The organism is Yersinia sp. 22-579, from assembly GCF_030433455.1.
In the GTDB taxonomy this organism is placed as follows: domain Bacteria; phylum Pseudomonadota; class Gammaproteobacteria; order Enterobacterales; family Enterobacteriaceae; genus Yersinia; species Yersinia enterocolitica.
In genome coordinates this window covers 115,344-173,014 of sequence record NZ_JAUJTZ010000007.1, presented here as the reverse complement: position 1 = coordinate 173,014, position 57,671 = coordinate 115,344, and the positions used below count along the sequence as shown (strand labels likewise).

The window sequence follows — 57,671 nt, the reverse complement described above, 5'->3', positions numbered from 1 at the left end:
AGACAGGCGTACAGCAGCACAGCTAATGGCGCGTTAAATTTATACTGTAGTGCAGGTACTACCTACAATATCGGAATAGATAATGGTGCACATGCTTTACTTGCCCAGCGCCGCCTGGCAGGTGGGACGACAGAGTTTGTAAATTATAATTTGTATAAAGACAATGGCTATTCTCAGGCTTGGGGTGCGACAGGCTCTGATCAACTGACTGGCACTGCGGTCGCGATTAGTACCGCCATCCCACTCACCATTTATGGTGAAGTTCCGACACAAACAACACCCAGTGTTAGTACCTATGCCGATACCGTCAACGTGACGGTCAGTTGGTAACAGGTATGGCTCTGGGTATCACGCCAGATAATTTACGGATAAATACCGATAAAACAGTGCTGTTAGGGTTCATTTTCTCACTGTTATTACTGCAAATTTATCCAGCTTATGCCGTCTCGAAAACGGCCAATATCACGGTTAATGCGACGTTATTGCCTACCTGCATTGCAGGTACGACGACAGCGGGGGCGACCACCTTTGGTACCTTGAATTTTGGCTCAGTCACTGTGCTGAACCGCCCGATAAGCGTTATCGGTCAAGCCAACAGTGGAGCAATTTCCGTGCAATGCAGCAAAAACACCAGTTTTACCGTATTACTCAGCGCCGGGCAGAGTGGGAGCGTCAGCAGCCGCTATTTAGTCGGAGGGCCGACAAATCAGCATGTCAATTACAACCTGTATACCGACGCCGCACATAGCCATATTTGGGACAATACCGTCGGGATTTCTCAAGTTGCCAGCGGGCAGCCCGTCACCCTCCCCGTCTATGGGCTAATTCCGATACAGAGCACACCCTCGGTGGGCATTTATACCGATACCATTCAAGTCACGGTCAATTGGTAGGGGGAAGCAAGATGACGCTTAACAGTTTCTATCCCACCTTCATGACATTACTGGTCTTTAGCCTGCTGGGTTTGCCTATGACAAGCAGTTATGGGGAAACGCTAAATCGCGCCTTTACCGTTAATGCCACCATATTGCCGGGCTGCATTTTAGGCAGTGGCAACACCGATAGCAGCAGCTTTGGTGCGCTGAATTTTGGCAATGTCTCTTCACTGTCAACGGCCATCAATATCGTTTCCAGTCAAAATGCCGGTTCAATCATTATTCAATGCAGTGGTACGCCAAGCATCACTCTGGCGTTAAATAGTGGTGCAAATACCACTGGGAATATTGCCACTGGCAGGCGATTACTCAACAGCGCAACCGGTGAATATCTGTTTTATCAAGTATTTCAAGATAGCGCTCGCAGTGTTATTTGGGGCAATGGCAGTAACGGCGGCACTGCGCAGGTCATTACTGCAAATAGCACGCTACAGCAGATCGTTTTATATGCGCAATTGTTTGCCAGTAGCTCATTCCCCACTGCGGGGAATTACACCGATACGCTATTAGTGACCGTCACTTATTAAATTACTTTTTATTTTGTGTGTATTTTACCGACAAGGAGTTCACCATGATTAAATTAACATCACTTGCGTCGTTGGTTTTATTTGCTTCGGCATTTGCTAGTAGCCCACTTTATGCTGCCTCCTCGGTACTTATTTGGCCCATCGATCCGGTGATCAATAGTCATGAGAAAGCCACTGCACTGTGGCTGGAAAATAAAGACAGCCAGCCCGTTTATATGCAAATTCGGGTTTTAGGCTGGCAGCAAAAGTCCGGACAAGAAGATTACAGCAATCAATCTGCGGTCATCGCCAGCCCACCGGTTGCCACAATTTTACCGGGCAAACGTCAGTTGATCCGGCTGATTAAAAATACGCAAGTACCAGCAGGTCAGGAACAAGCATTCAGAGTATTGATTGATGAGATCCCGCGTAAAGATCCCAACGAAGATGCCGCCACCCCCTCTTTAAATATGGGGCTGAAGTTTCAGATGCGCTATTCCGTCCCATTATTCATCTATGGTGATGGTCTGAAGTCTGAAGATGCCAATAATCCAGCAACATTTTTCCCGCTGAGTCTCAGCTACAAACTGGTGCAGGATAGTGGCAAAACATGGCTGGCTATTCGAAATCAAGGGCAAACCCATGCCCGAATATCTCGAGTCAACTTACAGAATACCAGTCTCAATAATGGGTTGATGGGCTATGTTCTGCCGGGTAATGAGATGCGTTTTCAAGTTCCTGCGTCTGCCAATAGCGGGCAATTAACTGCGTTGGTCAATAGTCATACAAAACCTGTCGTTATTCCCCATCAATAGACGATTCATATGAAGAGTCTTTATTGATTGATGCGCCGCTATAGCATTGATAAATGGGAATAACTGTCAATACGTTAGGGTTTGGGATGATTATCAAATTCAGGCTGTCGCCATTTTTGACATTGGTGTATGCATCAATGATATCCCCTGCATTTATACCACTAACGGTAAGGGGGGATGATTTGCCACCTCCGCCATCTGCTGCGGTGATGCCTGACACCACCTTATATCTTGAACTGGTGGTTAATGGCCGTAACTTTGGCGAAGCCGTGCCCGTGATTTATCGCGATGGCCACTATTATTTGACACCCGAACAGTTAAAAGCGGTTGGTTTCCCCGCATCTGCACCCAACACACCCGAAGTAGCTATTGATGTCATGGATAAAGTTCATGTCACCTATCAAGGTGACAGCCAGAGATTACTCATTGATGTGCCAAGCGAATGGCTGCCTCAGCAGCGAGTGAATACTACGGCAACAGAGGATTACAATCTGGCGCAAAGCAGTCTCGGCCTACTGTTTAACTACGATATCTATGCCAGCCAGGGAAATAGCAGCGGCCAACCCAGCAATGCTTCGGCCTGGACAGAACAGCGCCTGTTTGATCATTTTGGCTTGATCAGTAACACCGGAATTTATCGTACTAACCTGACAGATACCGATAACGTTACGGTAGAAAAAGGGTATGTCCGCTACGATACTCAGTGGCGATTAAATGATGAGAATCACTTACTGAGCTACAGTGCGGGCGACCTGATAACCGGCTCGCTGGCGTGGAGTAGCTCAGTGCGGGTGGGCGGCCTGCAAGTGTCACGTAACTTTGCTATTCGCCCGGACTTAGTGACTTACCCACTGCCGCAGTTTGCCGGTCAGGCGGCCATTCCCAGTACAGTTGATCTCTATATTGATAACTTTAGAACGCAATCGGCATCCGTTAACCCCGGCCCTTTTGTGATTGATAATGGGCCAAGAATCAATGGCGCAGGGCAAGCAACGGTAGTCACCACCGATGCGTTAGGCCGCCAGGTCAGCACCTCAATCCCCTTTTATGTCGCCAGCGATTTGCTCAAACCCGGTTTATGGGATTTTAGTGTTTCAAGTGGCATGTTGCGCCAAAACTATGGCATTCGATCCGCTGACTATGGTGAGCCAGTAGCCAGCGGAGTACTACGTTATGGCACCACCCCCTGGTTGACACTGGAAGGGCGAGCCGATATCGCCAAACAGCTGAATGTGGTGGGCAGTGGGGCCAGTTTGCGGGTCGGAAATTATGGTGTTCTAAATAGTTCTTACACTATCAGTAACGCCGGTGATGCAGTTTTAGGCAGTGGTATCGCCCCTACAGAAACAGATGTCAGCACCACACCATCCTCATCATCTCTGCGCTATGGCGGACGCGGCAATCAATACTCGCTTGGCTACAGCTATAGCAACGCTTTTTTCAGCTTGAACGCGCAACGGATTAACCGCAGCCCAAACTATGGCGACCTGGCAAATTATAAAAGTGAATACCGGCCCAGCCGCCGTACTGACCAAATTACCGGCAGCCTGGGGTTAGGTGCGTATGGTTCAATCGGCTCAGGTTACTTTGACGTCCGTGATGCATTAGGTGAGCGAACTCGTCTGGTTAATATTAGCTACAACACCACCCTCTGGCACAACACCAGTGTTTACTTTTCACTCAACCGCGAATTGGGCAGTAAGGGCTATAACGCACAGATGGTGCTAAGCATTCCTCTGGGGGATTGGGGGGCTGGCAGTATCAGTAGTGTGCGCGATACCAATAACAATTGGAGCCAACGCGTAAACTATAGCCGGGCAACCCCAACTAACGGCGGGTTTGGCTGGAATCTGGCTTATGCCAATGGTACCGGTGAAAATAGTAGCTATCAGCAGGCTGACCTTATCTGGCGGACGCGCGCGCTGGAGAGCCGGGTTGGTGTGTATGGCAGTCAAGGTGATTATCAAAGCTGGGGCGAAGTCAGCGGATCACTGGTGGTAATGAATAATGGTGTCTATGCCAGTAACACTATTAATGATGCTTTCGCACTGATATCAACTCATGGATTTGGTCAGATTCCTGTGAGTTATGAAAATCAGCTGATCGGCACAACCAACGACGATGGTTATTTATTAGTTCCTAATGTCACATCTTATTATCAGGCAAAATTCCAGATTGACCCAATGAGCTTACCGGCAGATGTTTCCACGCCTGAAGTTGAACGGCGCCTGGCTATTAGCGAGCGCAGTGGTTATTTAATCGACTTCCCATTAGAACAAATCACCTCCGCAACACTACGTATCACCGATGAGTCAGGTAAAGATTTGCCTAAGGGTAGCCCGGTATTTACCTCTGAGACAAAACTGGTCAGTTATGTCGGCTGGGATGGTATTACTTATATTGAACAAGCTAAGCCACAAAATAAGCTGAAAATAATCCGGGCTGACAATGGAGCTCGTTGCTATCTGCAATTTGCCCTTAAGGCCAGCACAGGCATTCAGGATATTGGCACAGTAACCTGCAAATAAGCCAATAATAGCGGAAATGATGGAGAGGATATGGCCCCAAATAACATTAGAATCAGCTTTGTAGCTAACCACTTGGGTATTATCGCTTTGCTGATATTACTGATAGGGCTTATTGCTCCTCCCGCTCTAGCTGACTCCTGCACCTTTTCCCCCGGCGCAGTCACCCTGCCGCCAGGCTCATCAGTGGCCGCTGGTAGCACCGCCGTTAATGCTCAGGGCAATACGCCGATGTCTTGTCTTGGTACCGGCGTCAGTTTATTATCTTCCTATTCCTTGTCAGCCAAAATAACCACCACTACGAATAATCTTAACCTAAAGAACGCAGCTGGTGACCTGATTCCTTACTCGATTTATCGCAACAGTTCTTTTAGCCCCGCACTGGGCATAAATGGTGTGCTGGACTACAGCAGCGCTAATCTACTGGTCGTAGGCCTAACCGGGATCACGGCCAGCCTACCGCTATATATTCGTACCGGAACCAACGGCGCAATTAACGTCAATATCAGTGCTGGTACTTATACTGATGTCATCAATCTGGCCTGGACTTACAATATTTGCAAAATCGCTGCGTTAGGCGCATGCATCGGAGGATATTGGAGTGGCAGCGGTACTGAGATATCCTCAGTGACCGTCACTTTAGTGGTCAGCAAAGATTGCGCCATTAATAGCGCCCCAGATGTCAATTTCGGTAGTTTTGCATTAGTCGGACAATTTAGCCCAATCAGCCAAAATATCACCCTCACCTGCACCAAAGGCACCACCTTTAATACTTATGTGACGCCAGGGGATAACCCAGTGACGAATTGGCGACAAATGAAACTAAATTCCGCAACTGTCACTGACTATCTGCAATATCAACTGTATCAGAACGCTTCCGGCACCACACTGTGGGATGCGAGTTCAATGCAACCCGGTTCAGGAACTGGAGCCGCGCAGCTCGTTCCTTTTCGCGCGGTGATTAACCCCAATCAGAATCAAAAAACGCCTGGCGACTATCGGGATAATGTTAGCCTGGTTCTGGTGTATTGATTGCTAATTTTATCTGGGAGGCCCATTTTTCAATATCCTCAAATGGGTCATTGCCGGTTTTCCTTTATTTCTCAGTGTGATAATCATAATAAAATAATTTGTAGATAAGAATATTCCGAATGAGCTGTACTAAATCTGTCCCTGTTATACAATCTGCGGGCTTAAATAATAGCCGACAGACTTCTATCTAAGGAAAGCCGCGATTAAACAGGAGTGGGCATCATGACTGATTATGATAATCGGGAAAAATCAGCTGACATTGCTCTGTTAAAAGAAATGAACAGCTTACGGGATATCATCGAAAATAATTCAGACTGGATCTGGGAAGTTGATGTCGCTGGCCGTTATACGTTTTCATCTGCAAAATCTATCGAGCTGCTAGGCCGCCTTCCTCATGAAGTGATCGGCAAAACCCCATTTGATTTTATGCCCAAAGATGAAGCTCATCGGGTAGGAAAACTATTCGCCGAAATTGCCGCTGAGCGCATTCCTTTCGCGGGATTACAAAACCGTAATATCCGCGCAGATGGCAGCGAAGTCTTGATAGAAAGCAGTGGTATTCCGCTTTTTGACGACAATGGGGAATTCAAAGGTTATCGGGGAATAGACCGTAATCTTAGCAACTTACCTTACAATGCCAGTCAGCGCCTCTTCGAGTTGGAATCCATCTATTCCAGTGCCCCAGCCGGCCTGTGCTTTATTGATACAGCCTTGCACTACCTGACGGTAAATGACTATCTGGCAGAATTATTAGGTAAAAAAACCGTTGAAGTGAATGGTCATAAGGTGGCTGATTTCTTGCCTGGTATCATCCCTATACTGCAAAGTGCCCTGCTAAAAGCCTATTGTAACGACAGCATCCCCGATGCCGAGTTTCAAATGCCGGATAAGCAACGGGTATTTTTCATGCGCATCAATGCCGCCAGATATCCTAGTGGTCAGGTGAGTGGCCTGTCCGTCGCCATGATTGATATCTCTGCACTGAAAAAGATGGAAGAGAAGCTGCGTAGCAGTAAGCAACATTATCGCAATATGGTGGAACTGAACCCACAGATCCCCTGGACTGCCTCCCCAGACGGCATGATCACCAATGTCAGCTCTCGCTTTGAAAAAATCACTGGGCTAACCCGCGAAGAAGCGTTGGCAGACAGATGGCTGCGAACCATTCATGCTGATGACCGCCATCCTACATTAATAAGTTGGGAGCATTCTCTGCAAACACATGACCCACTTGATGTCGAAATACGTTTTTGTCATGTGGAAAAAGGTTGGAACTGGATGCGTATTCGCGCCGTACCCAGTGTAGATGACCACGGCAATGTGGAGTGCTGGTACGGCACAGCAGAAGATATCCACGAGCGTAAGTTGCTGGAACTTAAACTGATTAAGGCTAATCGACGTCTCGAAATTCAAGCCAGAACCGACTCATTGACTAAATTACCCAATCGTCGAGAGTTCAAGAAAGTGCTCGCCCATGAATTTATGCGGGCAAGGCGCTCAGCTTCGCCACTGGCAGTGTTAATGATTGATATCGACTACTTTAAGAATTTCAATGATTGTTACGGCCATATCTCTGGTGATGCCTGCCTGCGACTGGTCGCCAGAGCATTGCGTAAGTCATTGAAACGCAGCACCGATATTGTGGCTCGTTATGGCGGTGAGGAATTTGCGGCTATCTTGCCGGATACTGATCAAAAAGGGGCCAGTCTGGTTGCTGAGCACATTTTGCAATCTATCCGCGCGATGGGTATCAAGCATAGTGAAAGTAAATTTCGCAAAGTCACCATCAGCTTGGGTGTCACTGTCTACCAATCCCATCTGCACAGCAGCATTACTGATCAGTCTGATTTAATGCTCGCTGCTGACCAGGCGCTTTATTATTCTAAAAAGAATGGGCGTAATCAGTTTAATTTAGCCGAACTTCCTTGCTAGGAACGCAGCATTATTTCGCGACAACTTCTGGCACTTTTTTTAAGCTCGGCTATTCTCAATAAGGCGGCCAATCTGGTCACACCTCATACCACCAGGTTAGGAAGGAGTCTTTATGGGAAATACTGTGGTAAAAATCAGAGATTTCGAAGTTGACGATGCAGTGCTGTCCGCACCAGTAGGTAAAGGTGAGAACACGGTTAGTATCCCGTGTAAATCGGATCCTGAATTGTGTATGCAGCTCGATGGGTGGGACGAAAGTACCAGTATTCCCGCAACATTAGATGGTCAAGATAAACTGCTCTACAAAAAGCACTATGACCGACATCAAGATGCCTGGGTAATGAGGGTGACTTGATAGTTCAAAGATCCGTCACCCATAGCTAAAATTTATGAGTGGCGGTTTCTTCTTTCATATTCGATAAAACCAACTAACCAAAAACGAATCAGTTTCCTTGCTGGATGAATCGGCTATTAGAATATTTCCAGCACTTTGAATTGCATACAAATCAGCATCATATCTGGGGAAAAGAGTTCATATTCCTCAAAAAAACGTTGTTGCGTTTTACGCCAGTAAGCCAATGTGCGATCGCCCTCACCTTCAGCCAAAGCGTGCGCCTCATCAACCTGATCAAAGGTTTTCAACTCAACATCCGTCAGCTCAACTGCGCATACCGGCTCATTGCGACCATTGACCACAACAAATACATCACCCGCCTGCGGGACACCTTCATCATCTAATGCCGCACAAGTTGCTGTTTTGGTGCCATTGAGAACCAGCGCCAATAAATCATCCGCGACTTGTTCAGTATCACCAAAAGCCCAGCGTTCGGCGTTTTCATATTTTTGTGGAATTGCAGCCATAGTTTCATTATTCCTAATCGTAATATTATTGATGCAGCGCATATTATACCTCAACGCCACGAACTCACTCTCGCATCAACATAAATTTTCGCTACTATACCTAAGTGGCGGTAAACATATAAATCCCGCAAAATAATTTCAAGCCAAACAAATCTATCGAGGTAAAAATAAAGGCCTATGGGGACCAAACGCTTGCATACAAAACATTGGAAGATGTTTGTGGTGTTACTTTGCATCTGTGGCGCATTAATGCTGTTGCGATGGGCATCAATGATCTTTGGTTAATATCACCCGCCGCTAATGTTTATCTTTAGGTAAAAATAAGCAGCCACATTTTGGGCACACTAATGCCGTATTTTTATGCACTTTTTCCGTGCTTTGCTCAGACGTTGCATTACAATCCGGGCATTTAATTTTCACCTTGGCATTGCTAACCAGTCTTCTGACACTATCTAGAAATGACATATGCTCGCCTCTCAGTTGTACAACCTTATTAGATTACGTTAACCGGCGGCACTAAACCGTGGCGTGGTCAGCGTTACTCAGATTATCTGTACCGGATCAGCTTTCACTCAATGGAAAGAACCGGATTTGCAGGAGACAATGGAAAGAAACAAGCAGAAAATGGAAAGGTACGGGGAAGAACATTCACCACGCAGCATGGCTGGCATGCTTGGCGTAGTGAAATGGTAGGTAGGTTATAAGAAACCCTTGGGCTGGTATCAGTGATTCCATAATTCTTGGATCAACCCTCTGACCCGAACCTTGGAAGCACCAGCAACCAGGCTAATAATACGGTTAGCACTCAACGTAGAAACATCAGTATTCCATTCATCGAATGAATGATCGGCATAACTTTCGTTGAAAGTCTTTTTTATCGAGGATTCAGCTTCGGACATCTCACTGAAACTCTTGGCGTTTATTAAGCACTGAGCAATGATTGAGACTTTTTTCATGTTTTATCCTTGATTATCGGTCGCATAGTGTAGCACAATTGCACCCTCTCTGCTCGTATGCTGCTTAAATTGTTTTCAATTGAAGCTAACCGATTGATAAAACACTAGATTCAATAAATTTCACTCCACGTCTCATCTCTCGCTTGTATCACTTTTAGTTTTATAGCGCGCTCGAAAATTTGCCCATAAGCCGCTGTGTTGATAAAAAAGCCGCCTACATCACAAATTAGCAACAATAAATTCATTAGTTATTCATTTTCTGTACGCTTTTTATTCAATTTGCGTGCTATATTGTAATTGCTCTGTCATGGCCAAAAGTTTTACCCGTGTAGGTAACCCGAGGTGTCAAATGATCAGCAACGTCTTTCTCTATTCACTTTTTATTATCTATATCACTGCTGCAGTTGTTGATGGCTCACTACCCCTATTGGATCTGATGTAGCTATCGTCGTACCGCCTTACCGAATCGAAAATTCCTGCACCATTAATAATCTGCTAAAAGCGGACTATCGGCTCTGCCACTGATCAGATGAGATGTGATACCAGCAATGTTGGCTAAGCGGGCTGTCAGGGCTGACATTAGGATGGGAAAAACTCTCCGGTGCTCGCACCATTCCTATTCGTTCCATCAATGCTTGTGAGCGCAGATTAATTAGCGCAGTAAATGACACTATCTTAGGCAACTTTAATCTCTCGAAACCTACCTGCAAAGCAGCCAAAGCGGCTTCTGTTGCTAACCCCTGCCTCCAGAATGGGTAAGCAAAGCGCCAACCTATTTCGACGCAAGGAGAAAAAGGGAGTTTGGCTGCGGGAATATGCAACCCTAAAGCCCCCACAAATTGTGTTGTGGCTTTAAGCTCGACGGCCCACAACCCCCAGCCATGCTGTTCAATCAATAGCTGACAACGATCAGCCATTGCATCACTTTCCTCGCGAGTCAAGGGCGCAGGGAAATACTCCATCACCCGCTTATCGGCATTAAGTGCTGCAAAAGGGGCTTTGTCTGAAGGTATCCATTGCCGCAGTCGTAGCCGCTCAGTTTCAACTTCAATCATGTTCTTCATTCTGCGCCAATCTTTTTACACACTTCCTGCATCCTTGTGCTTAAAAAGGGATAACCGACTCTATTTTTGTGACAATGTGCACCATCGCTGCACAGAAGGCCGCTGCCATTGATAGCTTGCATATTTGCTCAGATATCCCGGCAGTTCATCACCATTGAGTACCAGCCGATTAAGCATTAATGCCAAATCAGTATCCGCAATACACCATTCACTGAATAAATTCTTTCGGCCATCCGAAAGTAGGCGCTCCGACCCTGAAATCAGCTTATGGGCCGCCTGTTGCCCCTGATCGGATAATAGCGGCATTTTCATTCCGGCAAAGACGACTTCGGTGGGCCGTTCAGCCCTAATTGGCAGGAAATCACTGCGTAGCCAGGCTTGGATTTCGCGTGCTTTGGCGCGTTCTTGCCTATCTTGTGGGTAAATTCTCGCGTATTCCGCTGAAGGAAATCGCTCTTCTAAGTATTCAGAAATCGCTGAAGATTCAGATAATCGAAAATTATCGATAGTCAGTGTGGGCACACGACGAGTTGCCGATAGCTTGCCAAATTCCTCACGCAGGTTCTCGCCAGCAGACAGATCAATAGTGTTCAGTGTAAAGGGAAGCGCTTTTTCTGTCAGTGATACATAGACCGACATGGCATAAGGGCTAAAAAAATCCGCATCGGTATACAAGACAATGGTTTGCTGACTCATTGGGAGCTCCGGCTAATTATCACTAAAAGATTACGTTAGTCGGTTTTAAGTGGACTGAAAAGTACCTTCTGCAAAAAGTTATTATCAGGAATAACACCGTATTGAATCACCCCTGATATATTGGGCATTTCCTACTCTGATAAGATAACCGCCCGGAGGCGGTTGCCATATAAAAATAGAATTACTGCTCCGCCGGAGTGACCGGTGACTCAGTGCTATCTTCGACATAAAGCGTACGGCTAGGGAAAGCAAAGTCTGCACCGTGCTGATGAACAATATCGATAAACTTCAAATAGCAGGTCTGCTGAACGGCTAACCATTCAGCCCACACTCTAGTCTTGGTAAAGCAATAAACCATAATATTAAGAGAAGACTCGCCAAATCCATTGAAATAGACCAACAAGGTTTGTTGGTGATCGATGTCATCATTATTGGCTAAAAATTGGTGCATCTCTTCCACAATTGCGCCAACTTTATCGGCATCCTCATAACGCAGCGCCAGAGTGGTTTTTATTCTACGGTTAGTCATGCGACCTGGGTTTTCAACACTAGTATCTGTGAATGCAGAATTAGGAACGTACAGTGGGCGGTTTTCAAATGTCATTATTTTTGTCAGCCGCCAACCTATTTCAACAACAACACCTTCAATATGACGATCCGGCAAACGGATCCAATCTCCAATATTAAAAGGGCGATCAAAATAAAGCATCACTCCAGAGAAGAAATTACTCAAAATATCTTTTCCAGCCATACCTACGGCAAGACCACCAATACCGCCAAAGGTAACCAGCCCGGAAAAACTCATGCCCAAATGCTCGCCATAGAGTAGAACAACGACCACTACGAGCGTGATTTTTAACATGCGCGCAATAATTTTAGCGCTGGTGATATCACTACCTTTTGCTACCTGCCGTTTTTCCAACACATCAAATAATACAAACATCTTACGTATTAGCATTAATAAGATGACTGACATGCAGACGAAATTAACCGTCTTAGGTGTGATAAAGCTTATCTTTATATCAGCGAGCGCATTATTGATGATGTTCCCCATCACCATTACCATGACAGACCACAGGAGGAAGCTGACAAACTGCAATATGAAACTGTAACGAGAATGGTGCCGCCGCATTCCCCAGACAGATACAATTAATAAAGCAATGACACAACTGATGACCAAAATCAGCCCGACAATATTATCCATAGTAAACTGAGCAATCATATGCTTATGTCCTCAAACATATCTTATCACATTAGCTACTCTGCCAATTCTATCGCAATTAGGTATGAGGACATAGGATGTTGGCACTTTTACTCACAGTGTCAGGCAAGATAGAAGTGTATTAGATTTGGGGCCAGGCTACCTTGACCCCAAATCATAACTTATGAAGGTAAATCTTCCGCAGGTTTATCATCTAAAATTGTCAGCAGAATATCTGCATCTGGGGTTGTGATATGTTTCCCCTCAAGGAAACCAGCAAGTTTGGCTTCTGCATTATGTTCGTATACTTCATAACCTGCAATTCGATACCCTGGAATGCCATCCTGACCGCGAATATATTCATCACCGTCAATGTAGTACTCGACAACACCGCTGGCATCTTCAATCTCGTAACGTTTATCAAAAGGGAACTGTTTCATCACTTATCCTGGAAAAATATGCATAGTCATATGATGCCAAATTAGCACTATTTTAGGAAGCCTTAGCCGTAGCGCCATTAGATTATACATCTCCGCATTATATTGAGATCATTCGGTATATATACTAATTAATCTAAAGCTTTTAAAGCTTCTCATTGTTAATAATCCTATTTAATTCTCATGCCAAACAAGCTAATCCAAGGTAAACTGATGCGCCTAAATAAGGAGCAGGGATGAGCACTGAAATATTCATTGCAGTATTGGGCGCGGCACTGTTACATGCTAGCTGGAATGCTTTAGTTAAATTCGGTACTGACCGTTTAGTTGCCATTTCATTGATGGCAATTTTTTCCGGCGTCATCTCACTCTTCGGCATTTTCTTTGTAGGTTTACCCTCTATCAACGCGCTCCCTTGGTTGCTTCTGTCAGTCGCTTTTCACACTGGGTATTGTCTCTTTCTCAGTAAAGCCTACGAACAGGCCGAGTTCGGGCAAATTTATCCGATCGCGCGTGGCGTAGCACCACTATTAAGTGCCCTACTTTCGTGGTTAATTTTGTCAGAAATTCCGCGCATAATGGCGTTATTCGGAGCCGTCATTTTGGTTTCGGGGGTCATTATGATGACATTTGATGGCCGCCATGGCCCGAACAAACTCAATCTCCGAGCCATCATCTATGCATTAATTACGGCGATATTTACCGCCTGCTATACCCTATCCGATGGTGCGGGCAGTCGGGCCAGTATAGAACCTCTCAGTTATATTTTTTGGCTATTTATGTCCAATGGGATAGCCATGTTTGTGCTGCTTTGGATAATGCACAGGAATAGAATTTTTTGTGAAATCAGACAACATTGGCGTCACGGTATCATTGGTGGTGCTATGCAATTATTAGCTTATGGCATCGTCATTTGGGCCATGAAGAGTACACCAATCGCCTTGGTTGCAGCACTACGTGAGACCAGCGTACTGTTCGCCATGGTTATTTCTATCTGGATGTTAAAAGAAAAGCCCTCAATATTACGCCTTATCGCCAGTGCCATTATTATGGCTGGTGTTGCCATTACCAAATTTGGTTAATCTTCAAGCAACCAAGGGAACATCTATTGCTTCAATAAAAAACCCGAGCACAATCTCTCCCGTAAACCGGCTATACTCATAGAAATCCTATAAAAAAGGAGAATATATGCTCATAGGATTTGTTTTACTGGTTAGCACCTGCGGAATGGATGCTTGCGAGGCTCTGCCCGTGACTGACGATGTTTATGCAACACGCCATGAATGTATGGCTGTCGCTGCCCGCATTCATCAAAGGAGGCCTGATGTGGTCCTGATTTGTGGTGAAGTTTATCGCCATGCTGAAAATGACCAGCCTGAATGATAGACTAGTGTCAGTTAGAAGCAGATTGAGCCTATTGATTGTGCAATTCTTCCTAGCCCATCAACTTATAGCCCCGTAATGTAAAAAAAACATTAAACCTAAAGCCTGTTCTTCCTATTTAAAATGATGCAATTCGAGATATAAACCGGTTTTTATCCTGTAAATAAGTTGTATCTTGTTAACAATATGATATCTAAGAAATGTCATATCGTAAGAGTAATAAAGTAAAAAGTCGTGCTACGCTTTAATTAAGTGACAATGACAATATGAGTATTAACTGATAGTTATATAAGTACTCATCGAGAATATGTCATAACTAAGCATCCCCCCTTGGCGAGGAGTTTTGCAATGAATCCTCCTATATATGGTATCTGAGTATGTGTAAAGAACACCGCAAATAACGGTTTATAGCTTTTACATATATAGGATTCCAATATGCTCCAATTCGATGCTTATGGCACACTCGTCGCTGCAAGCCTGGTTCTATTGCTAGGAAGGCAGTGCGTTAAAAAGATCCCTTTATTACAAAAATATGCTATTCCTGACCCAATTGCGGGCGGCCTCTTAGTCGCATTAATATTCCTACTTATACACCAAATTACCGGTTGGGAAGCTCATTTTGATACTTCATTACGTGACCCATTAATGTTGACCTTTTTTGCCTCAATTGGCCTCAACGCCAATCTCGCCAGCTTAAGAGCGGGTGGCAAAGTTTTGATAAAATTTTTATTCGTCGTTATTGGTTTTTTGTTATTACAAAACACGGTAGGCATCGGCATGGCTAAAATGTTGGGGCTGGAACCATTGATGGGATTACTGGTTGGAACAATCACATTATCTGGAGGTCATGGAACCGGAGCTGCCTGGAGCACTGTATTTGTTCAGAACTATGGATTAGTTAATGCCACTGAAATCGCGATGGCTTGCGCTACATTCGGTTTGGTATTGGGCGGATTAATTGCCGGGCCCGTTGCACTTTATTTGATTAAACATTCGGCAACACCTCATGGAAGGCCAGAAGATGCACTGCAACCGACTACCTTTGAAAAACCGCAATCAGGGCGAATGATCACTACCCTGGTTTTAGTCGAAACCATTGCCATGATAACGATTTGTTTGATGGTCGGTGGCTATGTTAGAGAACTACTGGCGGGAACGGTATTCGAATTACCTATCTTTGTTTATGTGTTATTTATCGGGGTAATTCTCAGTAATATACTCACTTATACGGGTTTTTATCAGGTATTTGACCGCGCCGTCTCAGTGGTGGGCAATGTCAGTCTTTCTCTTTTCCTGGCAATAGCATTGATGAGCCTACGATTATGGGAATTAGCCTCTTTGGCCCTGCCGATGCTGGCTATTTTATTTGTACAAACTTTGCTAATGGCATTATATGCAATATTTGTGACTTACCGCGTTATGGGTAAAAATTACGATGCTGCGGTTCTTGCGGCTGGCCATTGCGGTTTAGGTTTAGGTGCCACACCAACAGCAATTGCTAATATGCAAGCTATCACTGATCGCTTTGGGCCATCACACATTGCGTTTCTTATAGTCCCAATGGTCGGTGCATTCTTCCTGGATATTGCCAATGCTATCGTAATTAAGTTGTCTTTATTACTACCGATGTTTATACCATTAGGGTGATTTAATTGAGAGCCATTGTAAAAGTGGCTCCCAATAATGTCTTGTTCTAATAAGAAATAATTCTGCCAATTAACGGTGGGTCAGTGGTGACCACCCACTTAGCGCCCTTTTTTCTTGCGCCCAGGCTGAGTAAAGCGCTTACGGCCAGCAGAGTTAGCCTCTGACTTTTCAGCGGGTTTTGATCGGCTAATAGCCGGTTTTTTAGCTACAACAGGTTTAACTTTTGATTTTTTTTGCGGTTTCTCATCAGATGATGAATTTTCAATCAGCTTAAATAATTCGGTCAGTTCATCATCGCGTAAATCTCGCCACTCGCCAATTGGCAGGCCTTTCAGATTGACGTTCATAATACGGGTACGTTCCAGCTTAGTGACTTCATAACCAAAATGCTTACACATGCGGCGAATTTGGCGATTAAGCCCCTGCACCAGGGTAATACTAAATACAAAGGGGGCTTCTTTCCTTACTTTGCATTTTTTAGTTACTGTTCCCAGCATTGGTACACCGGCACCCAAACCGAGAATAAACTCGTCAGTCACTGGTTTATTGACCGTCACCACATATTCTTTTTCGTGATCATTCCCAGCCCGCAGGATTTTGTTGACCAAATCGCCGTGATTCGTCAGGAAAATTAGCCCCTGAGAGTCTTTATCCAGCCGTCCAATAGGAAAAACCCGTTTACTGTGGTTAACGAAATCAACGATGTTATCGGATTCACCATCCTCGGTAGTGCTTATAATGCCAACCGGCTTATTTAGCGCGATCAATATCAAGTCACTCTCGTCACGCGGCTCGATAAGTTGACCATTCACTTTCACCACATCACCAACATATACCTGGTCACCGACTGCGGCCCGCTTGCCGTTAATAAAAACATTTCCTTGTTCTACATAACGGTCGGCATCGCGACGCGAACAGATGCCGCTTTCGCTGATGTATTTGTTAAGACGAATGGATGAGTTGGTCAGCATAATTTTCCGTAAAAATGGGACTATACCACGTTAGGTTGCGAATCCGAAAAGACTGCTTAACGGAGAGATAGCGAAGTCATACCGGCATCACAGATGGCTGTTAGCAAATCCAAATTACACAGTGATCTCTTTCAAAAAAAAGCCCCGACAATAATCGAGGCTTATGAGGATTTTTTACTGATTATATGGCATAGGCGAAGTTCAGGGTGACGGAACCATTAAGTTCTGTATCTTCTGTAATAGGCCCATTCATGGCAGTGGTTGATGCCAAAATTGGCGCAACCTTGATATCAGTACTGAATACTTTACCTGCCGCTTGAGTGTTATCAGCTGACGCCCAACCCACTGATGGGCCATGATTATATAATGCTGTTTCTGTAACGGCGCTAAATAACCCAGTAGACGAGCTAAATAACTTAGATGAGTTTCCATCAACTACAGCATTTTGCATATTTATCGTGTAACCGCCTATTTTCCCCGAACCATTAACCATACCCAGTCCATATGTACTGGTGCTTGGAGGATAGACTGAAGCCGCACGGTTATCTATCGGTTTAACGGTCAAATATGTTGTGGCATCACATGTTATGACCCAATTTTTGGTCATTGCCGCTAAATTGACAAACACACTGCTAGAAATCTTGGTTGAACTTATCTTACCGAAATCATAAATCCCATTGTCGGGTGCATTAACAGTACATGAAGGCACAGTAAGGGCTCCCTTCACTTTCAATTCTGCAACGGGGGCAACGGCATACGCTGTTGCAATGCTAACAATCAAAAAAGGCAATACGGTTATGCCAGCTAGCTGCTTTTTCATTTATATATCCAGGGTGGATCTGTACCACATAAAATCAATAATGGAAAAATGCCATGAAAAAAACACAACCACTGATTATTTATATCAACGATTGTGTTTGCATCTTGCAGGTATTATTAACTTTTGGGTCATGTTTAAACATCAGAAATAGCGCTGACTTATGTAGGAATTTTCTTATAGAAGACTATGTAGCTAGGCACTGCATAGTCAAAAATTAGTGATGACTTTTCTGTCTAATCACCAGCATTTAAATGTGGAGAGAGATAACGCTATTTCTGACATCCAGTAACTTGCGGGTAGTTACGACACACCAACATGAGTTTTCTTTTGGGCTCAAAACCGTTATCCAGCATGCATCGCTGTATATCAGCCGCCTTTCTAATGGTAGGAACAAAGGAATTTGAACCCAGTGGTTGAGGATAACCACACTGGTACATCATCTGTTGCGCGACACGGTCATTCTCAATGGTATGTGAAAAATGCAGTGAAGCCCCTGCTTTACGCCAGCTTATTCGTGAAGATTTATCAATACCCGAATCCGGCTTGATGGGGTGGAATCCACTATCAGCGACAAAAGGCAACGCCTCAAGTTGGCGTAGACTCACGGCTCTCCCCTGTTTTTGTGCAACACAGGCAGGCGTTTGTTCGTAAACGTCACAAATCTTAAAACCATGTTTAAAAACAAAACCTTGTTGCTCCATACAGTGGTAATACAACACAGTTTCGTTATCGGTAAAGTCTGGCTGAGGCCCTGGCAAAGGAACACCACATTTCCCCATCGCTACGCGGGCGTCATTCACCGTCGAATTCGGTCGCTGCCATTGCGTTAAATCAGGTGGTGGCGGGCAACCGGTAAGCAAAAAAACCGACGCCAACAGCGCTGGTGAGTAAATTAACGTATGTTTAGTAAACATAAAATCCTTTGATATTGAAAATATCAGCACTCAACAACCCTAAGTTATTAAGTTTTCCATTATGTGGGCGAAAGAGTGCTGCTACTCTCCGACAAGAATCACTTCAATTCCAACTTTGCGTAATCCATTCAAACTGTCGTCGGGAATACCTTTATCGGTAATCACCATATGGATGCGCTGAGTATCAATAATTTTATGCAAACTGGAACGGTTAAATTTACTGGAATCAGTCACCACAATAATACGTTCCGCCACTTCACACATCCGGCGATTTAAACGCGCTTCATCTTCATTATGGGTGCTCACCCCACGTTCAAGACTAATGGCATCTACACCGAGAAAAAGCATATCGAAATGATAGTTTTGCAAAGATTGATCAGCCTGATCACCGTAGAAAGATAACGACTGGCGTCGCAGATGCCCACCGGTCATCAACAGCTCCACGCCTTCGGCATCCAGCAACGAGTTCGCCACATTCATACCATTGGTCATGGCAATAACCTCCTTATGATTGCGCATATGTCGCGCTATTTCGCAGGTGGTTGTGCCAGAGTCGAGGATAACGCGGTGCCCAGGTTTTATCAGATCTGCCGCAACACGAGCAATGCTACGTTTTAGAGAAGTATTAAGGGCGCTTTTATCTTCTACGGTTGGCTCAACTGCTGGTGTGCCGCCATCACAAACCAAGGCACCACCATAGGCTCGCACGGCAATCCCTTGTTTTTCCAGAAAAGCCAGATCGTTGCGGATAGTCACCGTAGAAACGCCAAAGAATGACGATAAATCATTAACCTGGACACTTCCCTGTTGGCGAAGACGCTGAATAATTTGCTCACGCCGCTCACTGGTGCCAGTTATCCGTTTGTCCATTATCGAATCAGTATTGCTCATAGGTGATCCTTTCTAGAAGCCTTTCGTTTCATTTCACTTCATCTATTAACGCCTTTCCTTTGCCGGAAAGCAAGTCTTAACATTATCGAAAACCTGCACTCCTACATCATAAAAACCCTTTCATTATGTTTCTTTTGCGAAACAGATCTCAATTCCGTTATCTTTCATTTTGTTTTTATTAACCCATAAAGCAGTATTAAATGAAACAAATCGAAAGACAAAAAGACATCTAACTCATACGGAGAGGAAAGTGAAACATTTAACCGAGTTTGTGGCTGACCATAAACAGGATACAGGATGTGGCATCTTTGCCGTCTGTTCTGCTCACCCGTTGGTCTTGGAAGCGGCACTGCGTCACGCACGGGACACGCAATCCATCTTATTAATAGAAGCGACGTCCAACCAGGTAGATCAGTATGGTGGCTACACCGGTATGACACCGGCTGATTTTCATCGGTTTGTTGAACAAATGGCGGATAGCCATCACTTCCCCCGCAACCAATTAGTTTTAGGGGGAGATCACCTCGGGCCCAATCGCTGGCAAAACACGCCTGCGACAGAAGCCATGTCACAAGCGGAAGAGCTTATCCGCCACTATGTGGCGGCTGGATTTAAGAAAATCCACCTCGACTGTAGTATGTCTTGCGCCGATGATGCGGTGCCATTGACGGACGAAATCGTTGCTACTCGCGCAGCCAGATTAGCCCAGATTGCGGAACAAACCTGCAAAGAGATGCAAGGTTCATCCGACTTGGTGTATGTCATCGGAACAGAAGTCCCCGTTCCGGGTGGCGCGCATGAAACCCTGTCAGAGCTGGCTGTCACCTCACCACAGGCAGCCAAGGCCACACTAGAAGCTCATCGCCACGCATTTGAACAACGGGGCCTGCATGATCTGTGGCCACGTATTATTGGGTTAGTCGTCCAACCTGGTGTCGAATTCGACCATACTCATATAATTGATTATCAACCGGAAAAGTCGATTTCTCTCAGTAAGATGATTGAAGGGTTTGATACCCTGGTCTTTGAAGCTCACTCCACTGATTATCAGACTCCACTCGCCTTACAGCAATTGGTCCAGCATCACTTCGCTATCCTGAAAGTCGGCCCTGCGCTCACTTTTGCTTTACGTGAAGCGTTATTTTCGTTGGCGGCTATCGAACAGGAATTGCGACCTGCGCATCAATGTTCAGGCCTGCGGGATGTGTTGGAAACGGTCATGTTAGAACACCCCGAACATTGGAAACATCACTATCACGGCAATAACGATGCTCGGCGGTTAGCGCGAGGATACAGCTACTCCGATCGTGTTCGCTATTACTGGCCCGATCACGATATTGACGAGGCTTACTCCAAATTAGTGAGAAATTTGGCGGATGAATCGATTCCACTGCCGCTGATCAGCCAATATCTCCCGCTTCAATACGTTAAGGTCCGTGAAGGCCGAATTACTGCAACACCACACGAATTGATTATTGACCATATTCAGGATGTGTTGCACCAGTACCATGCTGCTTGTTTGGGAACATCGCCATCCCATTAACACAATGATAATAAGGAATAAAATATGCCAAACATTGTATTAAGTCGTATTGATGAGCGCCTCATTCACGGTCAGGTAGGCGTTCAATGGGTCGGTTTTTCCGGCGCAAATCTGGTTTTGGTTGCCAATGATGAAGTCGCTGAAGATCAGGTTCAGCAAAATTTGATGGAAATGGTGCTGGCGGAGGGCATTGCTGTGCGCTTTTGGCCACTGCAAAAGGTCATCGACAACATTCATCGCGCGGCCGATCGGCAGAAAATTCTACTGGTTTGCAAAAACCCAACAGACTTTCTGGCGTTGGTCAACGGTGCTGTACCCGTGACACGCATCAACGTCGGCAATATGCACTATGCCGATGGTAAGCAGCAAATAGCAAAAACCGTCTCTGTTGACGATCAGGATATTGAAGCTTTTTATGGCCTGAAAAAAGCAGGGGTGGAATGTTTTATTCAAGGCGTTCCGACTGAGCCAGCTCAGGATCTCTACAAACTCCTCTGAGGTATTTTCTATGGAAATTAGCTTATTACAGGCATTAGCGTTGGGGATTCTGGCCTTTATTGCTGGCTTGGATATGTTCAACGGCCTAACGCATATACACCGCCCCGTGGTACTTGGGCCGCTAGTAGGCCTAATCCTTGGTGACCTTCACATGGGGATACTGACCGGGGGGACTTTGGAACTGGTCTGGATGGGACTTGCTCCACTTGCTGGTGCCCAACCTCCCAATGTGATTATTGGCACCATCGTCGGAACTGCTTTTGCGATTACTGCCGGTGTCAAACCAGAGGTTGCTGTTGGGGTGGCAGTGCCGTTCGCTGTAGCCGTGCAGATGGGGATCACCTTCTTGTTCTCCATCATGTCTGGTGTGATGGCGCGCTGCGACAGGATGGCGGCCAATGCGGATACCGATGGCATCGAGCGGGTTAACTATCTGGCCTTACTGGCACTTGGAACTTTCTATTTTCTGTGCGCATTCCTGCCCATCTATTTTGGCGCAGAGCATGCCAAAACCGTCATTGATGTCCTGCCCGCTCGCTTGATCGATGGGCTTGGTGTGGCTGGGGGCATCATGCCTGCAATCGGTTTTGCCGTATTGCTGAAAATAATGATGAAAAATGTCTATATCCCCTATTTCATTCTCGGTTTTGTCGCTGCCGCCTGGCTAAAACTCCCGGTGTTGGCGATTGCCGCCGCCGCACTGGCGATGGCGTTAATTGACTTTATGCGCAAGGACTCCACTCCACCGCAGCCTTCCCGCACACAGCAAGAGGAATTCGAAGATGGCATCTAATACTCAAGTTTTGCCAGACGTCAATGTGACGGACAAACCGATGACTGATAGCAATGATAATATCTATGAAGATCAAACTATTGGTGCCGAACTGACCAAAAAAGATATCAACCGCGTAGCATGGCGATCCATGCTATTGCAGGCTTCTTTTAACTATGAGCGTATGCAGGCTTCCGGTTGGTTATATGGTTTGCTGCCCGCCTTGAAAAAGATCCACACCAATAAAAATGACCTGGCGCGAGCAATGAAAGGCCATATGGGCTTCTTCAACACTCACCCCTTTCTGGTGACTTTCGTTATCGGCATCATTCTGGCAATGGAGCGATCCAAGCAGGATGTGAACAGTATCCAAAGCACCAAAATCGCCGTGGGTGCCCCGCTGGGAGGGATAGGCGATGCTATGTTTTGGCTTACTTTGCTTCCTATTTGCGGCGGGATTGGGGCCAGTTTGGCCTTGCAAGGTTCTATTCTTGGCGCGGTAGTATTTATCGTTATGTTTAATGTCGTCCACCTCGGGTTACGATTTGGGCTTGCTCACTATGCATATCGTATGGGTGTGGCCGCCATCCCACTTATAAAAGCCAATACACGTAAAGTTGGTCATGCCGCCTCTATCGTTGGGATGACTGTGATTGGCGCTCTTGTCGCCACCTACGTTCGTTTATCAACTACGCTTGAAATCACGGCGGGTGACGCGGTAGTTAAGCTACAAGCCGATGTTATCGATAAACTCATGCCCGCTTTTCTTCCGCTGCTATACACCCTAACTATGTATTGGTTGGTTCGCCGTGGCTGGAGCCCGCTGCGATTAATCGGACTTACCGTGGTGTTGGGCATTGTCGGCAAGTTTGGCCACTTTTTGTAAGTGAGAGGAAACCGCATGTTAAGCATTATTCTCAGTGGCCACGGTGGGTTTGCCACCGGGCTGGAAAAAGCCATGAAGCAGATATTGGGCGAACAGCCGCAAGTGATCGCTATCGATTTTCCTGAAAGTTCGTCCACCGCCCTGCTCACAGCTCAGTTCGAAGAAGCACTAGCCAGTTTGGATCAACGCGAAGGGCTAATTTTTTTAACGGATTTACTCGGCGGTACACCCTTTCGTGTAGCTTCTACTCTGGCAATGCAGAAAGCAAACCGCGAAGTGATCACCGGAGTGAATTTACAACTGCTGTTGGAGATGGTGCTGGAGCGCGATGGCCTCAGTAGTCAGGAGTTCCGACTTCAGGCGCTTGAATGCGGTCATCGGGGATTAACCAGCCTGGTTGACGAAATGGGGCGCTATCGCGAGGCCGTCGCTGTCGAGGAAGGCATATAGCATCACAGTATTCATCCAGTCGTGTTCTTATGGGGCACGGCTGGTGCGATATCCACAATTGAGCCTTGAGGTAACTGACCCTTTCATTATCCCTCTTTTTGATGAGTGACACTTTTGTCTAAAGTCTTTCCTTTCCTTTTCCTTCACTCGAAACACTCAAGTTAATAAATAAAATATTCATATAAATCAACGCATTTAGATAACTCACCCTCTTTTAGATCACGTTTTTCGTTTTATTTCTTTTTTGCACATTGACCTTTCATTTCCTTTTCTATAGATTTTCATTAAAGCATAAAGTGAATTAAGTGAAACAAAACGAAAGATACTCTGTTCTGTTTTGTGCTGAACCTTTGAAAATGTATTGCTAAGGACTAAGTTATGAGCGAAACCCATTCCACCTCTATTTCTGGTAGCGCCACCTGGACCGAAGAAGAGATCCGTCAGCAACCCGATAGCTGGATCAGAGCATTAAAAAATCTGGCAAATCAACGTGATGGTATCGACGCCTTTCTTGCGCCACTTTTACAGCAATCCGACTTGCAGATTGTCCTGACCGGTGCAGGAACGTCTGCGTTTATTGGCGATATTATTGCGCCGTGGTTATCACACCACACTGGGGGGAATTTTGTTTCAGTCCCGACAACTGACCTCGTTACCAATCCGGTGGAATATTTATCGACCGACCGACCGACGTTGCTCATCTCCTTTGCGCGCTCAGGTAACAGCCCGGAAAGTGTAGCCGCGGTAGACCTTACTAACCAATTGGTAAAACAATGCCACCATCTGGTCATCACCTGTAACGAAGCCGGCAGCCTGTATCAAAATGCAGTGAAAAATAACAACGCGCTGGCGCTATTGATGCCACCCGAAACCCATGACCGCGGTTTCGCCATGACCAGTAGCATCACCACTATGATGGCCAGTTGCCTATCTGTATTCGCACCAGAAGTTATCAACCAAGTCAGTTTTCAGGATGTAGCCACACGTTGTCAGCAGATTGTCACCTCACAAGGGGATTTTCGCGAAAACGTATTTGGTGACCTGCCCTTCAAGCGCGTGGTTTACCTTGGCAGTGGCGGTTTGCAAGGCGTTGCACGTGAATCGGCACTCAAGATATTGGAGCTGACGGCAGGTAAAGTGGCCGCGTTTTATGACTCACCTACTGGCTTTCGTCACGGGCCAAAATCACTGGTGAATGCTGAAACATTGGTGGTGGTTTTTGTTTCAAGCCACTCTTACACCCGGCAATATGACCTCGATTTGCTAGCCGAATTACACCGCGACCAACAGGCGATGCGCGTTGTGGCAATATCTGCCGTAACCAGCCCTGAAATAGAACACGGCCCGCATATCCTGTTACCAGCATCACGGCATTTTATTGATGTCGAACAGGCCTTCTGCTTCCTGATGTATGCACAAATTTTCGCCCTCACTGAATCCATCAAAGCAGGTATTACCCCGGACACCCCTTCTGCCAGCGGCACCGTAAACCGTGTAGTGCAAGGTGTTGTTATTCATCCCTGGAAAGGCTGAGAGGAGCATGACATGAGTATTATTTCTACTAAATATCTTCTTCAGGATGCGCAGGCCCGGCGCTACGCAGTACCGGCTTTCAACATCCATAACGCGGAAACTATTCAGGCCATCCTCGAAGTCTGTAAAGAGATGCAATCTCCGGTGATACTGGCAGGCACACCCGGTACTTTTAAACATATCGCGTTTGAGGAAATCTACGCACTGTGTGAAGCTTATTCTGAAAGTTACGGGATGCCGCTGGCGCTACATCTTGACCACCACGAATCCCTTGATGATATTAGCCGCAAGGTGAATGCCGGTGTGCGTAGTGCAATGATTGATGGCAGCCATTTCCCGTTTGCCGAAAACGTGCGTCTGGTCAAGACTGTGGTTGATTTTTGTCATCGCCACGATTGCAGTGTTGAAGCTGAGTTGGGGCGTCTGGGCGGTGTGGAAGATGATATGGATGTCGATGAGGAGAGCGCGTTTCTCACCGACCCACAAGAGGCTCGTCGTTTTATCGAACTCACCGGCGTCGATAGCCTTGCTGTCGCCATTGGTACAGCGCACGGTCTATACACCAAGCGCCCCAAAATTGATTTCAAGCGTCTGGCGGAAATTAATGAAATCGTCGATATTCCGCTGGTCTTGCATGGCGCAAGCGATGTCCCTGACGAATATGTCAGACGTGCAATCGAACTGGGCGTATGCAAAGTGAATGTGGCAACCGAGCTAAAAATCGCTTTTGCCGCAGCAGTGAAGAAATGGTTTGGCGATAACCCGGAAGGTAACGACCCGCGCTATTACATGCGCGTCGGTATGGATGCCATGAAAGAAGTGGTACGCAGTAAGGTCACAGTCTGCGGATCAGCCAATAAACTCATTCCTGAAACCGAAACCTCGCTATAAATCTTGTGCTGTTAAATGTTACCCGGCCATTGTCGGGTAACGCCGTTTATCCGCCATTCCAATATCCAAATCTTAAACGATAACCTTGTTCTGGCTTTTGACGCTTATTGTTACAATGTTATGATAAGTAGCTGAGAGCAATTGAAATCACGATGACAAGGGAAACGTTTTGAACACGAAAAGCAGAGTGCGGTTGTGGCCACGGTTGGCGTTATATGCAATGGCTATCTTGCTATTGGCTGGGTGCTCAAACAATTCAAATCGTGACTATGCCAAGCTGCCGAAGGGCAGTTACAACGACACATCCTATACCGTCAAAAAGGGTGATACTCTCTATTTTATCGCCTGGATCAGTGACAGTGAAGTCAGTGACCTTGCTCGTATCAACAAGCTAAAACCCCCTTATCGACTGGAAGTTGGGCAGAAGTTGCGACTTGATAGTTCGAGTTCAACAGGGCGTCTGACATCAACTAAACGCAAATCATCAAGCACGACGCTGGCTAAATCAACGCCGCCTCCTGGTGCCAGTCGTTGCTGGCGTTGGCCCACCAGCGGACAAGTTATCTCTAAATATTCCACTGCCGATGGTGGCAACAAAGGGATTGATATTGCAGGTAAACGCGGGCAGCCAGTCTATGCATCAGCCAAAGGGAAAGTGGTGTATGTCGGCAATCAACTGCGCGGCTATGGCAATCTCATTATGATTAAGCACGGCGAGGATTTCATTACCGCTTACGCCCATAACGACACCATGCTGGTGAATAATGGTCAGGATGTTAAGGCTGGGCAGAAAATAGCCACCATGGGAAGCACAGGAACAGATACCCTCATGTTGCATTTTCAGATTCGCTACCGGGCAACAGCGCTGGACCCACTGCGCTATCTGCCTGCACAAGGAACGCCACCGAAGTGCTAGCTAATTAAGGTTTATGCTATCGCGGATAGACAAAAGGCTCCGGTTTAGGAGCCTTTTAGATTAATGACAAAGTTATTTATCGTTCAGTGAGTGAAGGGTTGACCGTGCCTAGGGGCACTTCGATAGCTTACGCCATTACGACCCAACGGCACGTTTCCCCTTCATTTAACTTTGTCAGAAGCCTTGTTTTTTGATAATTATTACCGTTATTACGCCAGAATTTGTTTCACGAATGCTTTGATTTCTTCAACCTGACAGTTATCGAAGAAACACTGCTGGAAACGTTCACCGCTCACGGCTGTTTTCACCAATTCCGGATCGATAGCGCGCAGTGTGTCCAGATAGTTTTCTTTCACTACTGCCGCTTTCACCTGGTTCAAAATACCCGCGTTACGCACTTGCGGCTCTTTACGATCCAGTGGGTAGCCTTCACCTTTCACGCCGGTGAATGCTTTTTCAAAGATGTAACGCACATTCAGTTCAGCACCCCAGCCAAAACCTTTGGCGAATGGCAGTGACAATGCATTACCATTGTTAATCTGAGCAAACAGGAAAGCATCTGCTGGATCGATGCAATAACCGCACACTACACCTGGGTGAATGTTCAATGACATCATCGCACCCTGACCCGTACCGCAGCCAGTGACGACGAAATCGACTGCTTTAGCGTTAAGCAGGATGCTGGCCATAATCCCCAGATGGATATAAGTTAGATGATGGTCGTTCTCATCACTCATACCTACGTTGTATACCGGATACGCTTTTTCTGAGGCTACAGCGTTCAGCTCTTTCAAGATGATTGCGTTTTTACCCGCTTGGCTGTTTTCCATCATCAGTGCGATTTTCATTTATTATCTCCGTTGCGCCAACGAGCTTCAGCCCATTGGGTGTGATAGTTAGACTTGACTGTGCAGACCATAGCAACTTGGAAACAAAATTTCAATTTTAATGGAAGGATGTTTTATAAATATCACATTTCAGGATTTACCAAGAACTCGCCCGTGTGGCGGCTGAGGTAGGAGGCCTGCCCATCCTTTTGGTAGACCTTTATGACTCACTGATTAGAAAGTGTATTTAAATCAGACTTTTAGTTCTGTATCACTATAACCTTTATCACCTATTTACTGGGTGACGTTAGCCCATAGGTTAGCGTGTTTAGTCAGTTGACCCTCAGCCCCTAATTTCGGCTCACCGACGTTAGAATTACCCGTCTGCTTGATAGCAACCCCATCCATAACGGTTCCAGCTTGCTCAGTGTTGTGCAGCCAGTTGGCTTCAACCTAGGTAGTGAACAATCTATCTTTGCCTTTATCCATATCGCTCACAGTGTCACGTGAAAGTTTCACCCCCAAACGAGTCTGGACATTGTTAAAAACCACATCAGGGCATTTATCTGTTGGATGAACTACAAAGGTTAAAATCAGCCTGCTGGCAAAGTCAACGGAAGGGAATTAATCACACCAGGAGCGTAGTGGAGTAAGCCACCAGAATGCTCTTCAGTTCGATAAACACTTCCTCACTGAACTAGCCGCAGGTTTGTCATTAACCTTAAATATAGGGAGGTAAAACTCGAAGACTCGCGACTTAAGTAACAACAATATATGACCTCCGCCCGACTCGAGCAGTTGCTGCTGCGACTTTAGCCGCCGGAGATCAAAAACAACCCAATTGAAGCTGCGCAACTCACTCACGTAGCCTTAGTACTGTTAGTGATGCAACATCTCATGGACAATGTCATCTTTATCTAACGTTATCGGGTAAAAAGTTGGCCAGTTATCCATTTCTTTCAGCAGCTTCTCTTGTGATTCGTTACTCATATAGACATGAAAATGCTGGGATTTCTGTGGCTCAATGATATGGTCACTGAATTGGACATATTTCGGGGCTTTGGAACTGGCATCTTTGCATTCATATAAATAGCGCACTCCTTTCTTCCCTGAATCATAGTGCATTATTTTAAAACCAGAGTAGCTGTATTGACAGGAGTTAACCGCTTCTGGGGTATGGAAATCAATAGTGTTATTCTCAATACCAATCATCGTAATATCAGTTGCATAGCCTTTTTTATAATACTCCCGGTACTCCTCAATGGTTTTATTTTTGTTCTTTTTGGCTTTATCTGCCAGCACCGGGTCCAAGTCACCTTGCAACAGATAGGGATTAATCGATTGCCACACACCATCCCAATCACTGAGTGGCCGATCTTTAACGTCTTTATCTGCAAAGATACCTTCACTTGCTTTGCGTGCTGCTTCAGATTGTTGATGCTCATGGCTATGTTTACCATGAGCAAACGAATTAAAACTGGTCAAAGATACGCAAACACTAAGTGCAATGATGGATAGATGGTGCAATTTCATTGACATGAAAAACTCCTGTTGGTTGATATTAATGTAATGTTATATTATTACAATATTATCAATCAACAGATTTTTACCACTTATTAACTCATTACAACCTTGCAACTTCGAGCCACGCCATTCCTCGCTCGGACGCTGTACTCCTCCACCAGCCCCCACCAGAGACAGCGTCATCGTGTCAGCAATGTGAATATTTGGTGTTTTATCGTTCAGGAAATAAACTAACCCATAATAAATGGCTATCAGGAAGCTGTGGCTGTAATTGGCCACCTTTAATGGCTGGCAACCACCAACATCCTTGCGAAGCGCTAAGTTCATGCGTTTCTGTGTGACTGATCAGCCATCTCCCCCTCACTACATAGACTAATCCGCCATGTGAGGCAGGAAGTTCTTGCGCTGAGCTAATAGGTGTTACGCTTGCCTGCCAGCAGCCTCGGCGAGTCATGATATTAAAATCCTGGCTGCTCCCCCCAAGTAAACGAGCATGGATGGGTATATCACCAGGAAAAGCAAAAGGCTGTAATGGGGTTGAAAGGGTATGGGCTTCCCAGTGAGGGCTGGAAAGCACTACTCCTTTTCCTGAGAGTAAGGTAATAGATCGGTCAATATCGGGGAATACAGAGAACGAGCCATCCTGCTCAATGGTTGCGATGCTGGCACGCCAGGCAAAATCATCACCTCCAACTGGCCAACATGCAATTTCACGGGTTTCACCACCGCCATTTCGCCAACGGCTAACCGGTAAACTGGCAAAGTCAAAAACGGTAAAGCTCATCAGACCTCCTGTTGACAGGCTTTTAGTACCGCCAGAAAAGCCTGTGCAGTTTGCTGTTGCATTGGATGATATCTATCCACTATTACCGCATTGCCCGCCACATAAACATCCCGAATTTGCGATTTATCCCCCGCAAATAACCATCTATTCAATAAAGAAGCAGATTCTGTGCCACCAATATAAGGATCATCGCCATCCAAAACTAACCAATCGGCACGATAACCTTCTGCTATCTGACCAATATTGCTGCCGCAAGCTTGCTGCCCCCCAGCTAAAGCTTGGGTATAAAGTAAATCGGCAACCGCTGGATACTGTTCATTAGTCAGGCGATTACGACGCTGATCACGCAGGCGCTGCCCATATTCCAACCAACGTAACTCCTCCACTACATTCAGAGAAACATGGCTATCGGAGCCTATTCCCCAGCGACCATGATGCTGTAAATAATCTACTGCTGGGAAAATACCATCCCCCAAATTGGCTTCCGTTGTTGGGCATAATCCAGCAATAGCCTGACTTTTAGCCAACCGAACAAGTTCTGACTCATCCAAATGCGTTGCATGAACCAGGCACCAACGACTGTCGACGGGCACATGATCGTACAACCACGCCACGGGCCGTTGCCCACTCCAGGCAAGGCAATCGTTGACCTCTTTTTGCTGCTCAGCAATATGGATATGCACTGGCAACTGTTTATCCGATGCCTGCAATATTTCCTGCATTTGACTTAACTCAACAGCGCGTAATGAATGAAAGCACAGGCCTTGATTTTGCAGGGGCTGATTCGCCAGTTGTTTAGTGATAACTTGCTGCTGCTTGAGATAGCTTTCTGTGTTTTGAATAAAACGGCGCTGCCCTTGTTGAGCGGGTTGACCACCGAATCCCGCGTAACTGTACAATACCGGTAATAAGGTCATCCCTATTCCAACGTCTTGCGCGGCCTGACTTAGGTGTAATGTCATCTCCCCCGGATCACTGTATGGGCTACCGTCGGGGCTGTGATGCAAATAATGGAACTCTGCGACTTGGGTATAGCCACCCTTTAACATTTCGATATATAACTGACGAGCAATCACACCGACATGTTCTGGTGTCAATCGCTGGACTAATCGATACATCAAATCTCGCCATGTCCAAAAACTGTCCTGCGGGTTACCAGCAATCTCAGCTAATCCAGACATCATGCGCTGAAAAGCGTGAGAATGTAGATTAGGCATACCGGGCACTATCGGTCCCGAGAGAATTTGGCAATCCGTGTCACTGCTGCCCGTCATGATGCGCTGAATGTTGCCCTGTTCATTGACAGTTATCTGTACGTCATTCGCCCATCCATCAGGTAAGAAAGCACGTTTGGTAAAATAAACTGGCATAGCGATATCCCAATATTTTGTTCAGTGTCAAACGCGCTGAGCAGCAGCTGCGTCAATTAATTAAATCACTAACTTGTATATACATATACACACGCTAAATTCAACCGTAGACTTAGCGTATATTTTCTTATCTGACGAGGTTAACGTCGTGGCGGAACAACAAACCACCTTACAATTAAGTCCCGCAATGGACGATACTCCTGCCCCCATTTATCAACGCGTTAAGTTAGCTATAATCCGCCAGATTAGGACTGGAGTCTGGCAGCCCCATCAACGTGTACCATCAGAGAGTGAGCTAGTCGCCGAGTTAGGGGTCAGTCGTATGACCATCAACCGGGCGTTACGCGAACTCACCAGTGAAGGTTTTTTGATCCGCATGCAAGGCGTAGGAACCTTTGTTGCTGAAGCAAAGGCGCACAGTGCCTTACTTGAAGTCCATAATATTGCTGACGAAATCACTGCGCGTGGTCATCGCCATAGTAGTAAAATTTTGCAGTTAGAGGCGCGGCCAGCAAGTTCTGAAGAGGCGATTGCTTTAGGCATTCAGCCCGGTCAACAGCTGTTCTATTCGCAAATTGTTCATTACGAGAATGATATCCCCATTCAGGTCGAGAATCGTTGCGTCAATCCAAGCACCGCGCCTGATTATATGAAGCAGGATTTCAACCAAATCACCCCTTACAGTTACCTCACCCAAGCCGCCCCGCTAACTGAAGGTGAACATATTGTCGAAGCTGTTATTCCAAACCCCCTTGAGCGGCAGTTGCTGCAATTAGAAGAGCATGAACCGTGCCTACTAATTCGCCGTAGGACCTGGTATGGAAAAGCAATTGTGACCGCTGCTCAACTGCTTTATCCCGGTTCTCGCTATCAACTCTATGGCCGTTTTACCCCACAAGGTACCGTCACGTCCTGATCAATTTTATTTCTCTGCGAGAAGTGCGAAGTGTTACGCAATTGTTTAAATCCCTATCTTGCCGATAGTGAATTTATGCGCTAGGTTGTCCATAATTGTATATACAACTTAATTCTGTACATCTTAGGGAGTCAGATGGTGTCAACAATTCACTGCGACAGTTTGTGGTACGGTGCCGATATCGTGACCATGCGTGGAGGGAAGTATCACCTGATCCCGCAAGGGGCAATGGCGGTGACTGACAGTAAAATAGTCTGGATCGGGCCATACAATGAATTACCCAGACTCAGAGCTTCACGCGAGGTTATCTACTCGGGTGGCCTTATCACCCCTGGATTAATTGATTGCCATACCCATTTGGTGTTTGGCGGTGATCGAAGTACCGAGTTCGAACAACGTCTTAATGGTGTGAGCTATGCAGAAATTGCCGCCAATGGCGGCGGTATCGTGTCAACAGTCAGAGCAACACGAAACACTAGTGAACAGCAATTACTGGAACAAGCTTTATTCCGTCTAAAGCTATTACTTGCTGAAGGAGTAACCTGTATTGAAATTAAATCTGGTTATGGACTTAGCCTTGAGAGTGAAATAAAAATGCTCCGAGTGGCACGCCAGTTAGGTGAGTTATTGCCTGTCACAGTCAAAACAACCTGTCTGGCTGCTCATGCTTTGCCACCCGAATTTGCTGGTCGGGCTGATGATTACATTGATTTCGTTTGCGACACCATTATTCCCCAAGTTGCAAAAGAAAAGCTCGCTGATGCTGTTGATGCTTTTTGTGAACATCTGGCATTTTCACCCGCTCAAGTTGAGCGTGTATTTTTAGCGGCACAACAAGTCGGTTTACCGGTAAAACTGCATGCAGAACAACTTTCTTCGCTCAATGGCAGCACGTTGGCTGCCAAATTTAATGCCATGTCAGCTGATCACCTTGAATACGCAACGGAGTCAGATGTTAGAGCAATGGCCGATGCGGGTACTGTCGCGGTATTGCTACCGGGAGCTTATTATTTATTGCGAGAAACGCAATGCCCTCCGATTGAACTATTTCGCCAATATAACGTGCCGATGGCATTAGCCAGTGATGCCAATCCGGGAACATCGCCAGCACTCTCACTACGGCTGATGCTCAATATGGCATGCACCTTGTTCCGTATGACTCCAGAAGAAGCACTCGCAGGTGTCACTTGCCATGCGGCTCAGGCTCTGGGGTTGCAAGAAACTCAAGGAACACTGGAAACAGGTAAGTTAGCAAATTGGGTTCATTGGCCATTATCGCACCCTGCTGAATTGGCTTACTGGCTCGGCGGTCAATTGCCCGCATCTATTATTTTCCAAGGAGATGCTCGCCCATGAATCTGGTTGATCCGCTAAGTTTCCAGGTTGGGAGACTGCCTTTACTCATCAGTATCCCCCATGCAGGTACACGGCTGACTCCCGCCGTTGAAGATGGCCTGACAGAAGCCGCCCGACCGCTTTCAGATACCGACTGGCATATTCCCCGTCTCTATGATTTCGCCAATAATATTGGCGTCAGCATGGTTATCGGCAATTATTCCCGCTTAGTGGTTGATCTGAACCGTCCAGAAGATGATCAGCCTCTATATACAACAGCAACTACCGGTTTGTTCCCGGAAACGCTGTTCGATGGCCGCCCCTGTTTTATGCCAGGCAAAACGCCGTCTCCTCAGGAGCGCCAATCCTACTTGTTACACATCTGGCAGCCTTACCACCAGCAAATTCAGCTCGAATTGATGCGGCTTAAAGCCAAATTCGGTTATGCATTGCTGCTTGATGCCCATTCAATTGCCTCAGTTATCCCGAGGTTGTTTGATGGGAGACTGCCAGATTTGAATTTTGGGACCAATAGTGGGGCCACTTGTGCGCCATCGCTAAGTACGCAATTGATAGAGTGTTGCGAACGCCAATCTGTGTTTAGTCATATATTAAATGGCCGCTTTAAAGGTGGTTACATAACTAGAGCATATGGTTCACCACAGGATCATCAGCATGCAGTGCAACTTGAGTTATCCCAGTTAAACTATATGTCTGAGGCCGAACCCTATTCTTATCTGCCTGAACGGGCTGCGCACTTACAACAGTTACTCCAGCAGTTGGTTATTACAATGCTGAAGTGGGGTGAACAACAATATCAGCGCTAATTTGTCGTAATACTTTCTTATCCAACGTTTAATGATTTTAAATGCAAAAAAGGCAGGGATAACCCCGCCTTTTTTATTCACCTATTTCCGACACAGAAAAGGGTAATCTTTACTGAATTAACTTAGAAACGGTAAGTCAGGTTAACCGCAACAGTATCGTCGGTACCCAGACCCAGCGGATTGTTTTCATCCAGCAAGTTAATTTGGTAGTCAACATAGGTAAACATGTTTTTATTGATGTAGTAAGTCACACCAATTTCAGCATATTTCAGCAAGTCAGCACTGCCGACTGCATCCAGGTCTTTACCTTTAGACTGAACATAAGCGATAGATGGGCGAATACCATTTTCGAATTGATATTGAGCAACCAATTCTACGTTCTGGGTTTTGTTCGCGATCAGTGCTTTGTATGGTGTCATATTCAGCGTTTCGCCGTACATAGCTGCAATGTAAACCTGGTTTGCATCATATTTCAGCGCAGTAGCCCAAGCTTGAGCTTTATCACCGGTAGCACTGTTAGCCAGATTTTTCTGACCCAAGGTACGGTTAGAATTAGAGTATGCTGCTACGAAGCCAACGCCGCTGCCTTCGATGTCTTGATAATCAACAGACAAACCGTAACCGTCGCCGTTAGCTTTCTGAATTGCGCGCTCATTCTTGGTGGTATCACCATCATCATTGCGGCCCTGATACTGAGCAGCAACATTCAGGCCTTTTACCAGACCGAAGAAGTCAGAGTTACGGTAAGTTGCCAGACCGGTTGAACGGCCAGTCATGTAGTTATCAGTGTATGCGATTGAGTCGCCACCGAACTCTGGCAACATGTCGGTATAAGCCAGTGCGTCGTACACTACGCCATAGTTACGGCCATAATCGAAAGAGCCAAATTCAGCAAATTTCAAACCGGCAAAACCTAAACGGGTTTTATTGCCTTTATCGCCCTGAGATTCAGCATTTTTAGCAGCAACGTTATATTCCCACTGGCCGTAACCGGTCAGTTGGCTATTAATCTGTGTTTCACCTTTAAAACCAAAACGCACATAAGTATCATCGGCATTATTATGATTGGTGAAAATGTATTTAGCGGCTACGCGGCCATAAAGATCCAGCTTGTTGCCATCTTTATTATAAATTTCTGCTGCGTTTGAGAGAGTAGGAACCATACTCAAGGTGACCGCTAAGGCCAGCACACTGCGCTTCATCATTATTTTTCCTTTAAATTTTAATAAAATTAACCCGCAGGCTAAATTAGTTATTTAGCCTCATAAAAGTTAACTTTTAATTTTTTATAGTTACCTGTCTTTGTAAAGCGAATAGACATTATCACTAAGCACGAAAAGTTAAAACGGTAAAATTGAAGATATATAGGTATAAACAGGTAATCAATTGTAACAAAATGTTTTTAACGGAACTTTCCATAACTCGTTGATTAACTGTGTTTTTAGGTAATTAGATATAACCAAAACAGTGCAATAGCACCATTTAGGTGCAAAGTCATTTCAATTTGTTTCTTTTTTGTTCTTTTGAGTAGTTAGATTTGTAAAATGGAGTGGATATCACACTTATAATCTATTTTTTATATATCCAAAGCCATTTGTCGACTATTTAAAATACAAATAATCGAGGATGAATATCCTATTTGGTGCAACGTGGAAAAGAGTAAAGTATGAATGACATTAATAGGTTTATGAAAAGTGTGGTTTTAGAGTGTCGTTAATTAGATAGGTTTTATAAAGCTGCCGATGAGTGATATAAAATCAAATAAGATATTTTTTAATTTAATGCAGAGAAAATGAACTATTGATGTTGTGAAGTTACTTTTTTACATACCAAAAGAGATATACCTCTTTAAATTTAGCTTAAGTAAAACGCCCTGTAGTGATATTAACTTAAGTTACTATCCAGGGCGGTATAAGTCATATAGCCTGACTTATACTTGTGGTAAATCATTCTCATCCATTTGCACTAGCATGATGCCAGCACGCAATCCCAGCGCAACTCTCGGATTGGGGAACAAGATCCACTCATATTCATGCTCAACGCGATAGTGCTCATTGAGCTGTTCTATCATCAATGTTCCTTGCGGATAGCGAGTGAAGTTTACCGTATCATCCGCCACCCACAGTTTAAAATCAGCATGTTGCTTCAGGAGTGATTTAACGACACGATAAAATATCATTGGTTCGGTAGATCGAGTAGGCAATTGCCCTCCGCTGACTAATGCACGTAAACCCGCAGTGATCGGACTAAACTGTTCGAGCTGATTTTGCCCAAAGGGTAGCGCTTTACCCAATTCCAACGTACAACTGGCCGCCTGGCAGAACTCACTACTGAAGTGGGCAAAGGTTCCTCCCACCGAGGTATGCATAACTAATGCATCTAACTCACTATCTTTTAGCCAACGTAACATTGCCGCACAATAAGGCGTTGTTCGGTAAGGTAACAAACCAAATCGGTTATGATGTGAACCCCGAATGGCCGTATGTAGATCATAATGTAAACGTAGAGACAGTGGATCAGATGCAAAAAACTCTCCCACCTTTTGTTCGAGGATTTCAGCCCGTATTGCCTCATCAGTTAGTGAATAATTTTTATAACGCCCACCAAACATGCGATTGATATCTGCGGTGAGATAGCGTTCCCCGGCTCTGATAGCTGGCGGATTACCTAATATCACTAACAAACGCACTGCTAATGGCAGCTGACTAGCTAATAAATCAGAGACTAATTGGTTTAGAATCTCAATCGGAGCTGTTTCATTTCCATGGATACCGGCCGATAACACCACTGATTGCGAACAGGTTCCGTGGGGGGTGAGCATCAACACCCCTTCATCCATCCATTGCCATTTAAGGTTTGATGTTTCGCCGCTAGTGAGTGGCGGTGGGGACCCCGCCAGGGTGATTGACAGAAAATCTGGCATCATCGTCCCTTCCCTTTGCTTATCTTTTTTCATGGCTCATGCCGTTCGATTTTTGATATTTCGATTAAGGATGTTGGAACGGGTATATCGAACCTAAATTGAGTATTTTGGTCAATTCATCCAATGCTTGCCTCCCTTCTTGTAACAACTGTGGGTCAGCCAAGTCCTTAAATTGCAAGCGATCGCGATAGTGCTGGTCGACCCAATTATTCAGCGCAACAAACAAAGCGGGTGTCATCATCACTCTGCTATTCACTGCCGCTAACTCAGTATCATTGAGCGCAACACGTAGCCGTAAGCAAGCCGGGCCACCACCATTGTGCATACTTTCGCGCAGGTCAAAAACTCTGACCTCATCAATCGGACCACCGCTGCTTATCAGCTCAGACAGATACTCCCACACTGCGGGACATTCCTGGGATTCTTGTGGAATAACCAGCAGCATCTTGCCATTGGGTTTACTCAGTAACTGGCTGTTAAACAGATAGCTCGATACCGCTTGCGCGACAGAAACTTGTGCTGCGGGCACTTCAATGGTGAGCAGCTGTTGCTCAATTCGCCCCATTTTGCGACGCAGATCTTCCATTACTCGGATATCGGGTACAAAGGCATGTTGGTGGTGGAATAACACGTTTTGGTTACTGACCGCGATAACATCATTGTGGAATACCCCTTGATCGATTACCGCTGGATTCTGCTGCACAAAAACAGTGCGTTCAGGGTCTAACAAGTGTAAACGTGCCACGGCTTCGCTAGCTTCTAATGTTTGGCGCGCAGGATATCGGCTGGGCATTGCCCCGCTTTCAAGCCCTTGACGGCCATAAACAAATACCTGAATCGCCGGGCGGTCATACTCTCCCCCCAGGCGATTATGATTAGCTGCGCCCTCATCGCCAAATAACTCAACAGAAGGCAATGCATCGTGGTGAACAAAGTGACGGTGATTATTAAAAATGCTTTTTAATATTGCTGAAGTTGTCTCTGCCTCGATGGCGCGATGAAATTTATTATTCAAATTTGCCACGGTAAAATGAACTCGCCCGTCAGCGCTGTCTGCGGCAGGTGATACTGTTGCCGCATTAGCGGTCCACATTGATGAGGCGGAGCTGACCGCCGACAATAGCCGTGGCGATTTGCGCGCCACTTCACTTAATACTTGCTCATCTGACCCACTAAAACCCAACTGGCGTAAAACCCCCATCGCTGGGCGCTCTTGCGGGGGAAGAACGCCTTGCTTGTAACCTAAATCGGCCAACGCTTTCATTTTTAGCAGGCCCTGTTTTGCTGCCAGCCGTGGGTTGGAGAGCGTATTTTGATGCTTGGTGGAGGCCTCATTGCCAAAAGACAATCCGGCATAGTGATGTGTCAGCCCAACCAATCCATCGAAGTTAACTTCATATCCTGCCATCTTATTCTCCGTTCGCACCTATGAGTTAATCAGATAAGTGGGCTAATCAGGTAAGTCGAATGAAATGCCTGGCGACAGTGTTGCAGGCAGTGTCAGACTTTCACTTTCGAGTGATGCCATGGGCCAGGCACAATAATCTGCGGCATAAAATGCACTTGGTCGGTGATTACCTGAAGCCCCAACCCCACCAAATGGAGCCGCGCTGGAGGCTCCGGTCAAAGGTTTATTCCAGTTAACAATACCTGCACGGGCTTCCAATAGCAGTTGTTCAAACTGTTGCCTGTCTTCTGAAACCAGACCGATGGCTAAACCAAATCGGGTTTGATTGGCTATTTTTAGTGCCTGGTTAAAATCGCTATAGCGAATAACACTCACCAGCGGGCCAAAATACTCTTCATCAGGGACCTCGCTGATACCGGTGATATCAATGATACCGGGGGTCAAAACCGCGCTTTGGCTATCAGGTCGGGTCATGGTTAATAAGGCTTTCCCCCCTAATGACAGCAAATGTTGCTGTGCTGCCAGCATTTTTTCAGCTGCTTGAGATGAAATCACCGCCCCCATGAAAGGAGCCGGTTGACTATCCCAGCGCCCAATACGGAGTGCTTTACTCACTGCAACAAAACGTTGTAAAAATGCATCACCTTCAGCGCCACTCTTGATCAACAAGCGGCGCGAGCAGGTACAACGCTGACCAGCAGAGATAAAAGCTGACTGAATCGCGAGGTTTACCGCTGCATCACAGTCTTTGACCTGCTCAACAATCAGGGCATTATTCCCCCCCATCTCCAACGCCAGAATTTTCTCCGGTTGCCCCGCCAGTTGCCGGTGTAAGTGGTAACCGGTATTGGCACTGCCGGTAAACAGTAAACCATCAATATCAGGTTGGGCCGCCAGCGCTTCGCCAGTGTCACGTCCGCCCTGAACTAAATTGAGTACGCCATCAGGAATGCCTGCCAATTGCCATAACTTGACTGTTTCTTCTGCCGTTAGCGGGGTCAATTCACTGGGTTTGAACACCACCGTATTGCCCGCTAACAAAGCAGGAACAATATGTCCATTGGGGAGATGTCCGGGAAAGTTATAAGGGCCAAAAACCGCCAATACGCCATGTGGCCGGTGCCGCAGCACTGAGATAGCGTCCGCCATCGGCGTTTGACTGCTACCGGTTCTGGTTTGATAGGCTTGCAACGAAATAGCTACTTTGCCCATCATGGCCTGCACTTCTGTTAGCGTTTCCCAGTGCGGTTTACTGGTTTCCAGACTTATCGTTCGCGCCAATTGCTGCTTATGTTGTTCGAGTAATACGGCAAAACGCTGAATAATCGCCACTCGCTGTTCCAGTGGCGTTCGAGCCCATGTGGGGAAAGCATCACGCGCGGCGCGACAAGCTGCGGCGACATCTGCGCTATCAGCGGCACGCGCTTGCCACAATAATTGCTGTTCCATAGGGTCATGTTTATCGAAATGGGCACCTTTACCGGTGCGCCATTCCCCCTGAATAAACAATGCAGGATGGGTCATTTTTTGGTCTCCGGTGCAAAAAGGCTGATTATCCGAACCACATCCCCCGTCACAACACCCAGTGCCGCTGCATTGTCAGTGGTTAAATGCAGAAATTCGTCTGATAGATGGGTGTTAATTAATATGGAACGAAATTCTTGGTAACGGTCATTGGCCACTAAATAAGCGCTACCACTTGGGTCAATATCAATATCATCAATAACCACTTTTCGCTGGCTGCTATCGCGCACCGCCCGCACTTCGTCGGTGTTGGCTTCCAAAGTCGGCCCACCATCAAAAATATCGACATATCCCTGATATTGCAGGCCTTCAGTCTCCAAAACCGCGCGAGCAGGTGCGGTGTGAGGATGAACCTGGCCTATCACCGCACGGGCTTCTTCTGCCAAAAAATCCACATACAGCGGGTGTTTCGGCATCAGTTCGGCAATAAACGCTTTTTGCCCCGTCCCACTCAGGTAATCGGCTTTTGCAAATTCGATAGCGAAAAAGTGACGACCGACATTTTCCCAAAATGGTGAACGGCCTTGTTCATCGGTGTAACCGCGCATCTCAGCAATCAATTTGCGCGAGAAGTGCTGGCGAAATGCGGCGATAAACAGAAAACGAACTTTCGATAAGAAGGGGCCGTTTTTATCTTTACGATATTCAGGGTCAAGAAACAGTGTGCAGAGTTCGCTATAACCAGTGTGATCATTGCTCAAAAATAGCGTCGGCACTGATTTGTACACATTGAGGGTTTTAGAGGCATGAACCAGTGTTCCCACGCGGAAGTTATACCAAGGGTCATTCATCCCCACAGCCACTTCTATCGCACTGACGCCCACGACTTTCTCTCGCTCAGTGTCTTCTAAGACGAACAGATAACCTTGCTCACCCGCAGCCAAAGAACCTTGCCAGGTATTTAATGCGCGCTCAATTCTGGCGGCGAGGTGTTGCTCATTTTGTGGCAGTGAGGTCATGCCAACGCCAGTTTTCCCAGCCAACTCCAGAATATCGGCTAAATCACGGCGTTCTACCGGGCGAACTCTCATCATATTCAAGGTCCTTGCTGACTGCCGATGTGTTACGGCTGATGTGTTACGACTTAGCCTTACGACAGACCTGCTCAATACCCATAGCAAGTCGGGCCAAGCCCTCTTTAATATCGTGTTGAGAAATAATCAGTGATGGTGCAAAGCGGACAACATCGGGGCCAGCAATCAGGGCGATTAACCCATGCTGGGCTGCGGCCTGAATGATATCTTTGGATTTACCAGCATAATCACTGTTCAGCACACAGCCGATCAACAAGCCGCGCCCGCGTATTTCAGCGAAAACCTTGTAACGCGCATTGATGTCAGCCAAACCATCTAAAAACCATTGGTGCCGCTCTTTCACACCCGACAATACAGCTGGTGTATTGATGAGAGATAAAACGGTGCCCGCCACCGCACAAGCTAATGGGTTACCGCCGTAAGTTGTCCCGTGACTGCCGACATTCAGTGCGCTGGCATATTTTGTGGTCGTCAGCATGGCGGCTATCGGGAACCCACCCCCAAGAGCTTTGGCGCTGGTCAGGACATCAGGGGTGACGCCATAATGCATGTAGGCATACAACTCACCGGTACGGCCTACCCCGGTTTGTACTTCATCAAAAATCAGTACAGCATTATGGCGATCACACAATGCACGCAGGCCATGCAGGAACTCGTTATCTGCGGGTAAAACACCACCTTCGCCCTGAATCGGCTCGACAATCACCGCACAGGTTTGATCGGTAATAAGGGCTTCGGCAGAGGCCAGGTCATTGAAAATGCCGTGGCTAATCCCCCCCGGCAGTGGAGCAAAATCCTGCGAGTACTTGGGCTGGCCTCCCGCCGAAACGGTGAACAGTGTCCGGCCATGAAAGGCGTTTCTAAAGGCAACAATCTGGTTCTTTTCGCCCTGCTGTCCCGGCTTATTGGCAAAATTATCCAAGGCATATTTACGCGCCAACTTCAGTGCTGCTTCATTGGCTTCGGCTCCTGAATTACTGAAAAATACTTTTTCAGCGAAGGTGGCATCAATCAGTTGTTTTGCCAGCCGCAACACCGGTTCATTGGTATAGCCATTGCCCAAATGCCATACTTTGTCCGCTTGCTCAATCAATGCGGCTTTTACCGCCGGATGCCCATGTCCTAAGGCATTGACGGCAATCCCTCCCGCAAAATCGATATAAGATTTGCCCTGTTGATCCCACAGTGTCGCCCCTTCGCCTCGTACCACAATAAAGTCAGCTGGAGCATAAGTTGGGACGATCCATTCATCAAAAGACTGTCGGGTAACCGGGATTGGCTGTTCCATAGTGGCCTCTTTAATCAGCGTAAATATGGGTTGAGAGACTTGTTATTTGAGAGGCCTATGGTTTGAGAGGCCTCTCGTTTGGAAGGCTTATTGCCAGGAATCACCCTGCCGCCCAACAAAATCTCTTATTCTGTTAACAATGAAGAATGAAATATATTCACCTGATATAAAGTGTAGAGCAGCTTTCGTGCCACACCGCTCACAATGTGAATAAAATGTATAAATCTCATTAAAACAAAGTTTTAAAATGCATAATTATGCAAATCACTCGCATTCATACTGTCTATTGACCATCAAAATGACCAACCAGAGGGGTTTAGCGCGAAATTGTATGCATTGGCAACCAATGTTGATTTTTGCTCTACCAGATCACACTTTTGCAACATAAAAGCAACACCGTAGATTCTTCACGCCCTATAAATGAGCAATCAATGCATCAATTGGGTGCATTTCTGCTACCGGGAAAGGGAGGATAAAAGGATGGACAAAGACGTTTATGCATAACAAGCGCAACAATAAGGCGGTTAGTTCAACAGCAGATTATGCGGTGATGGCCCCATTTTCTGGAGCCATCAGTATTAACCGATTAAAAAGGGGAAATGGCAGGATTAGCGTGAGCGATTATCAACACCACTGGTCAATTGAGTTATCAGCATAGCCAGAATGCGGATGGCTTTTTCGCTTTGCTCCGACCAGGCAAATGAAGCATTGAGGCGAAAACAGTGATCGAACTGATTGCCAGTGGTAAACATTCGTCCCGGCGCAATACTGACACCCTGCGCCAACGCTCGCCGGTATAATTCACTGGCATTAAATGGCGGTTCCAATTCCAGCCACAGGAAGTAGCCTCCAGATGGATGGCTGATTTTGACGTTCTTGGGAAAGTGCTCAACCACCGCCTGACGCAACGCGTTTAGCCGCTGTTCCATCATACGACGCAACCGGCGCAAGTGAGTATCGTACCCTCCTTGACTGAGGTAATCAGCAATAGCTAACTGAGTCGGAACACTGGCCGAAACGGTACTCATTAGTTGCAGATGTTGCACCCGCTGTGCATGTTCCCCCGCCGCCACCCAACCAACTCGAAATCCCGGAGCCAGACATTTTGAAAAAGAGGAGCAATGTAGAATTTGGCGGTGCTGATCGAGTGCTTTGGCCGGCAAGGGGCGCTCAGCACCGAAGTACAACTCACCATAAACATCATCTTCAATTAACGAAATATTATTCTGTTGCAGCAGCGCCACCAGCCGTTTTTTCTGCGGCCAGGACATCGTACTACCAAGCGGATTCTGAAAGTGCGTCATCAGCCAACACGCCTTGATCGGATACTGGCTGATGACCTGCTCAAGAGCATCGAGATCCATCCCATTTTGCGGGTGCGTGGTAATAGCAATAGCTTTTAAACGCAGGCGCTCTATGGCCTGTAGCGCACCATAAAACGCTGGAGATTCAATAACAACCCAATCTCCGGGCTGAGTCACCGCCTGCAAACTCAGGCTAAGGGACTCCATCGCACCGGCAGTAATCACAATTTCTTCGGGTGAAACATTCATCCCACTGGCGGCATAACGCTGAGCAATATTACGGCGCAAACTTTCATTGCCCGGTGGCAAGTTTGTCACCGAACTTTGTGGTGATATTTTACGCGCAACCCCCGCCAGTGCACGTGACAATCGGGGTTGCAACAATAAACTCGGATCGGGAAATGCCGAGCCAAACGGCATGATGGCCGGGTCTTTTCCCGCCTGTAATACATCAAAAATAAAAGTATTGATGTCTACTTGCTCGTCCAGATGCAGTTTTTTCCCCCGCTGAGGTTGCGGCAACTGGGTTGGACGCGAAGCAACATAATATCCCGATTGCGGGCGTGCCACGATCCATCCCTGACTTTCAAGTAACTGATAAGACTGCACTACGGTCATTAAGCTTAAACCCGATTGTTTACAACTTTCTCGCAGAGATGGCAGCTTGTCACCCGCTTGCCAGACCTTGGATTGTATTTGCGCACGGATTTGCTGCGCTAACTGTTCATATCGAGTCATAAGCCAACTGTTATAGGTGAGATTGAATTAATTGTCACTATTATAGCCACTTTAACTTATGGTTAACTAACTGCCAAGTTTACTCCGCGAAATAATTGCCCGTGGCGATGTCACTGCATCGTCACTATGGCGCGATTTCTTCTATCGTTTGATGAGGCAGTACCATGTTTTTAGCGAGGTCGCTATGTTTGGCTTAACCGCTCTCGAGTTGGCCAGAATCCAATTCGCTTTCACCATTTCGTTCCATATTATTTTCCCGGCGATCACTATTGGTCTTGCCAGTTTTCTGGCAGTACTAGAAGGTTTATGGCTAAAAACCAAAAATGAAGATTACCGCGACCTCTACCATTTCTGGTCAAAAATCTTTGCCGTCAACTTTGGTATGGGCGTGGTGTCCGGTCTGGTTATGGCCTACCAGTTTGGTACCAACTGGAGCTTTTTCTCAGAATTTGCCGGTAGCATCACTGGCCCGCTGCTGACTTATGAAGTCTTGACCGCCTTCTTCCTCGAAGCCGGTTTTTTAGGTGTGATGCTATTTGGCTGGAATCGTGTTGGTCCCGGCTTGCATTTCTTTGCCACCTGCATGGTGGCATTGGGAACACTCATGTCAACTTTCTGGATTCTGGCTTCCAATAGCTGGATGCAGACACCACAAGGTTTTGAAGTTATTAATGGGCAAGTGGTGCCCGTTGACTGGCTAAAAGTGATCTTTAACCCCTCCTTCCCCTATCGCCTGTTACACATGTCGACCGCCGCCTTCCTGGCTTCAGCCTTCTTTGTTGGGGCTTCCGCTGCCTGGCATTTGCTACGCAAACGCGATACTTCGGCGATGCGAAAAATGCTGTCGATGGCAATGTGGATGGCTTTAATTGTCGCCCCTCTTCAGGCGGTTATTGGTGATGCCCACGGCCTTAATACGCTGGAATATCAACCAGCCAAAATTGCCGCCATTGAGGGGCACTGGGAAAATAAACCCGGCGAACCTACCCCACTGATTCTGTTTGGCTGGCCAGACATGAAACAAGAGAAAACCCATTTCGCCCTGGAGATCCCCTATTTAGGCAGCCTTATCCTGACTCACAGTCTGGATAAGCAGATCCCGGCGCTGAAATCTTTTCCACCCGAAGATCGCCCTAACTCAACCATCGTGTTTTGGTCTTTCCGCATTATGGTCGGATTAGGCATGTTGATGATTTTGGCTGGTTTTTGGAGTTTATGGCTGCGTTGGCGTGGCGCTCTGTATCAATCTCGTCCCTTCCTTTATTTTGTGTTGTGGATGGGGCCATCAGGGTTGATTGCCATTCTGGCGGGGTGGTTTACCACCGAAGTGGGTCGCCAGCCGTGGATTGTCTATGGCTTGCAGCGCACCAGTGATGCAGTGTCATCCCACGGTGAAATGCATATGAGCATCAGCTTGCTGATATTTATTCTGGTGTATGGCTCGGTCTTTGGTGTGGGCTACGCCTATATGATGCGGCTTATCCGCAAAGGGCCAATCGCCCATGAAGGTCGCCAACAAGATAGCGGCGGGCCCGGCCAACACGCAACACCTGCCAGACCACTGTCGGCAGTCAGCGACGCCAATGCTGATAGCGGCGTATTGACCACTGACAATAACCAAAACAGGAGCTAACTATGGGTATCGACCTTCCACTGATTTGGTTTGTCATCATCGTATTCAGTACCATGATGTATGTGGTGATGGATGGTTTTGATTTAGGCATTGGCATCCTGTTTCCGTTGGTAAAAAACAGCCGTGACCGGGACTTGATGATGAATAGCGTCGCCCCAGTCTGGGATGGCAACGAAACCTGGCTGGTACTTGGGGGGGCGGCTTTACTGGGGGCTTTCCCGCTGGCTTACGCGGTGATTCTTGATGCACTGGCTATTCCGCTGACTTTGATGCTGTTGGGGCTGATTTTCCGCGGTGTCGCGTTCGAATTCCGCTTTAAAGCCACGCCGGAAAAACAGCATATCTGGGATAAAGCCTTTATTGGCGGTTCGCTGGCCGCCACCTTTACCCAGGGAATGGTTGTCGGTGCTTTTATTCACGGATTCCCAGTCACCGGTCGCAGTTACAGTGGTGGGCCATTTGACTGGTTTACCCCCTTTGCCCTGTTTTGTGGCTTAGGGCTGGTCATTGCCTATGCCCTGCTTGGTTGTACCTGGCTCATCATGAAAACTGACGGTCATGTGCAGCAAGTGATGCATAAACTGGCGCGCCCACTCACCCTGATGATGTTGCTCATTATTGCCATTATTAGCGTTTGGACACCACTGACTCACCCACAGATTGCTGCACGCTGGTTTAGCCTGCCCAATTTGTTCTGGTTCCTGCCGGTGCCTATATTGGTGCTCTTCGCCAGTTGGGCATTACTGCGCGCAGTCAAGCATGGTAGACATTATGCCCCCTTCCTGTTGACCCTGTTGTTAGTGTTTTTGGGCTACAGCGGCTTGGGTATCAGTATTTGGCCTTATCTTATTCCGCCATCAATTACCTTATGGCAGGCCGCAGCGCCTCCGCAAAGTTTGGGATTCATGCTGGTCGGCGCACTTTTTATTATTCCAATCATTCTGGTTTATACCTTCTGGAGCTACTACGTATTCCGTGGGAAAATCAATCACGAACAGGGTTATCACTGAATGATGAAATCACCATCACCATCCCAACTACTTGAGCCAGTAAAGTCTCCTTGGTGGAAGAGAGTCGGTTGGATGTTACTTATCTGGTGCGGTAGTGTGCTGGCTTTATTGGCAGTTTCTATGCTGTTCCGTATGATGATGACAGCCGCCGGCATGAAATCCCACTAGCGATCACGCTGTGGGATGAACAACGGCAAGGTTGCCAGCTTATTAATGACAGGGATCCCGCTTTATGAAACGTTACCTAATTCCATTAGTTAATCAGATTGCTTTGCTGATGATACTACTGGGCATGTTGGGGCTGGCTGGTATGACGATCTCGTCATGGATGGCCCAAAGCATTCAAGGTAACGCGCACGCCATCAATAAAGCAGGTTCTCTGCGGATGCAAAGTTACCGGCTGCTTTCCATGGTGCCGCTAGATAAAGGGGATCTACCCTATTTAGCGGCACTGGAGCAGGATAAAACCAGTGATGACTTACAACACGCCCTCCAGCGGGAGGGTTTAACCCGTCAATACCAACAAATCGAACGTTACTGGCAAAGCACCTTAAAACCACAACTGCTACAAGCTAAGCAGCCCGATGATGTTGCCGCCAATGTGGCCGATTTTGTCCACCAGCTTGATGCATTGGTATTAGCCATTGACCATAAAACCGAGCAGCGCCTACTGCTGGTGACGATGATTCAGTTGGTGTTCATTGTGTTGACACTAGGGTTGATGCTCGCCACCATTTATTACCTTCGCCGCCGTTTATTGCGCCCGTGGCTGCAACTGATTTCAATGGCGAATGCCATCGGACGCGGTGATTTTAGTCAGCGCTTCTCTCTGCCTTATCAGCGCGATGAGATGGGGATGTTGGGCACAGCACTGAATAGAATGTCGCAGGAACTGTCAGTGATATACAGTGATTTGGAACAGAGAGTTGCGCAGAAAACAGCAGACTTGCAACAGAAAAACCAGGTGCTGGCGTTTCTTTATCACAGCAGTCGCCAACTGCATACCCCTCAACCATTGAGTGAACGTTTGGTGCCAGTCATTGAACAGTTGCAAACCCTGACACCACTAGAAAATGTGCAAATCTGTTTATACGAGAATCACCTTTATCGCTCACACCTGGCTGACCATTTAGATGGTGAATATTTACCGCCACAAAATCGACCGACACAATTAACTATTAGCGGGTCATTCATTGTCACGAACCCGCCGACAGCGCGGGAATCACTAAGCTGGAGTTTGAGCGATAAGCTGGGTCAATATGGTTTATTACTGGCAAAGCTCCCATCAGAAACACCACTTAATTCCGATCAGCAACAGTTGGTGAATATGTTAGTCGAGCAATTGACCAGCACATTGGCACTAGAAAGTCAGGCGAGACATCAGCAGCAACTCCTGTTGATGGAGGAGCGTTCAGCCATTGCGCGCGAACTGCATGACTCCATCGCGCAATCTCTTTCCTGCCTGAAAATACAAATTAGCTGTTTGCAGATGCAAGTTCCGGACTTACCCGAACCCAGTAAACTATTGATACAACAAATGCGCGATGAACTTAATATCGCCTACCGCCAACTGCGGGAGTTGCTAACCACATTTCGTTTGAAACTCAATGAAGCGACATTGCAAGCCGCACTCCAAAACTTAGTCAATGAATTCAGTGAGCGCGCCAACTTACCCATTACACTCGATTTCAACTTACCATCAGACTCTATTCCCAACCATCAAGCCATTCACATGGTCAATATTGCCCGTGAAGCGCTGAATAATATTTATAAACATGCCCACGCCACTGAGGCCGTCGTTAAAGTCACGGTGGAGCAAGGTGATGTCATCATGTCAATCCTCGACAATGGCTGTGGCATTGGTCAAGCCAGCAAACGGCCGAATCATTACGGTCTAATGATTATGCAAGACCGAGCTGCCAGCCTGCATGGGCATTGTGATATCCGCCAACGGGAAGAAGGTGGAACAGAAGTACGGGTACGATTTACCCCGGACAATGATGACCTTGACTGACGATGTTACATAATCGCCAGCCCGACTCACATAGGGACTAAATCTGGTAATCAATCACCACTTCGTCTGGGGCTTCTGCCAACACTTTCTCTTTAATATCATGCAGAGAAAGTGTTGGGTTGCAGAGCTGGATAAAGAACCAGATAAAGTTACGTTGTAACTGACCTCGTTTTAATCCTAACCACACTGTATTCGCGTCAAACAAATGCTCTGCATTAAGGCGCACCAGCCCCTTGTCACGATGTGCTTCATACGACATATCCGCCAGAATCCCCACTCCCATGCCTAGCTCGACATAGGTCTTAATCACATCAGAATCTTGTGCGCTGAGGGCAATATCGGGGGTTAATCCGGCATTTTTGAAGGCATTGTCCAACCGTGATCGGCCGGTTATCCCTTGGCGATAAGTAATTAATGGCAAGGTACTCAAGGTTTCCAGCGTGATGTTTGGCTCTTGTGTTAATGGATGATTTTCGGGTACCACTATCGCGTGATGCCAACGGTAATAAGGAAATGCCGCGACAGATTCATCACTCATCAGTACTTCAGTGGCAATCCCAATATCAGCCTCACCGGATTGCAGCATCGCCGCAATTTCTTGTGGATTTCCCTGGCTAATAACCAGTTTGACCTGTGGATACAGCAGACGAAACTCTTTTATCACCCGAGGTAAACTGTAACGGGCTTGAGTATGCGTGGTCGCAATATGCAACTGGCCACTATCATTATTGCTAAAAACATCAGCCAGGCGGCGAATTTGATTGGCATCATTTAACATGCGCTCTGCAACTGCCAGTAACTCTTTGCCCGGCTCAGTCATTCCCAACAAGCGTTTTCCACGCCGGATAAATATCTCAATACCCAATTCTTCTTCTAACTCGCGAATATGCCGACTCACACCCGATTGCGAGGTAAATAATGTATTTGCCACTTCAGTCAGATTGTAATTACAACGGGCCGATTCCCGAATAATTTTAAGCTGTTGGAAATTCATACTTTGCCCCTTTCTTTCTGATTGAGGTACAGAATCGCGGGGATAATAGAGACAAACAAATACAAAAAAACCGTTGTTTATGCTTTTTTGTACTAAACAAAGTTAATGACTTACAAAAAAAGTTAGATATAGCCAAAAAATTGAAAAATAGGCTTAATTATCAAAAAAATAAATATTTGTAGAAAATGACCAATTTTGCGCAAGTGAATACACAAGAATAAAATCAGCTATATTAAATAACTTTTTAATATAGCACTTTGCCGTTAGACGCTATTTTGGGGCAGTGCTAGAATCGGCCGATTAAATTTACCTGCAAAGACTATTCTTCAGTCTCTTCATGCCTGTTGAGCCGGTTCAGGAGTTATTCATGCCGTTGGCTATTATCGCGCTGACCATTGCTACCTTTGGCATTGGTACCAGCGAGTTTGTCATTATGGGGCTATTACCAGAAGTCGCCCATGATCTCGGGGTCAGTATCCCTAAAACCGGAATGTTGGTATCAGTCTATGCTATGGGCGTGGTCATTGGTGCTCCACTGTTGGCCATTGCAACAGCACGAGTGCCGCGTAAATCCACCCTATTGGGTTTAATTGTTTTATTTATTATCGGCAATATCCTGTGTGCCTTGGCTGAAACTTATAACTTGCTGATGGCTGCACGTATTATTGCGGCATTGTGTCACGGCACATTCTTTGGATTAGCTTCAGTGGTCGCCACCGATTTGGTTCAGCCCAATCGCCGTGCGCGGGCAATTGCATTAGTGTTTATGGGGGTCACGCTGGCAAATGTGCTCGGCGTGCCATTGGGCACGGCCATTGGACAAGCTTTCGGCTGGCGTGCGGCATTCTGGGGAGTTAGCGCCATCGGTATTGTCGCCATCATCGCCGTGATCGCCTGGTTACCTAGCAATATTCCGATGAAGAAAATCAGCCCGAAATTAGAGTTCAAAACGTTGATGCAGAAAAAAGTGCAAACCGCTTTACTGCTATCAGTGTTAACCAATACCAGTCTGTTTACCGTCTTCACCTATATTGCCCCCCTGCTGCGCGAGGTTACCCGTGTTTCTGAACATGGTGTCACGATTGTCTTGCTGATCCTCGGCGTTGGATTATCCATTGGCAGTGTGCTGGGTGGCCGGTTAGGTGATAAAAATCTGGTCGGCTCAATGACACGTCTGATTGCCATTTTGATAGGTATTTTGCTGGCATTGCATTACACCATTGGTTTTTACTTACCGGCAGTTCTAACCTTGTTCATCTGGAGTATTGTGGCTTTTGCCCTTTGTCCAATGTTGCAGCTATTGGTGGTGGATCAAGCCAGAGATGCTCCTAATCTGGCATCAACCTTTAATCAGAGTGCGTTCAATTTAGGCAATGCGTTAGGGGCCTGGCTCGGTGGTACCTTGCTGGCATTTGGCTTACACTTACAACAACTCCCTCTTGCCGCGATGGCGGTGATGATTGTGGCACTGGTGACCATGTTACGGCTACGAATGCATTTCCGCCGTGTGGCTATTGTGCAACCTATCAGCTAATTCTTCGCTAAATCACATTTTTGCCCCCCACTCTGGCGGGGCAACTCACTCTTTTCGTTTTCCTTACATTCCACTCATGCAAATAATTATCATTAACATTAGTTGGTGATATAGTTTATGCCTTGATAAGCCGCATCCATGCTGCTGACGAACAAGAATAAAACGCCATAAGATAAGAAGGATAAACTGTGACCATAGAATCAACCGCAGCAAAACCCAAATACCGTCCAACCCCTCCGCGCCTGGTGCAAGTCAAAAAGGTGGTAGACACTTCCCCACACCTACGCCGAGTCACTTTTTACAGTCCGACATTGCACAATTACCCGACAGATTGTGCCGGTGCACATTTAAAAGTCTTCCTGCCATTAGCACACCAAACACAGCCGGAACTGCCGGTGCTTGGTGAGAAAGGCCCACAATGGCCAGCAGCAGAAGTACGCCCGATTGTTCGAACCTACTCGGTTCGGGCCATCAGAGCTGAACTTTGTGAAATAGACATTGAATTTGCACTTCATGACCACAGCGGCCCAGCGGTTAATTTTGCCCGCAATGCTAAATCAGGTGACTGGATAGGCATTACCAATCCAGGCGGCCCTGAAACCATGCTGCCAGCGGCTGAATACAGCTATCTGGTTGGTGACCCCTCTTCATTACCGGCTATCGCGGCCCTATTAGAGACATTACCCGCCAATGCGCAGGGTCATGCCATTATTCGTGTCGATACCCCACAGGATGTGCTTAATCTGGTGAAACCGGCTGGTTTTGAACTGAGTTGGGTCATTGGTGGTACTGAAAAAACCGATGAAGTTATCACCCAATTCTGCGCACTTGAACTGCCGATGGAGGAAGCTACATTTTGGCTGGCCGGTGAAGATCGGATGGTGGTGCAGTTACGCCGTTATCTCCGGCGTGAAAAAGGCTGCGAACGCCAACAACTTTATGCCGTTCCCTATTGGCGTGAAGGCCTCAATGAAGAGGACTATCATCACCAACGTCATGAAGTGATGGACAATCTTGACGACTAGACCCTATTAATATCTGTAAAATCAATGGGCATTATCCTCTGATGTCCATTTTTCTGACTCTTTTTTTACCTTTCCTCGTTAAAACCTTGTAAATTTCCTGCGACAATTCCCTGTTATTTGTTAGTCTTAAAGCTACTTAGCCTGCAATATGGCGCTTAATTATCGTTAAATGGCTCTAATGCCCGTTTAATGCAGTAAAGTTATTAGGAGCGTGCTCGAAATGAAGTCGCAAAATGATCCTGGCCGATCTAAATCTCGCCATCACGAATACTCCCTTATCCTGCCTATTATTGCGCTGGTTATTCTTAATATCTGGGGTGATACCAGCAATTTTGCTGCGGTAATCGTTATCAACATGATTGCACTGGTCGGTATCCTGAGCAGTGCTTTTAGTGTGGTACGTCATGCTGACGTTTTAGCACACCGTTTGGGTGAACCCTATGGATCATTGATTCTTAGTCTGTCGGTGGTGGTGCTGGAGGTCAGCTTGATCTCAGCGATGATGGCAACAGGTGATGCCGCCCCCGCCTTGATGCGCGATACACTCTATTCCATCATTATGATTGTTATCGGGGGATTGGTGGGTGTGTCGTTGCTGCTCGGTGGACGTAAATTTGCCACTCAGCATGTCAATCTGGTCGGTATCAAACAGTATCTGATGGCTATCTTCCCACTGGCTATCATTGTACTGGTCTTACCGAGTACCCTGCCCGGTGGCAATTTTAGCGTGGCACAATCACTGGTAGTCGCCGCGATTTCGGCGGCGATGTATGGTGTTTTCCTGCTGATCCAGACCAAAACCCACCAAAGCCTGTTTGTCTACGAACATGAAGACGAAGGCGATGACCCAAGTGACCCGCATCACGGTAAACCGTCATCTCACAGTAGCCTGTGGCACACATTTTGGCTGTTGATTCATTTGGTTGCGGTAATCGCAGTGACTAAATTTGATGCCAACCCACTGGAAGCGCTGCTGACTGAGTTAAATGCACCGGCTAAATTTACCGGCTTCCTAATTGCTTTGCTTATCTTGTCACCGGAAGGGTTGGGTGCATTAAAAGCAGTATTGGCAAATCAGGTACAGCGAGCGATGAATCTGTTCTTCGGTTCGGTGCTGGCCACGATTTCCCTCACTGTGCCAGCGGTAACCTTAATTGCCGTACTGACTGGGCAGGAGTTGAACTTTGGCCTGGAAGCGCCACATATCGTGGTCATGGTCAGTGTCTTGATTCTGTCGCAAATCTCATTCTCTACCGGCAGAACCAACGTGCTCAACGGCACCGCCCATCTGGCCTTGTTTGCCGCGTATATGATGACGATTATGTTGTAGCGACAATTCTTTGTCGATATTCCCGTAAGGGGATAAGCAAAGGGCAAGCGTTTGATGCGCTTGCCCTTTTTTATCGGGTCATCCATTCATAATCTTGAGTTATGAATAGGCATTCAAGGTGTGTTGGCAGAGTGCAGAGCGGACACAGTCCTGTTTATCAAAGCGAATAATGCCAATCATTTCATCCTCAGCAAAACGCTCCAGTGCGTCACTAAGACCTGATTTCACCCCACGCGGCAGGTCGCACTGAGTGATATCACCATTCACGATAACAGTGACATTTTCACCGAGGCGGGTAAGAAACATTTTCATTTGGCTGGCGGTCACGTTTTGCGCCTCATCGAGGATCACCACCGCATTCTCAAAGGTACGCCCGCGCATATACGCAAAAGGCGCAATTTCGACTTTACCGATTTCCGGCCGTAAACAATATTGCATGAAAGAAGATCCGAGTCGGCGCAGCAGAATGTCATACACCGGGCGGAAGTAAGGCGCGAATTTCTCAGAAATATCACCGGGCAAGAAGCCCAAGTCTTCATCTGCCTGTAGTACAGGTCGCGTCACAATTATCCTATCTACTTCTTTGTGAATTAATGCTTCAGCAGCCTTGGCCGCGCTAATAAAGGTTTTACCACACCCTGCTTCACCGGTGGCGAAGATGAGCAGCTTACTTTCTATGGCTGATAAGTAATGACCTTGAGCTTCCGTACGCGCCTGAATAACGGAGGTATCACGGCTATCCCGTGCCATACCTATTGATTCAACACCGCCCATTTGCACTAACGATGTCACGTTTTCTTCCTCACGCTGACGATGACTACGTGAATCACGTCTAATAACGCGTTTCGCTTCACGACGAGCTTTGATCACTGCTTTCTGTCTTCCCATAGTGGCACCTTTCAGTTTGATTCAACTACCGCAGCAGGAAAGCCTGCGCGATTATGTTTCACATACAGATGCGGTTTTGGCTTCCTTTGCAGCCAATAATAGCCAATGAAAATGCGAATAGAGTCGACATCCGGTTCAATAGCCGGAGGGAAACAATATCGCAAGGGGAGTTATTACGTGATGTTGAAACCAGGGACGGGAATACGGGTGACGATAATATATTAACAGCACATGATGATGGTAATACTGGAATTTGAGAGTCGGAGTTTATGCCCTCGTAACAACGAGTCGCCTGGATAAAACTTTGGTTTTTTCTTAACAGCCCAATCATGGACTTTACCATTAGCGATCCCCGCAGTGATAGATAACAGCCTAAGCTGTGCACCGTGTGAAAAATACCGCCAGATGATTACAGTATAATGACACTCTTAAAATTCGCGATATCAAAATGTAAAAAAATATAACTTTTTAGTTTGCTCATTTTTTACTCTAATTATTTTTAATATCGCGCTATATCATTTTATAAGCATTAGCGACTGATTCTTAAATCTTGTAAACGCGTCTTTTGCTTGCCTTGGCTATCAAAGTTTCCCATCGCTAACCAATCGTTAAATGCCTGTTTAATTAATGGCCATTCCCGGTCAGTAATGGAATACCAGTTGGTATCTCTGTTGCGCCCTTTAGTCACAATCGCCTGTCGAAATTGCCCTTCATACTGAAAACCAAATCGCATTGCCGCCGCATTTGAAGGCCCATTTAAGGAATCACATTTCCACTCACAACGACGATAGCCTAATTTGTCGAATACATAATGTAATAGCAAATAGATGGCCTCAGTGCCCGCTGAATTGCGTTTTAAGAGCGGTGACCAATTAACTGAGCCAATCTCAATCACACCATTCTTTTCATCAATTCGTTGTAAGCCAACCGTTCCTAACGCCACATCGGCTTGCGCATCCATTACGGTATAATGCAAAGCATCTTTCGCATTAATTAATGTTTGCAGGTACTGCTGGAAATCATTTTCACTCTCTGGCCGATCACAATAAAAATAGGTCCAGTCACTGGCATCGGAAATCAGGTGATATGCCTGATACAAAGATGCTTCATGTTTATCTGAGTCAACCGGGGCCAAATAGCAAAAATGCCCGGGTAAAATTTCTCGTTGAGGCCGCAACGCTGATTGCCACTGCGGTAATTCTGCACCAATAATTTGTCCGAAAGGGTTTTGATTCACTGTGTGCTCCCGTTTGTCATGTCGCTTCCATAGGAATATTCATTATGACTGCCCGTAACAATACCGGCTAAATCATAGCAATATATAAAGAAAGGGTGGGATTAAAAGTAAAGTTTGGCACGATTAACTTAGGTAGAAATAACATACTGGGGTGGAAATAACAGACTGGTTGGTTCTGAATACCTGATATAAGCACAGGGCGGCCTGCTATCAGGTATTCAGCGGTGATTGCTTATCACCCTCGTCGCAAATTAACGACCGGTGCGACTTCGGGAAGTTGTAACCCTTCTTTGACTTCCAACAGTTGCCCGTGTTCATCGTTATACAGGGTGAGACACGAACCTGCTTTTAATTGGGCAATCATCTCCCCCGTCATTTCCATGCTATCGGCGAGTTCATCGTCATCCAAATGAGGACGGTGCCCACGGCGCTCAACCTGAAAACGTATCTGGTTATATTTGGCCCAAACGATCAGCACAATGGCATTAAATGCCGCAATAGCTGCATAGAGCGCCAACGTCGTCAGACCGGCCAAAATGTACATTCTAAACGGGATCGGCCCCATGTTCGGGGCGCGGTGGATCATATCCAAAAAGCCCTTCACAAACAGGAAGATAAAACCGAACCAGGCTAAAGCGGTAATAATTATATCAATTAAGCGCGGTAGCAGCCGCTGCTCAGTATGAATCAGAGGCGCACTCATGGTTTAACCCTCCCGATCCCGCGGTCTGGGCTGACCCAGCGCGCACGTTTACGTTTGGTGTTCAGCATCACTTTTGGGAACGAAACAACGGTGGTGAACAAACTGAGCATCCAATAAACCATTGGGTACCAAATAATCCAAAATAGTGAATTACCCAGTTTAGGCTCATAGCGCCGTTCAATCACCAAACTGATAGCAAACTGCAACAGACAGGTCAGGGCCAATACCATGCCGGTAAAGGCTGGCGGGAACACAGTCTGCACATGAATGCCTGGTGGTAAGGTAATAACCAGGCCCAGCAGGAACAGGATGATACTAAACAGGTAAGTAAAGGCCCAAGTGATAGACAGTGAGTATTCAAGGAACAATAGCCACATCCGGCGATTACGCCAGCGCCACAGCTTGAACATATTCTTCAGGAAAACC

The 57,671-nt window shown here is 46.5% G+C and carries 57 protein-coding genes and 1 pseudogene (2 of these 58 cut by a window edge); 30 read left to right on the top strand and 28 right to left on the bottom strand.

Features of this window, described 5'->3' with window-relative positions; translation table 11 throughout:
- The 8 genes from QSV56_RS10695 to QSV56_RS10660 form a co-directional block, all read left to right on the top strand.
- Window positions 1-330 carry the 3' portion of a spore coat U domain-containing protein gene (locus QSV56_RS10695; RefSeq protein WP_019079260.1) on the top strand. It extends 207 nt beyond the left edge of the window, so 330 of the gene's 537 nt are visible here — the last part of the coding sequence; its start codon lies beyond the left edge, outside the window; its stop codon occupies window positions 328-330.
- Window positions 331-335: 5 nt separating this feature from the next.
- Complete coding sequence (locus tag QSV56_RS10690) at window positions 336-893, top strand: spore coat U domain-containing protein (protein WP_019079259.1); 558 nt, start codon at window positions 336-338, stop codon at window positions 891-893.
- Between the two features lie 11 nt (window positions 894-904).
- Entirely contained in the window at window positions 905-1,462 is a 558-nt protein-coding gene (locus QSV56_RS10685) for a spore coat U domain-containing protein (RefSeq protein ID WP_050121740.1), read from the top strand.
- 44 nt (window positions 1,463-1,506) lie between these two features.
- Window positions 1,507-2,256 (top strand): molecular chaperone, encoded by a 750-nt coding sequence (locus tag QSV56_RS10680; protein WP_050869971.1) that lies wholly within the window; start codon window positions 1,507-1,509, stop codon window positions 2,254-2,256.
- A gap of 86 nt (window positions 2,257-2,342) precedes the next feature.
- On the top strand, window positions 2,343-4,784 hold the full coding sequence (locus QSV56_RS10675) for a fimbria/pilus outer membrane usher protein (RefSeq protein ID WP_050131250.1): 2,442 nt from the start codon (window positions 2,343-2,345) through the stop codon (window positions 4,782-4,784).
- A 30-nt stretch (window positions 4,785-4,814) separates the two neighbouring features.
- Window positions 4,815-5,813, top strand: coding sequence for a spore coat protein U domain-containing protein (locus tag QSV56_RS10670; RefSeq protein WP_046051013.1), 999 nt, complete (start codon window positions 4,815-4,817; stop codon window positions 5,811-5,813).
- A 222-nt stretch (window positions 5,814-6,035) separates the two neighbouring features.
- Entirely contained in the window at window positions 6,036-7,745 is a 1,710-nt protein-coding gene (locus tag QSV56_RS10665) for a diguanylate cyclase (protein WP_019079253.1), read from the top strand.
- A gap of 112 nt (window positions 7,746-7,857) precedes the next feature.
- Complete coding sequence (locus tag QSV56_RS10660) at window positions 7,858-8,100, top strand: DUF1480 family protein (protein ID WP_019079252.1); 243 nt, start codon at window positions 7,858-7,860, stop codon at window positions 8,098-8,100.
- 116 nt (window positions 8,101-8,216) lie between these two features.
- On the opposite strand, the gene QSV56_RS10655 is transcribed toward QSV56_RS10660, so the two are convergent.
- Window positions 8,217-8,606, bottom strand: coding sequence for an ASCH domain-containing protein (locus tag QSV56_RS10655; RefSeq protein WP_019079251.1), 390 nt, complete (start codon window positions 8,604-8,606; stop codon window positions 8,217-8,219).
- A 177-nt stretch (window positions 8,607-8,783) separates the two neighbouring features.
- Between QSV56_RS10655 and yniD the strand changes: the two genes are divergently transcribed.
- Complete coding sequence (gene yniD, locus QSV56_RS10650) at window positions 8,784-8,891, top strand: small membrane protein YniD (protein ID WP_085903066.1); 108 nt, start codon at window positions 8,784-8,786, stop codon at window positions 8,889-8,891.
- A 12-nt stretch (window positions 8,892-8,903) separates the two neighbouring features.
- Here the strand turns inward: yniD and QSV56_RS10645 are convergent, their stop codons facing one another.
- From QSV56_RS10645 to QSV56_RS10620, 6 genes are all read right to left on the bottom strand, one after another.
- Window positions 8,904-9,071: a YnfU family zinc-binding protein gene (locus tag QSV56_RS10645; RefSeq protein WP_216597098.1), complete on the bottom strand. Its 168-nt coding sequence runs from the start codon at window positions 9,069-9,071 to the stop codon at window positions 8,904-8,906.
- Between the two features lie 257 nt (window positions 9,072-9,328).
- Window positions 9,329-9,562 (bottom strand): hypothetical protein, encoded by a 234-nt coding sequence (locus QSV56_RS10640; protein ID WP_019079249.1) that lies wholly within the window; start codon window positions 9,560-9,562, stop codon window positions 9,329-9,331.
- A gap of 506 nt (window positions 9,563-10,068) precedes the next feature.
- Window positions 10,069-10,617, bottom strand: coding sequence for a GNAT family N-acetyltransferase (locus tag QSV56_RS10635; protein ID WP_072084166.1), 549 nt, complete (start codon window positions 10,615-10,617; stop codon window positions 10,069-10,071).
- 69 nt (window positions 10,618-10,686) lie between these two features.
- A complete protein-coding gene (gene yfcF, locus QSV56_RS10630; RefSeq protein ID WP_301212304.1) occupies window positions 10,687-11,322 on the bottom strand; it encodes a glutathione transferase in 636 nt (211 codons plus the stop codon).
- 181 nt (window positions 11,323-11,503) lie between these two features.
- Window positions 11,504-12,544 (bottom strand): mechanosensitive ion channel family protein, encoded by a 1,041-nt coding sequence (locus tag QSV56_RS10625; protein WP_019079245.1) that lies wholly within the window; start codon window positions 12,542-12,544, stop codon window positions 11,504-11,506.
- 161 nt (window positions 12,545-12,705) lie between these two features.
- Window positions 12,706-12,963, bottom strand: coding sequence for a hypothetical protein (locus tag QSV56_RS10620; RefSeq protein ID WP_013649810.1), 258 nt, complete (start codon window positions 12,961-12,963; stop codon window positions 12,706-12,708).
- Window positions 12,964-13,196: 233 nt separating this feature from the next.
- On the opposite strand from QSV56_RS10620, the gene QSV56_RS10615 reads away from it, so the two are divergent.
- From QSV56_RS10615 to gltS, 3 genes are all read left to right on the top strand, one after another.
- Window positions 13,197-14,042 (top strand): DMT family transporter, encoded by an 846-nt coding sequence (locus QSV56_RS10615; RefSeq protein ID WP_019079244.1) that lies wholly within the window; start codon window positions 13,197-13,199, stop codon window positions 14,040-14,042.
- Window positions 14,043-14,148: 106 nt separating this feature from the next.
- The gene (locus QSV56_RS10610; RefSeq protein WP_005170255.1) at window positions 14,149-14,343 is read left to right on the top strand and encodes a hypothetical protein; all 195 of its coding nucleotides are present in this window, start codon (window positions 14,149-14,151) and stop codon (window positions 14,341-14,343) included.
- A 435-nt stretch (window positions 14,344-14,778) separates the two neighbouring features.
- A complete protein-coding gene (gene gltS, locus QSV56_RS10605) occupies window positions 14,779-15,990 on the top strand; it encodes a sodium/glutamate symporter (RefSeq protein ID WP_019079242.1) in 1,212 nt (403 codons plus the stop codon).
- 98 nt (window positions 15,991-16,088) lie between these two features.
- Here the strand turns inward: gltS and rluF are convergent, their stop codons facing one another.
- The 4 genes from rluF to QSV56_RS10585 all read right to left on the bottom strand — a co-directional run bounded on the left by rluF (window position 16,089) and on the right by QSV56_RS10585 (window position 19,586).
- Window positions 16,089-16,961: a 23S rRNA pseudouridine(2604) synthase RluF gene (rluF, locus tag QSV56_RS10600; protein WP_019079241.1), complete on the bottom strand. Its 873-nt coding sequence runs from the start codon at window positions 16,959-16,961 to the stop codon at window positions 16,089-16,091.
- A gap of 181 nt (window positions 16,962-17,142) precedes the next feature.
- Window positions 17,143-17,781: a DUF1120 domain-containing protein gene (locus QSV56_RS10595; RefSeq protein ID WP_046051015.1), complete on the bottom strand. Its 639-nt coding sequence runs from the start codon at window positions 17,779-17,781 to the stop codon at window positions 17,143-17,145.
- Window positions 17,782-18,050: 269 nt separating this feature from the next.
- Window positions 18,051-18,695, bottom strand: a complete 645-nt coding sequence (locus QSV56_RS10590) for a hypothetical protein (RefSeq protein WP_019079239.1) — start codon at window positions 18,693-18,695, stop codon at window positions 18,051-18,053.
- 81 nt (window positions 18,696-18,776) lie between these two features.
- Window positions 18,777-19,586 (bottom strand): DeoR family transcriptional regulator, encoded by an 810-nt coding sequence (locus QSV56_RS10585; protein ID WP_019083004.1) that lies wholly within the window; start codon window positions 19,584-19,586, stop codon window positions 18,777-18,779.
- A 250-nt stretch (window positions 19,587-19,836) separates the two neighbouring features.
- On the opposite strand from QSV56_RS10585, the gene kbaZ reads away from it, so the two are divergent.
- From kbaZ to actS, 8 genes are all read left to right on the top strand, one after another.
- On the top strand, window positions 19,837-21,129 hold the full coding sequence (gene kbaZ, locus QSV56_RS10580; RefSeq protein ID WP_046695062.1) for a tagatose-bisphosphate aldolase subunit KbaZ: 1,293 nt from the start codon (window positions 19,837-19,839) through the stop codon (window positions 21,127-21,129).
- Between the two features lie 24 nt (window positions 21,130-21,153).
- A complete protein-coding gene (gene agaV, locus QSV56_RS10575) occupies window positions 21,154-21,627 on the top strand; it encodes a PTS N-acetylgalactosamine transporter subunit IIB (RefSeq protein WP_005165957.1) in 474 nt (157 codons plus the stop codon).
- A 10-nt stretch (window positions 21,628-21,637) separates the two neighbouring features.
- Window positions 21,638-22,420 carry a PTS N-acetylgalactosamine transporter subunit IIC gene (gene agaW / locus QSV56_RS10570; protein ID WP_046051017.1) on the top strand — a complete coding sequence of 261 codons (783 nt, stop codon included), beginning with the start codon at window positions 21,638-21,640 and terminating at the stop codon, window positions 22,418-22,420.
- The gene (gene agaE / locus QSV56_RS10565; RefSeq protein WP_019083003.1) at window positions 22,410-23,285 is read left to right on the top strand and encodes a PTS N-acetylgalactosamine transporter subunit IID; all 876 of its coding nucleotides are present in this window, start codon (window positions 22,410-22,412) and stop codon (window positions 23,283-23,285) included. Before agaW ends, agaE begins: the two co-directional genes overlap by 11 nt.
- 15 nt (window positions 23,286-23,300) lie before the next feature.
- Window positions 23,301-23,735, top strand: a complete 435-nt coding sequence (gene agaF, locus QSV56_RS10560; RefSeq protein ID WP_046695064.1) for a PTS galactosamine/N-acetylgalactosamine transporter subunit IIA — start codon at window positions 23,301-23,303, stop codon at window positions 23,733-23,735.
- 378 nt (window positions 23,736-24,113) lie between these two features.
- Window positions 24,114-25,268 carry an SIS domain-containing protein gene (locus QSV56_RS10555; RefSeq protein ID WP_050916662.1) on the top strand — a complete coding sequence of 385 codons (1,155 nt, stop codon included), beginning with the start codon at window positions 24,114-24,116 and terminating at the stop codon, window positions 25,266-25,268.
- A 12-nt stretch (window positions 25,269-25,280) separates the two neighbouring features.
- Window positions 25,281-26,159 carry a tagatose-bisphosphate aldolase subunit KbaY gene (gene kbaY / locus QSV56_RS10550; RefSeq protein WP_005165947.1) on the top strand — a complete coding sequence of 293 codons (879 nt, stop codon included), beginning with the start codon at window positions 25,281-25,283 and terminating at the stop codon, window positions 26,157-26,159.
- A 187-nt stretch (window positions 26,160-26,346) separates the two neighbouring features.
- Window positions 26,347-27,075 carry an amidase activator ActS gene (gene actS, locus QSV56_RS10545; protein WP_046051020.1) on the top strand — a complete coding sequence of 243 codons (729 nt, stop codon included), beginning with the start codon at window positions 26,347-26,349 and terminating at the stop codon, window positions 27,073-27,075.
- 209 nt (window positions 27,076-27,284) lie between these two features.
- Here the strand turns inward: actS and QSV56_RS10540 are convergent, their stop codons facing one another.
- The 5 genes and pseudogenes from QSV56_RS10540 to QSV56_RS10520 all read right to left on the bottom strand — a co-directional run bounded on the left by QSV56_RS10540 (window position 27,285) and on the right by QSV56_RS10520 (window position 31,580).
- Complete coding sequence (locus QSV56_RS10540) at window positions 27,285-27,923, bottom strand: RpiB/LacA/LacB family sugar-phosphate isomerase (RefSeq protein WP_005166458.1); 639 nt, start codon at window positions 27,921-27,923, stop codon at window positions 27,285-27,287.
- Between the two features lie 273 nt (window positions 27,924-28,196).
- Window positions 28,197-28,343, bottom strand: a pseudogene (locus tag QSV56_RS10535) (autotransporter outer membrane beta-barrel domain-containing protein); the annotation flags it as partial.
- Between the two features lie 438 nt (window positions 28,344-28,781).
- The gene (gene zinT, locus QSV56_RS10530) at window positions 28,782-29,441 is read right to left on the bottom strand and encodes a metal-binding protein ZinT (RefSeq protein ID WP_046051021.1); all 660 of its coding nucleotides are present in this window, start codon (window positions 29,439-29,441) and stop codon (window positions 28,782-28,784) included.
- 196 nt (window positions 29,442-29,637) lie between these two features.
- Window positions 29,638-30,210, bottom strand: coding sequence for a HutD family protein (locus QSV56_RS10525; protein WP_046051022.1), 573 nt, complete (start codon window positions 30,208-30,210; stop codon window positions 29,638-29,640).
- The gene (locus QSV56_RS10520; protein ID WP_019079228.1) at window positions 30,210-31,580 is read right to left on the bottom strand and encodes a formimidoylglutamate deiminase; all 1,371 of its coding nucleotides are present in this window, start codon (window positions 31,578-31,580) and stop codon (window positions 30,210-30,212) included. The genes QSV56_RS10525 and QSV56_RS10520 overlap by 1 nt, the downstream gene beginning before the upstream one ends.
- Before the next feature lie 148 nt (window positions 31,581-31,728).
- Here QSV56_RS10520 and hutC point away from each other — a divergent pair, with 148 nt between their 5' ends.
- From hutC to hutG, 3 genes are all read left to right on the top strand, one after another.
- Window positions 31,729-32,496 (top strand): histidine utilization repressor, encoded by a 768-nt coding sequence (hutC, locus tag QSV56_RS10515; RefSeq protein ID WP_026017818.1) that lies wholly within the window; start codon window positions 31,729-31,731, stop codon window positions 32,494-32,496.
- A 135-nt stretch (window positions 32,497-32,631) separates the two neighbouring features.
- Complete coding sequence (gene hutI, locus QSV56_RS10510; RefSeq protein ID WP_046051023.1) at window positions 32,632-33,852, top strand: imidazolonepropionase; 1,221 nt, start codon at window positions 32,632-32,634, stop codon at window positions 33,850-33,852.
- Complete coding sequence (gene hutG, locus QSV56_RS10505) at window positions 33,849-34,658, top strand: N-formylglutamate deformylase (RefSeq protein ID WP_046695069.1); 810 nt, start codon at window positions 33,849-33,851, stop codon at window positions 34,656-34,658. Before hutI ends, hutG begins: the two co-directional genes overlap by 4 nt.
- A 122-nt stretch (window positions 34,659-34,780) precedes the next feature.
- Here hutG and QSV56_RS10500 read toward each other — a convergent pair whose 3' ends face one another.
- The 7 genes from QSV56_RS10500 to QSV56_RS10470 form a co-directional block, all read right to left on the bottom strand.
- Entirely contained in the window at window positions 34,781-35,863 is a 1,083-nt protein-coding gene (locus QSV56_RS10500) for a porin (protein WP_019079224.1), read from the bottom strand.
- Between the two features lie 725 nt (window positions 35,864-36,588).
- Window positions 36,589-37,581, bottom strand: coding sequence for a succinylglutamate desuccinylase (astE, locus tag QSV56_RS10495; protein WP_050131397.1), 993 nt, complete (start codon window positions 37,579-37,581; stop codon window positions 36,589-36,591).
- A gap of 64 nt (window positions 37,582-37,645) precedes the next feature.
- On the bottom strand, window positions 37,646-38,989 hold the full coding sequence (gene astB, locus QSV56_RS10490; protein WP_019082995.1) for an N-succinylarginine dihydrolase: 1,344 nt from the start codon (window positions 38,987-38,989) through the stop codon (window positions 37,646-37,648).
- A gap of 42 nt (window positions 38,990-39,031) precedes the next feature.
- Window positions 39,032-40,513: a succinylglutamate-semialdehyde dehydrogenase gene (gene astD / locus QSV56_RS10485; RefSeq protein WP_019079221.1), complete on the bottom strand. Its 1,482-nt coding sequence runs from the start codon at window positions 40,511-40,513 to the stop codon at window positions 39,032-39,034.
- Window positions 40,510-41,547: an arginine N-succinyltransferase gene (gene astA / locus QSV56_RS10480; protein WP_019079220.1), complete on the bottom strand. Its 1,038-nt coding sequence runs from the start codon at window positions 41,545-41,547 to the stop codon at window positions 40,510-40,512. The genes astD and astA overlap by 4 nt, the downstream gene beginning before the upstream one ends.
- A gap of 43 nt (window positions 41,548-41,590) precedes the next feature.
- A complete protein-coding gene (locus QSV56_RS10475) occupies window positions 41,591-42,835 on the bottom strand; it encodes an aspartate aminotransferase family protein (protein WP_301212282.1) in 1,245 nt (414 codons plus the stop codon).
- Window positions 42,836-43,443: 608 nt separating this feature from the next.
- The gene (locus tag QSV56_RS10470; protein ID WP_019082991.1) at window positions 43,444-44,877 is read right to left on the bottom strand and encodes a PLP-dependent aminotransferase family protein; all 1,434 of its coding nucleotides are present in this window, start codon (window positions 44,875-44,877) and stop codon (window positions 43,444-43,446) included.
- 184 nt (window positions 44,878-45,061) lie between these two features.
- Here QSV56_RS10470 and QSV56_RS10465 point away from each other — a divergent pair, with 184 nt between their 5' ends.
- The 4 genes from QSV56_RS10465 (at window position 45,062) to narX (ending at window position 49,534) form a co-directional block, all read left to right on the top strand.
- Window positions 45,062-46,510: a cytochrome ubiquinol oxidase subunit I gene (locus QSV56_RS10465; protein WP_046051027.1), complete on the top strand. Its 1,449-nt coding sequence runs from the start codon at window positions 45,062-45,064 to the stop codon at window positions 46,508-46,510.
- A gap of 2 nt (window positions 46,511-46,512) precedes the next feature.
- Complete coding sequence (cydB, locus tag QSV56_RS10460) at window positions 46,513-47,520, top strand: cytochrome d ubiquinol oxidase subunit II (RefSeq protein ID WP_046695071.1); 1,008 nt, start codon at window positions 46,513-46,515, stop codon at window positions 47,518-47,520.
- Window positions 47,521-47,688 carry a DUF2474 domain-containing protein gene (locus QSV56_RS10455; RefSeq protein ID WP_301212278.1) on the top strand — a complete coding sequence of 56 codons (168 nt, stop codon included), beginning with the start codon at window positions 47,521-47,523 and terminating at the stop codon, window positions 47,686-47,688. It begins immediately after the preceding gene.
- A gap of 64 nt (window positions 47,689-47,752) precedes the next feature.
- Window positions 47,753-49,534 carry a nitrate/nitrite two-component system sensor histidine kinase NarX gene (gene narX / locus QSV56_RS10450; protein ID WP_050298115.1) on the top strand — a complete coding sequence of 594 codons (1,782 nt, stop codon included), beginning with the start codon at window positions 47,753-47,755 and terminating at the stop codon, window positions 49,532-49,534.
- A gap of 37 nt (window positions 49,535-49,571) precedes the next feature.
- Here the strand turns inward: narX and cbl are convergent, their stop codons facing one another.
- A complete protein-coding gene (gene cbl / locus QSV56_RS10445) occupies window positions 49,572-50,528 on the bottom strand; it encodes an HTH-type transcriptional regulator Cbl (protein WP_013649771.1) in 957 nt (318 codons plus the stop codon).
- 367 nt (window positions 50,529-50,895) lie between these two features.
- Between cbl and QSV56_RS10440 the strand changes: the two genes are divergently transcribed.
- The 3 genes from QSV56_RS10440 to chaA all read left to right on the top strand — a co-directional run bounded on the left by QSV56_RS10440 (window position 50,896) and on the right by chaA (window position 54,417).
- A complete protein-coding gene (locus QSV56_RS10440; RefSeq protein WP_019079212.1) occupies window positions 50,896-52,062 on the top strand; it encodes an MFS transporter in 1,167 nt (388 codons plus the stop codon).
- Between the two features lie 188 nt (window positions 52,063-52,250).
- Window positions 52,251-53,087 (top strand): siderophore-interacting protein, encoded by an 837-nt coding sequence (locus QSV56_RS10435; protein ID WP_046695073.1) that lies wholly within the window; start codon window positions 52,251-52,253, stop codon window positions 53,085-53,087.
- A 220-nt stretch (window positions 53,088-53,307) separates the two neighbouring features.
- Window positions 53,308-54,417, top strand: coding sequence for a sodium-potassium/proton antiporter ChaA (chaA, locus tag QSV56_RS10430; protein WP_005178667.1), 1,110 nt, complete (start codon window positions 53,308-53,310; stop codon window positions 54,415-54,417).
- 99 nt (window positions 54,418-54,516) lie between these two features.
- On the opposite strand, the gene phoH is transcribed toward chaA, so the two are convergent.
- The 4 genes from phoH to pgaC all read right to left on the bottom strand — a co-directional run.
- On the bottom strand, window positions 54,517-55,305 hold the full coding sequence (phoH, locus tag QSV56_RS10425; RefSeq protein WP_005169005.1) for a phosphate starvation-inducible protein PhoH: 789 nt from the start codon (window positions 55,303-55,305) through the stop codon (window positions 54,517-54,519).
- Window positions 55,306-55,834: 529 nt separating this feature from the next.
- Window positions 55,835-56,542, bottom strand: a complete 708-nt coding sequence (locus QSV56_RS10420) for a GNAT family protein (RefSeq protein WP_046051032.1) — start codon at window positions 56,540-56,542, stop codon at window positions 55,835-55,837.
- Between the two features lie 235 nt (window positions 56,543-56,777).
- Window positions 56,778-57,245, bottom strand: a complete 468-nt coding sequence (gene pgaD / locus QSV56_RS10415) for a poly-beta-1,6-N-acetyl-D-glucosamine biosynthesis protein PgaD (RefSeq protein WP_019079208.1) — start codon at window positions 57,243-57,245, stop codon at window positions 56,778-56,780.
- A protein-coding gene (gene pgaC, locus QSV56_RS10410; RefSeq protein ID WP_005164390.1) for a poly-beta-1,6-N-acetyl-D-glucosamine synthase crosses the window boundary here: on the bottom strand, window positions 57,242-57,671 show its end. The gene runs 905 nt beyond the window's last position; only the last 430 of its 1,335 coding nucleotides appear in the window; the start codon falls outside the window, past its right edge — the gene reads right to left on this strand; its stop codon occupies window positions 57,242-57,244. Before pgaC ends, pgaD begins: the two co-directional genes overlap by 4 nt.

Coding starts and splice junctions, on each gene's coding strand:
- astA (WP_019079220.1), bottom strand. CDS start 41,547: ATGATGAGAGTTCGCCCGGTAGAACGCCGTGATTTAGCCGATATTCTG.
- zinT (WP_046051021.1), bottom strand. CDS start 29,441: ATGTCAATGAAATTGCACCATCTATCCATCATTGCACTTAGTGTTTGC.
- QSV56_RS10455 (WP_301212278.1), top strand. CDS start 47,521: ATGATGAAATCACCATCACCATCCCAACTACTTGAGCCAGTAAAGTCT.
- astE (WP_050131397.1), bottom strand. CDS start 37,581: ATGCCAGATTTTCTGTCAATCACCCTGGCGGGGTCCCCACCGCCACTC.
- QSV56_RS10540 (WP_005166458.1), bottom strand. CDS start 27,923: ATGAAAATCGCACTGATGATGGAAAACAGCCAAGCGGGTAAAAACGCA.
- QSV56_RS10610 (WP_005170255.1), top strand. CDS start 14,149: ATGCTCATAGGATTTGTTTTACTGGTTAGCACCTGCGGAATGGATGCT.
- phoH (WP_005169005.1), bottom strand. CDS start 55,305: ATGGGAAGACAGAAAGCAGTGATCAAAGCTCGTCGTGAAGCGAAACGC.
- QSV56_RS10585 (WP_019083004.1), bottom strand. CDS start 19,586: ATGAGCAATACTGATTCGATAATGGACAAACGGATAACTGGCACCAGT.
- QSV56_RS10655 (WP_019079251.1), bottom strand. CDS start 8,606: ATGGCTGCAATTCCACAAAAATATGAAAACGCCGAACGCTGGGCTTTT.
- agaV (WP_005165957.1), top strand. CDS start 21,154: ATGCCAAACATTGTATTAAGTCGTATTGATGAGCGCCTCATTCACGGT.
- QSV56_RS10660 (WP_019079252.1), top strand. CDS start 7,858: ATGGGAAATACTGTGGTAAAAATCAGAGATTTCGAAGTTGACGATGCA.
- QSV56_RS10440 (WP_019079212.1), top strand. CDS start 50,896: ATGCCGTTGGCTATTATCGCGCTGACCATTGCTACCTTTGGCATTGGT.
- astD (WP_019079221.1), bottom strand. CDS start 40,513: ATGACCCATCCTGCATTGTTTATTCAGGGGGAATGGCGCACCGGTAAA.
- QSV56_RS10475 (WP_301212282.1), bottom strand. CDS start 42,835: ATGGAACAGCCAATCCCGGTTACCCGACAGTCTTTTGATGAATGGATC.
- QSV56_RS10665 (WP_019079253.1), top strand. CDS start 6,036: ATGACTGATTATGATAATCGGGAAAAATCAGCTGACATTGCTCTGTTA.
- QSV56_RS10675 (WP_050131250.1), top strand. CDS start 2,343: ATGATTATCAAATTCAGGCTGTCGCCATTTTTGACATTGGTGTATGCA.
- QSV56_RS10500 (WP_019079224.1), bottom strand. CDS start 35,863: ATGATGAAGCGCAGTGTGCTGGCCTTAGCGGTCACCTTGAGTATGGTT.
- QSV56_RS10525 (WP_046051022.1), bottom strand. CDS start 30,210: ATGAGCTTTACCGTTTTTGACTTTGCCAGTTTACCGGTTAGCCGTTGG.
- kbaY (WP_005165947.1), top strand. CDS start 25,281: ATGAGTATTATTTCTACTAAATATCTTCTTCAGGATGCGCAGGCCCGG.
- QSV56_RS10520 (WP_019079228.1), bottom strand. CDS start 31,580: ATGCCAGTTTATTTTACCAAACGTGCTTTCTTACCTGATGGATGGGCG.
- QSV56_RS10670 (WP_046051013.1), top strand. CDS start 4,815: ATGGCCCCAAATAACATTAGAATCAGCTTTGTAGCTAACCACTTGGGT.
- astB (WP_019082995.1), bottom strand. CDS start 38,989: ATGGCAGGATATGAAGTTAACTTCGATGGATTGGTTGGGCTGACACAT.
- gltS (WP_019079242.1), top strand. CDS start 14,779: ATGCTCCAATTCGATGCTTATGGCACACTCGTCGCTGCAAGCCTGGTT.
- QSV56_RS10625 (WP_019079245.1), bottom strand. CDS start 12,544: ATGATTGCTCAGTTTACTATGGATAATATTGTCGGGCTGATTTTGGTC.
- rluF (WP_019079241.1), bottom strand. CDS start 16,961: ATGCTGACCAACTCATCCATTCGTCTTAACAAATACATCAGCGAAAGC.
- QSV56_RS10645 (WP_216597098.1), bottom strand. CDS start 9,071: ATGTCATTTCTAGATAGTGTCAGAAGACTGGTTAGCAATGCCAAGGTG.
- hutG (WP_046695069.1), top strand. CDS start 33,849: ATGAATCTGGTTGATCCGCTAAGTTTCCAGGTTGGGAGACTGCCTTTA.
- narX (WP_050298115.1), top strand. CDS start 47,753: ATGAAACGTTACCTAATTCCATTAGTTAATCAGATTGCTTTGCTGATG.
- QSV56_RS10640 (WP_019079249.1), bottom strand. CDS start 9,562: ATGAAAAAAGTCTCAATCATTGCTCAGTGCTTAATAAACGCCAAGAGT.
- QSV56_RS10680 (WP_050869971.1), top strand. CDS start 1,507: ATGATTAAATTAACATCACTTGCGTCGTTGGTTTTATTTGCTTCGGCA.
- QSV56_RS10690 (WP_019079259.1), top strand. CDS start 336: ATGGCTCTGGGTATCACGCCAGATAATTTACGGATAAATACCGATAAA.
- yniD (WP_085903066.1), top strand. CDS start 8,784: ATGGGGACCAAACGCTTGCATACAAAACATTGGAAGATGTTTGTGGTG.
- QSV56_RS10590 (WP_019079239.1), bottom strand. CDS start 18,695: ATGTTTACTAAACATACGTTAATTTACTCACCAGCGCTGTTGGCGTCG.
- QSV56_RS10470 (WP_019082991.1), bottom strand. CDS start 44,877: ATGACTCGATATGAACAGTTAGCGCAGCAAATCCGTGCGCAAATACAA.
- agaW (WP_046051017.1), top strand. CDS start 21,638: ATGGAAATTAGCTTATTACAGGCATTAGCGTTGGGGATTCTGGCCTTT.
- QSV56_RS10555 (WP_050916662.1), top strand. CDS start 24,114: ATGAGCGAAACCCATTCCACCTCTATTTCTGGTAGCGCCACCTGGACC.
- agaE (WP_019083003.1), top strand. CDS start 22,410: ATGGCATCTAATACTCAAGTTTTGCCAGACGTCAATGTGACGGACAAA.
- pgaD (WP_019079208.1), bottom strand. CDS start 57,245: ATGAGTGCGCCTCTGATTCATACTGAGCAGCGGCTGCTACCGCGCTTA.
- QSV56_RS10595 (WP_046051015.1), bottom strand. CDS start 17,781: ATGAAAAAGCAGCTAGCTGGCATAACCGTATTGCCTTTTTTGATTGTT.
- chaA (WP_005178667.1), top strand. CDS start 53,308: ATGAAGTCGCAAAATGATCCTGGCCGATCTAAATCTCGCCATCACGAA.
- hutI (WP_046051023.1), top strand. CDS start 32,632: ATGGTGTCAACAATTCACTGCGACAGTTTGTGGTACGGTGCCGATATC.
- QSV56_RS10620 (WP_013649810.1), bottom strand. CDS start 12,963: ATGAAACAGTTCCCTTTTGATAAACGTTACGAGATTGAAGATGCCAGC.
- QSV56_RS10615 (WP_019079244.1), top strand. CDS start 13,197: ATGAGCACTGAAATATTCATTGCAGTATTGGGCGCGGCACTGTTACAT.
- agaF (WP_046695064.1), top strand. CDS start 23,301: ATGTTAAGCATTATTCTCAGTGGCCACGGTGGGTTTGCCACCGGGCTG.
- QSV56_RS10685 (WP_050121740.1), top strand. CDS start 905: ATGACGCTTAACAGTTTCTATCCCACCTTCATGACATTACTGGTCTTT.
- QSV56_RS10635 (WP_072084166.1), bottom strand. CDS start 10,617: ATGATTGAAGTTGAAACTGAGCGGCTACGACTGCGGCAATGGATACCT.
- QSV56_RS10465 (WP_046051027.1), top strand. CDS start 45,062: ATGTTTGGCTTAACCGCTCTCGAGTTGGCCAGAATCCAATTCGCTTTC.
- cydB (WP_046695071.1), top strand. CDS start 46,513: ATGGGTATCGACCTTCCACTGATTTGGTTTGTCATCATCGTATTCAGT.
- cbl (WP_013649771.1), bottom strand. CDS start 50,528: ATGAATTTCCAACAGCTTAAAATTATTCGGGAATCGGCCCGTTGTAAT.
- yfcF (WP_301212304.1), bottom strand. CDS start 11,322: ATGAGTCAGCAAACCATTGTCTTGTATACCGATGCGGATTTTTTTAGC.